Genomic DNA, 57,391 nt, shown 5'->3' with positions numbered 1-57,391 from the left:
ACGCGCCCAGCCGCAGGATGTTGCGGTCCACGACCGGCATACGGTCGAGCGTCCACCCGACCGCGTACTGGGCGATCAGCTCGTCGATCCGCTTCGCGTGCTCCGCGTAGCCCTCGACCAGCTGCATCGTGTACTCGCTGACCGGCGGCTGCCGGGTGTCGGACCGGGAGAGCCGGATCCAGTCCGCGAGGACCGTCAGGACGTCGGCGTCGCGCTGGTCGCCCTCGAAGAGGATCTGGAAGGCGCGCTTGCGGGCCGTGTTGCGGGCAGCCACGGTTAGCTGTTCACCCGGCCGAGGTAGTCGCTGGTGCGGGTGTCGACCTTGATCTTCTCACCGGTGGTGATGAAGAGCGGGACCTGGATCTGGTGGCCGGTCTCCAGGGTGGCGGGCTTGGTGCCACCGGTGGAGCGGTCGCCCTGGACGCCCGGCTCGGTCTCGGCGATGGTCAGCTCGACGGCGGCGGGCAGCTCGACGAAGAGAACCTCGCCCTCGTGCTGCGCGACGGTGGCGGTGAAGCCCTCGACCAGGAAGTTCGCGGCGTCGCCGACGGCCTTCCTGTCGATGTGCAGCTGGTCGTAGGTCTCCATGTCCATGAAGACGAAGTACTCGCCGTCCATGTACGAGAACTGCATGTCGCGCTTGTCGACAGTGGCCGTCTCGACCTTGACACCGGCGTTGAAGGTCTTGTCGACGACCTTGCCGGAGAGCACGTTCTTGAGCTTGGTGCGCACGAAGGCCGGGCCCTTGCCGGGCTTGACGTGCTGGAACTCGACGACGGACCAGAGCTGGCCGCCTTCGAGCTTGAGCACCATGCCGTTCTTGAGGTCGTTCGTGGAAGCCACGGTTGCGGAATCTCCTGGACTGACGTACGACCCCGGGGTCACGCGCTACAGCGCGAGCAGCTCCTTGGTCGTGATGGTGAGTAGCTCGGGTCCGCCGTCCGCCTCGGGGCGCACGACGAGCGTGTCATCGATCCGGACACCGCCCCGGCCCGGGAGGTGGACCCCCGGTTCGACGGTGACCGGCACGCAAGCGTCCAGTTTACCCATGGCCGCGGGGGCCAACTGCGGGTCCTCGTCGATTTCGAGTCCGACACCGTGTCCGGTCAGCGCTGGCAGGGCGTCCGCATAGCCCGCGGAGTCCAGTACCTGGCGTGCGGCGCGGTCCACGTCACGGTAGGCGGCGCCGGGTGCCAGGAACTCCCGTCCGGCCCGCTGGGCGGCGAAGACCAGGTCGTACAGCTCGATCTGCCAGTCGGCGGGCGAGGTGCCGATGACGAAGGTACGGCCGATCTCGCAGCGGTAGCCGCGGTAGGTGGCGCCGAGGCAGACGGAGAGGAAGTCGCCCTCCTCCACACGCCGGTCGGTGGGGCGGTGGCCGCGACGGCCGGCGTGCGGTCCGGTGGCCACGGAGGTGGGGAAGGCCGGGCCGTCGGCGCCGTGGTCGACCAGGCGCCGCTCCAGCTCCAGCGCGAGGTGCCGTTCGGTGCGGCCGACCAGGATCGACTCCAGCAGTTCGCCGAGCGCCTGGTCGGCGATCTCGGCGCCGATGCGGAGGCAGGAGATCTCCTCCTCGTCCTTGACGACCCTGAGCTGTTCCACGGCGCCGCCGAGGTCGGTGAGGCGGAGTTTCGGGGCGACGGACGCGATGGCTCGGTGCCGGGTGACGGTGAGGTGGTGTTCCTCGACCGCCAGCGCGTCGGCGCCCTGGGCGGCGGCGAGGCCGGCTGCCGCGACGGCGGCGTCGCCGTCGTTCGCCGGAAGGACGTGCAGGCGCAGGCTCTCGTCCGGCCGGCCTTCGTGGGGGCGGTCGTCCGGCGGGCCGGCGCACACCAGGACGTCCTCGACTCCGCCGAGCAGCAGCACGGCGCCCTGCGGGGCCGCGGCGGCGAGGTAGCGGACGTTGGCCGGGCGGGTGACGAGCGCTGCCGCGGTGCCGGCCGCGTTGAAGTATTCCCTCAGCCGGGATCGGCGGTTCGCGTACACCTCTGACATGAGATGAGCGTAGGAGGTTTGTCCGGATTATGCCGATTGACAGGGGCCGAGTGGGGTTGCGGGGCAGGTGGGGGATGGCGCGAGTGGGACCAGTGACCCCCGCTCACCAGCTCGGTGGGCTCGCGATCGCCCTGGCCAGGACCTCGTCGAGAACCCTCGCCGTCCCGGGGACGTCCAGCTGGGAGTTGTCGATGATCGGGAGGCCCGAGCCGTACCAGCCGGCCATGCGGCCGTGGATGCGGGCCACCTCCTCGTCCGTGAGGCGGCGGTTGCCGGTCCGTTCGGCGTTGCGCTCCAGGACGATGTCGAGGCCCGGGAGCAGGACCACCGGCAGCAGGCCGGGGCCCACGTGCCGCTTCCAGCCGCCGAGGCCGACGACCGGGCGGTCCGGGAAGACGGCATCGTCCAGGATGCAGGAGATGCCGTTGGCGAGGAAGTTGCGCGCGGCGAAGCCGCAGGTGCGGCGGGCCAGCCGGTACTGGGCCTCCGAGTTGTCGTTCCACCCGGACTGCGGGTCGGCGAAGCCCGAGCGGACCCATTCGCGGACGTCGTCCAGGCTGATGTGGGCCGTGGGGACGCGGCGGTGGTCCGCCCAGTACTTGGCGACGCTGGTCTTGCCCGCGCCGGCCGGGCCGATGAGGAGGACGGCGAGGGTGGTGGCCGTCGGATCCGGTGCCGTGGCCGTGGCGGGCGGGGCCGCGGGGGCGCCGACCGGGCCGCCGGGTGGCAGCGGGACGTGTCCGGTGCTGTCGGGAGCCGGCGGGGCGGCGGTGTGCCGCGGGGGCGGGGGCGGGGGCATCGGTCCGGAGGGGACCGGGGGCTGCTGCGGTGGCACCGGTCCGGAGGGGACCGGGGGCGGGGGCGGCGGCACCGGTCCGGGCGGAACCGGGAAGCCCGGCGGCGGGGGAACGGGGGCGGGCCCCGGGGAGACTCCCGGGTGCGGACCCGGATGGTGTGCGGCCGACGCCCAGCCGGCGTGCGGGCGCTGCCCCGGCTGCTGGGGCGGCGGCAGCGGAGACCCCACTGCGTGCTGCATCCGTTGCCACTCCGTCTCGTACACACATCTGGCGCTGGCAGCAGGGGCGTGCCCCGCTTGCTACCGAACGGTACCGTCCCCGGCCGTCGTTTGGTGAAACGGCCGGGGGCGGTGCGAAGTGCCCGGTCGGCGAAGGAAATCGGACGCGGGGACAGGATCTCGGCGCGGGGAGCGGTCCGGGACCTACTGGCCGACCTCGCCGTAGGCGGCGAGGAGGACGGCCGGGTCCGGGCCTTCCAGGACGGTCGGCTTGGCCAGGCCGTCCAGGACGATGAAGCGCAGCAGGTCGCCGCGGGACTTCTTGTCGACCTTCATCGCCTCCAGCAGCTTGGGCCACTGGTCGTAGCGGTAGTGCAGCGGCAGGCCGACGGATTCGAGGATGCTGCGGTGACGGTCGGCCGTGGCGTCGTCCAGACGGCCCGCGAGACGGCCCAGTTCGGCGGCGAAGTGCATCCCGACCGCGACCGCGGCCCCGTGCCGCCACTTGTACCGCTCGTTCTTCTCGATGGCGTGGCCGAGCGTGTGGCCGTAGTTGAGGATCTCCCGCCGGCCGGATTCCTTCAGGTCCGAGGAGACGACGTCGGCCTTGACGCGGATCGACCGCTCGATCAGCTCGGCCGTGTGCGGACCGGCCGGGGTGCGGGCGGCCTGCGGGTCGGCCTCGATGAGGTCCAGGATCACCGGGTCGGCGATGAACCCCGCCTTGATGATCTCGGCCAGTCCGGAGACGTAGTCGTGCACCGGGAGGGAGTCCAGCGCGGCCAGGTCGCACAGGACACCGGCCGGCGGGTGGAAGGCGCCGACCAGGTTCTTGCCCTCGGCGGTGTTGATGCCCGTCTTGCCGCCGACCGCCGCGTCCACCATGGCCAGCACGGTCGTCGGGATCGCGATCCAGCGCACCCCGCGCAGCCAGGTCGCGGCGACGAACCCGGCCAGGTCGGTGCTGGCGCCGCCGCCGACCCCGACGATGACGTCGGTGCGGGTGAACCCGCACTGACCCAGCGCCTTCCAGCAGTAGGCGGCGACCTCGGCGGTCTTGGCCTCCTCCGCGTTGGGCACCTGGATCGCCACGGCCTCGTAGCCCTGCCCGGCCAGGTCGGCGCGCAGCGCCTCGCCGGTCTCGGCCAGTGCCTCCGGGTGGATCACGGCGATCCGCTTGGCCTTTGCCCCGATCAGCCCGGCCAGCTCGCCCAGGAGCTGCCGGCCCACGAGCACCTCGTAGGGGTCCGTGCCCGCGGTGCCGGCGATCCGGATCCGGGTGACTGCCTCGCTCATACCTGCTTCAACTCCAGTGCGTCCAACGCCGCCTGCGCGACCTCTTCCGGAGTGCGGCCGTCCGTCGCCACGACGGCTGTGGCGACCTCCTCGTACAGGTGACGGCGCGCCTCCATCAGCTCCCGCCACTGCTTGCGCGGGTTCACCGCGAGCAGTGGACGGGCCACGTTCAGACCGGTGCGCTTGACGGCCTCCTCGACCTCCATCGAGAGGTAGAGCACCCGCTGCCCGGCCAGCAGCGCGCGCGTGTCCGCGTCCAGGACCGCCCCGCCGCCCAGCGCGACGACGCCCCGGTGCTCGGCGAGCGCGGCCCGCACGGCGGCCTTCTCCAGGGCGCGGAAGGCCGCCTCGCCCTCGTCCACGAAGATCTCGGCGATGGTGCGGCCCTCGGCCGCCACGATGTCCTCGTCGGTGTCCCGGTAGCCGACGCCGAGGCGCTCGGCGAGCAGCCGGCCGACGGTGGACTTGCCCACGCCCATCGGCCCGACCAGGACGACCGCCGGTACGCCGCTCACCGGATCGCCAGGTTGTCGAGGTACGACCGGACGTTGCGGCGGGTCTCCGGGACGGAGTCACCGCCGAACTTCTCGGCGACCGCGTCCGCCAGGACCAGCGCCACCATGGCCTCGGCGACGATGCCGGCCGCCGGGACGGCGGAGACGTCGGAGCGCTGGTGGTGCGCCTGGGCGGGCTCGCCGGTGGTGACGTCCACCGTCCTGAGCGCGCGCGGCACGGTGGCGATCGGCTTCATGGCGGCGCGCACCCGCAGCAGCTCACCCGTGCTGAGGCCGCCCTCGGTGCCGCCCGAGCGGCCGGAGACGCGCCGGATGCCCTCCGGCGTGCTGACGATCTCGTCGTGGGCCTGGGAGCCGGGCACGCGGGCGAGTTCGAAGCCGTCGCCGATCTCGACGCCCTTGATCGCCTGGATGCCCATGAGCGCGCCGGCGAGGCGGGCGTCCAGCTTGCGGTCCCAGTGCACGTGCGAGCCGAGGCCGACCGGGACGTCGTAGGCCAGCACCTCGACCACGCCGCCCAGGGTGTCGCCGTCCTTGTGGGCCTGGTCGACCTCGGCGACCATCGCCTTGGAGGCGTCCGCGTCGAGGCAGCGCAGCGGGTCGGCGTCGAGCTTCTCGACGTCGGCCGGAGTGGGGTAGACGCCCTGCGGGGCCTTCACGGAGCACAGCTCGACCACGTGGGAGACGATCTCGATACCGGCCGTCTCCTTCAGGTACGACCGGGCGACCGCGCCCAGCGCCACCCGGGCCGCCGTCTCGCGGGCCGAGGCGCGCTCCAGGATCGGGCGGGCCTCGTCGAAGCCGTACTTCTGCATGCCCGCCAGGTCTGCGTGGCCGGGGCGGGGGCGGGTCAGCGGCGCGTTGCGGGCCAGGCCCGCCAGCACCTCGGGGTCGACCGGGTCGGCCGCCATGACCTGCTCCCACTTCGGCCACTCGGTGTTGCCCACCATGATCGCCACCGGGGAGCCCAGGGTCAGCCCGTGCCGGACACCGCCGAGGAACGTGACCTCGTCCCGCTCGAACTTCATCCGCGCACCGCGGCCATAGCCGAGCCGCCGCCGCGCCAGGTGGTCCGCCACCATCTCCGTGGTGATCGGCACGCCGGCGGGAAGACCCTCCAGCGTCGCGACAAGTGCGGGACCGTGGGACTCCCCCGCGGTCAGCCAACGCAGCCTGCTCAACGGTGCTCCTCAGTGCTCGCGCCCGGTACTGCCCGCCGTACGCGCGTCCTCGCGTAGGGCGACGGCGCCGCCGGGTGCGCGACCCCGGTACGCCACCTCCGATCCTCCCACGTCCCAGTGCGCGAACCGGCCGCCGGTCCAGCAGGCGGACGCGTGCGGGGCGTCAGCGGGCCGCGAGGGCCTGCTCGCCGGCGTGCCGCATGGCCTCCAGCGGGCCCGGGGCGTGCCCGGTCATCTGCTCGAACTGGAGCACGGCCTGGTGGACCAGCAGATCGAGACCGCTGACCACGGCCCCGCCGAACATGGACCAGCGGGCCGCCAGCTCGGTGGGCCAGGGGTCGTAGAGCACGTCGAAGAGGGTGGTGGGGCGTTCGGGTACGGCGGCGGCGAGGGCGTCGGTCGTGCCGGCGGGCGTGGTGGCGATGACCAGCGGGGCGCGCAGGGCCTCGGCCGCGTCCGCCCAGTCCGCCGTGCGGACCTCCACGTCGAGCCGTTCGCCCCAGTGCCGCATCTCGGCGGCGCGGGCCTCGCTGCGGACGTAGGCGACGACCTCTCCGGTGCAGATCCGGGCCAGCGCGGCGAGCGCGGAGGAGGCGGTGGCGCCGGCGCCGAGGACGGCGGCGGAGTCGACCTGTTCGATGCCGTGCTCGCCCAGGGCGGCCACCATGCCCGGGATGTCGGTGTTGTCGCCGATGCGGCGGCCGTCCTCGGTGAAGACGAGCGTGTTGACCGCGTCGACCGAGGCGGCGGTGTCGCTGATCTCGTCCACCAGTGGGATGACCGCCCGCTTCAGCGGCATGGTCAGCGACAGCCCCGCCCATTCCGGCCCGAGCTTGTCCAGGAAGCCGGGCAGGGCGGCCTCGTCGACGTCGAAGCTGTCGTACGACCAGTCGGTGAGGCCCGCCGCGTCGTACGCGGCCCGGTGCAGCACCGGGGAGAGGGAGTGGGCGATCGGCGAACCGAGCACGGCGGCACGGCGGCCGTCAGTTGCCCGCGTTGGCATTGAACTTGTCCTTGAGCTCTAGGAATTCTGCGTACGTCTTGGCGAACTCGGTGTTGTTCGTCCCGTCGGTCGCCACGAAGTAGATCCAGCCGTCGTGCGTCGGATTCAGCGTCGCCTTCAGCGCGTCCTCGCCGGGGTTGCCGATCGGGCCGGGCGGAAGTCCCGGGTGGCGGTACGTGTTGTACGGGCTCGAATTGCTGTTGATCTCCCTCTCGGAGATGTGGATGTTGCTCGTACCCTTGAGGTAGTTGTAGGTCGAGTCGAACTGCAACAGCCGGTTGGTCTCGGTGTTGGTGGGCTTGAGGCGGTTGTAGACCACCTCGGCCATCTTGCGGAAGTCGTCGTGGGTCTTGCCCTCGGCCTGCACCAGGCTCGCGACCGTGACGAGTTCGAAGGCGTTTTTCAGGCCGAGCGCCTTGGCCTTTTCGGTCAGGCCGTAGGCGGCGTACTTCAGCTTGGCCTGGGTGACCATCTGCTTCAGGACGGCCTCGGGCTTCATGCCCTTGGCGGCCGGATAGGTGCCCGGGAAGAGGAAGCCCTCCAGCGGGTCCTTGAGGGCGCTGTTGTTCTGCGCCCAGGCCGGCAGGCCGAGGTTCTTGTAACTCTTGTCGGCGACCTTCTTGGTCGTGCCCGCGGACAGTTCGAGTTTCTTGTCGATGGCCGCGTAGACACCGGAATTGCGCTCGCCCGGGGTGACGATCACATTGTTCTGGCTGCGCGGGTCCATCATCAGCCGGACGGCGCTGGCGGCGGACATCTCCTTCTTCAGGAGATAGGCGCCGGCCTGGATTCCGTCGCCGCCCGGTGTCGTGGTCTGGGCGTGGACGAACGCCTCGGCGCTCTTGACGACTCCGGCCTCTTTCAGACGGCGGCCGATCTCCCAGCCGCCCGCGCCTTTCGGGATCTCGACGGTCACCGTCTCGCTGGTGCCGTCGCCCGCGTAGTCCGGGGCCGTGCCGAAACGATTTTGGTAGAACTGGTAGCCGAAATACCCGACTCCGCCGAGGCCGCCGCCGAACACCAGGACGACCACCATGCACGCGCAGCCGGTGCGCCGCTTCTTGCTCTTGACGGGCTTCTTGCCGCGCCGCTCACGACGGCTCTGGAGCTCGTGCTCCTCCTCGTCGTCCTCGCCGCCGCCTCCCGCGAAGAAGGCGTGCTCCTCCTCGCCCGCCGCCTGCGGCTCGGGCTCCGGTTCGGGCTGCCGGCGGCCGGGCGGCTCCGGCGGCGGGTACGCGTCCTCGGTGGGGTAGAAGTCGGGCTGCTCCGCACCGTAGGCCACGGGCTGCTGGCCGTACGGGTCGCCGGGGTCGGCGGCGTACGGCACATGACCGTGAGTGCCGGTCGCGTCCCAGCCGCCCTGGTGGAACTGCTGCTGGGTCTGGTGGGCGAACCGCTGGTCGTACTCGTGCCGGGTCGATCCGTCGTAGTACTGGTGCTGCTGCTCGCCGTACCCGGGCTGCTGTTCCTGGCTCCAGTCGCCGTGCTGCGGCGCCTGCGGATAGTGCTGCGGCTGGCCGCCGTAGGGGGACTGCGGGCCCGCCTGGCCCTGCTGTCCTCCCCATCCGCCGTCCCCGTACAACGGGTCCTCCGGATGCCACGGTTCGGAGCCTTGGCCCCGGCCATACTCAGTCATCGATCCCCTAGAGCCGCGAGGCCGACGGTCACGCGGCCGGGGGCCGGCTTCCGCTCCGCCTCTTGCTGTGCCCCGGCTGTTCGAACACCGGCGCATCGCGCGGAACGTTACCGTATCGCGATCAGATGACCACTTCGACGCCTTCGCCGGGTGGTTCACCTGACACCCGTTCGGATTCCAGGGCCTGCTGCAAAATGATGACGGCGGCGGCCTGGTCGATGACCGCGCGGCCCTTCTTCGACTTCACGCCCGAGGCGCGCAGTCCCTGACTGGCCGTCACCGTCGTCATCCGCTCGTCCACCAGGCGCACCGGCACCGGCTTGACGCCCTTGGCCAGCTCCTGGGCGAAGGCGCGGACCTTGACCGCGGCCGGGCCCTCGCCCCCCTTGAGGGAGCGAGGGAGGCCGACGACGACCTCGATCGGTTCATACTCCTCCACCAGCTGCCGCAACCGGCGGTGGGCGGCGGGGACGTCCCGGCCGGGGACGGTCTCCACCGGGGTGGCGAGGATTCCGTCGGGGTCGCACGAGGCGACCCCGATCCGGGCGTCCCCGACGTCGATCGCGAGCCGACGTCCTCTGCGCATGTCTCGACCGTTTCTTACTTGGCGGTCTCGGCGACCAGGCGCTCGACGGCCTCGACGGCCTCGCCGACGGCGGCCGGGTTCTGGCCGCCGCCCTGGGCGACGTCCGGCTTGCCGCCACCGCCGCCGCCGAGCGTCTTGGCGGCCGTACGGACCAGGTCACCGGCCTTGAGGCCGCGCTCGCGGGCGGCCTCGTTGGTGGCGATGACCGTGAGCGGCTTGCCGTTGTTGACCGTGAACAGGGCCACGACGGCGGCCCGGCCGCCCTGGATCCGGCCGCGCACGTCCAGGACCAGCTTGCGCAGGTCGTCCGGCGTGGTGCCGTCCGGCACCTGGCCGGTGACCAGGGCGACGCCCCGCACGTCCTTGGCGGACTCGGCGAGGCCGGCGGCGGCCTGGAGCACCTTCTCGGCGCGGAACTTCTCGATCTCCTTCTCGGCGTCCTTCAGCTTGCCGAGCATGGCGGAGACCTTCTCCGGCAGCTCCTCCGGGCGGCCCTTGAGCAGCTCGGTCAGCTGGTTGACGACCGTGTGCTCGCGGGCGAGGAAGTTGTAGGCGTCCACGCCGACCAGGGCCTCGATACGGCGCACACCGGAGCCGATGGAGGACTCGCCGAGCAGCTTCACCAGGCCCAGCTGGGCGGTGTTGTGCACATGCGTGCCGCCGCACAGCTCCTTGGAGAAGTCGCCGATGGTCACGACGCGGACCCGCTCGCCGTACTTCTCGCCGAACTCGGCGATGGCGCCCTGCTTCTTGGCCTCGTCGATGCCCATGACGTCGGCGCGGACGTCGAGGTCACGGGCGAGCACCTCGTTGATCTTCTGCTCGACGTCGGTCATCACGGCCGTCGGGACGGCGGAGGGCGAGCCGAAGTCGAAGCGGAAGCGGCCGGGCTGGTTCTCGGAACCGGCCTGGGCGGCGGTCGGGCCGAGCGCGTCGCGCAGCGCCTGGTGGGTGAGGTGGGTGGCCGAGTGGGCGCGGGCGATGGCCGTGCGGCGGCGGGCGTCGATGGCGGCGTGGGCCTTGGCGCCGACGGTCACCTCGCCGACCTGGACGACGCCCTTGTGGACGTACACGCCCGGGACCGGCTTCTGGCAGTCGCGGACCTCGATGACGGCACCGGAGTCGACCCTGATCCGGCCGGTGTCGCCGATCTGGCCGCCGCCCTCGGCGTAGAACGGGGTGCGGTCCAGGACGACCTCGACCTCGTCGCCCTCGGTGGCGGCCGGCGAGGAGACGCCGTTGACGAGGATGCCGACGATCGTGGACTCGCCCTCGGTGTCGGTGTAGCCGATGAAGTCGGTCGCGCCGGCGGCGTCGGCGATCTCCCGGTAGGCGCCGAGGTCGGCGTGGCCGGTCTTCTTGGCCTGGGCGTCGGCCTTGGCGCGCTCCCGCTGCTCCTTCATCAGGCGGCGGAAGCCCTCCTCGTCCACGGACAGGCCCTGCTCGGCGGCCATCTCCAGGGTGAGGTCGATCGGGAAGCCCCAGGTGTCGTGGAGCAGGAAGGCCTTGTCGCCGGGCAGGACGGTGGCGCCCGCGGCCTTGGTCTCGCTCACGGCGGTGTCGAGGATGTTGGTGCCGGCCTTCAGCGTCTTGAGGAAGGCGTTCTCCTCGGCGACGGCGACCTTCTCGATGCGCTCGCGGTCGGTGATCAGCTCCGGGTACTGCTGGCCCATCATGCCGATGACGACGTCGATGAGGTCCTTGACGACCGGGCCGGTGGCGCCGAGCAGGCGCATGTTGCGGATGGCGCGGCGCATGATGCGGCGCAGCACGTAGCCACGGCCCTCGTTGCCGGGGGTGACGCCGTCGCCGATGAGCATGGTGGCGGTGCGCATGTGGTCGGTGACCACGCGGAGGGACACGTCCGAGGCGTGGGCGTCGCCGTAGCGCACGCCGGTCAGCTCGGTGGCCCTCTCGATGACGGCCATGGAGGTGTCGATCTCGTACATGTTCTGCACACCTTGCAGAATCATGGCGAGCCGCTCCAGGCCGAGGCCCGTGTCGATGTTCTTGCTCGGCAGGTCCCCGAGGATCTCGAAGTTGTCCTTGCCGGTGCCCTCGCCGCGCTCGTACTGCATGAAGACGAGGTTCCAGATCTCCACGTACCGCTCGTCGTTGACGGCGGGGCCGCCCTCGACGCCGAACTCGGGGCCGCGGTCGTAGTTGATCTCGGAGCAGGGGCCGCAGGGGCCGGGGACGCCCATGGACCAGAAGTTGTCCTTCATGCCCAGGCGCTGGATGCGCTCCATGGGCACGCCGACGACCTCGTGCCAGATGCGCTCGGCCTCGTCGTCGTCCTTGTAGACGGTGATCCACAGACGCTCGGGGTCGAGGCCGTAACCGCCCTTGTCCTGGGGGCTGGTGAGCAGCTCCCAGGCGAGCTTGACGGCGCCTTCCTTGAAGTAGTCGCCGAAGGAGAAGTTGCCGCACATCTGGAAGAAGGTGCCGTGGCGCGTGGTCTTGCCGACCTCTTCGATGTCGGGCGTGCGCACGCACTTCTGCACGCTGGTGGCGCGCGGGAACGGCGGCTTGACCTCACCCAGGAAGTAGGGCTTGAAAGGAACCATGCCGGCGGGGACGAGCAGCAGAGTCGGGTCGTCCGCGATGAGCGACGCCGAAGGGACGACGGTGTGCCCGCGCTCCTCGAAGAAGCTCAGCCAGCGGCGGCGAATCTCAGCCGACTCCATCAGTGGTCCTCATTCCGGTTGTACGAGTACGTCGTGTTCTCGATGTACTGCGGGTTGCTGCGGTTGTTCTCGATGGCGGTGAGCCGCCGGGGCCCGGGGAGTTCGGGGCTGTCCTCGATGCCCAGCGCCTCCTCCAGCTCGGCCTCCCGCTGGACCATGTTGTCGCGGACGTCGAGCGCGAAGCCGACCGCGCGGTCCTTCAGCCGCTGACCGGTCTCCAGTGCCTTGTTCGCCGCGGTGGCGGCCAGGCTCTCCGGGGTCAGCTGCTTCAGCTTGCGGTTGACCTTGGTGGTGGCCCACACACCGGCGGCGACACCTGTGGTGAACCAGAACGTACGGCGGAACATCGCTCGGTCTCAGTCCTTACTTCCGCTTGCGTCGTGCGGCAGGGACCGTCCGGCCCACGATCACGGTACGCCGGGGCGACTTCCCGGGCACGCCCTCCTCCTTGCGGCCGCCGAGCGCCCGGCGGACGCCGTAGCCGAAGGCCGCGACCTTGACCAGCGGGCCGCCGAAGGTGGAGGCGACGGTGGTGGACAGCGCGGAGGCGTTCGACGTGACCTCCTGGACGTCGGAGGCGATCGCGTCGACCCGGTCGATCTGCGTCTGCGCGGAGCGCACCGCCTGGGAGGCGTCGGCGAGCAGTGGGACCGCCTGGTCGGTCACGTCCGCCACGAGCTTGGTGGTCGCCTTGAGCGTCTGGGCCAGCCTCGCCAGTGCGACCGCGAGGAAGGAGACCAGGATCGCCCAGAAGACGGCCACCAGAATCCCGGCCACCTCTCCACCGGACACTGTGCGCACCCGCTCCCTGAAACGTGCTCTGAACATCGGAACCATGAAAAAAGCAGTGCCCCGAGCCTATCGCGCCGGGGCGGAGGCTCCGTACCGGATTACCGGGCGGAGCGGGCGGACTTGCGGGAAGCGATTGTACGGAGTGAACACGGTTCAGTACGCTCCGTGTCCCATGCGAGGTCCTCACAGCCCCGGCTCCTGGGCGGACGGCGATCCGCCCCTCGAACTCACCGCTTTCGTCGGGCGCTCGGCCGAGCTGGCCGAGCTGACGGCGGCGCTCGGACAGGCACGGCTGGTGACCGTGACGGGGGTGGGCGGGGTCGGCAAGTCCCGGCTGGCCGCGCGGGTGGCGGCGCGCTGGGCGTCCGGCGCCCCGGCGGGCGGCCCGGGCTGGGGGCTCGTGGACCTGGCGCCGGTGCGGGACCCGCAGTTCGTGGAGTACGCGGTCGTGGAGGCGCTGGGGCTGACCGACCACACCACGCGCCTGCCCCGGGAGACGCTGCTGGAGCATCTGGCCGGGCGGCGGGCGCTGTTGGTGCTGGACGGGTTCGAGCACCTGGTGGCGGCCTGCGCCGATCTGACGGCGGAGCTGCTGCGGAAGCTGCCGGAGCTGCGGGTGCTGGCCGTGGGCCGGCGTCCGCTGGGCCTCGCCGGCGAGCGGCTGTTCCCGCTGGCGCCGCTCGGCGAGGACGGGGCGGTGGAGCTGTTCACGGACCGGGCCCGGGCGCAGGGCGTGCCGGTGGCCGACGGCGCCGAGGTGCGCGAGCTGTGCCAGCGGCTGGAGGGCATCCCGCTGGCGCTGGAGCTGGCGGCCGGGCGGCTGCGGGCGCTGTCCCCGGCGCAGTTGCTCCAGCGGCTCGACGACCGGTTCCGGCTGCTGACCGGCGGCGGCCGGGACGTCCTCCCCCGGCACCAGACGCTGCGCACGGCGATCGGCTGGAGCCACGAGCTGTGCTCGCCGGCCGAACGGCTGCTGTGGGCGCGGCTGTCGGTGTTCGCGCAGTCCTTCGACCTGGAGGCGGCCGAGTACGTGTGCAGCGGGGACGGGCTGGCCGCCGAGGACGTCCTGGACGTGCTGTCGGAGCTGCTCGCCCAGTCGGTCGTCTCCCGCGAGGAGACCCCGGCGGGCCCCCGCTACCGGATGCTGGACACCGTCCGGGCCTACGGCGCCGAGTGGCTGGAGGCGACCGGGGACGCGGCCCGGCTGCGCAGACGGCACCGGGACTGGTACCTGGGCCTGGCCACCATGTGCGAGCTGGACTGGTTCTCGCCCCGGCAGCGGGAGGTGGCCGCGCGGGTCGAGGCGGAGCTGCCGAATCTGCGGACGGCCCTGGAGTTCTGCCTGACCGAGCCGGAGGAGGCGCATCTCGGCCAGCATCTGGCGGGTTCGCTGTGGTTCTGCTGGGTGGGGTGCGGCCGGCTCGCGGAAGGGCGGCGGTGGCTGGAGCGCAGCCTGGAGCTGGACTCGGAGTACGAGCGGTCCCGGCTGAAGGCGCTGTGGGTGCTCGGCTATGTGGCGATCCTTCAGGGCGACACCGTACCGGCGCTCCAGGCGCTGCGGATGTGCCGGGAGCAGGCGGAGCGGTCGGCCGACCCGACGGCGGTGGCGTACGCCGAGCACCGCACCGGCTGTCTGGCCCTGGTCACGGATGACATGGCCCGCGCGGAAACGCTGCTGCGGTCGGCGCTGGACCGCTACCAGGAGATCGGCGAGCTGAACAGCAACGTCCTGATGGGCCAGGTGGAGCTGGCGATGGCGCGGGCGTTCCAGGGGGATCTGCCGGACGCGGTGCGGCTGTGCGAGGACGTGCGCCGGGTGTGTGAGGACCACGGGGAGCGGTGGGCGCGGTCGTACGCCCAGTACGTACTGGCGTACGCGGCCTGGCAGGGCGGTGACGCGGCCCACGCGCGGGAGCTGCTGGCGGACTGCCTGGACAACGCGCACGGATTCCACGACCTGCTGGGCACGGTGCTGTCGATCGAGTTGCTCGCCCTGGTCACGGTGACGCAGGGCGATCCGGTCGAGGCGGCGGTGCTTCAGGGCGCCGCCGCGCGGATGTGGCCCTCGGTCGGGCTGCCGCTGTTCGGCTCGGCCTACTACAACGCCCCGCACGAGCAGTGCGAGGCGACGGCCCGGGAGGCGCTGGGCGACGAGCGGTACGAGGAGTGGGTGCGCCGCGGGGCGCGGCTGGACCGGGAGACGGCGGTGGCCCGGGCGCTGCGGAAGGACGGACGGCCGCTGCCGGCGCTGCCCGCGCCCCGGGGACCGGTCCCGCGCACCCGCCCCGGGAAGCGCGAACCCGCCGCCTCGCCCACCCGGAAGGGCGGGGAGACGGCGGGCTGAGGTGCTACGCCGGGGCTGAGGTCAGCGGGCGTAGTACTCGACGACGAGCTGCTCGTCGCAGATGACCGGAACTTCCTTGCGGTTCGGCTCGCGGTCCAGGCGGAACGCCAGGGCCTTGAGGTTCACCTGGAGGTAGCGCGGGGTCTCGCCCTCGGGGGCGAAGCCACCCTCACGGGCGATCTGGAAGAGCGTCTTGTCCTTGGAGCGGTCGCGGACCTGCACGACGTCGTCCGGGCGGACGCGGAAGGACGGCTTGTCGACCTTCTGGCCGTTGACCTGGATGTGGCCGTGGACGACCATCTGGCGGGCCTGGTAGATCGTGCGGGCGATGCCCGAACGCAGGACCAGCGCGTCGAGGCGGCGCTCCAGCTCCACGATCAGGGCCTCGCCGGTCTTGCCCTGGACCTTGGACGCGCGCTCGTAGGCGCGGACCAGCTGGCGCTCGGAGATGTCGTACTGAGCGCGCAGGCGCTGCTTCTCGAGCAGACGGACCTTGTAGTCCGAGTTCTGCTTGCGGCCGCGGCCGTGCTCACCCGGCGGGTAGGGGCGGGCCTCGAAGTACTTGACGGCCTTCGGGGTCAGCGCGATACCGAGGGCACGCGACTTCTTGACCTTGGGGCGGGACTGGTTCGCCACTGTCTTTCGTCTCTTTCGTAGTGTTCGGCTCGTCAGTGTTCAGGGAGGTCGCATCCGCAGCCGGGAAAACCCGCCGGGTCCGCAGGGGACCTGCCGGGCAGCCGCTTCCCTGGTCTGGGCACATACGTGCAGCACGCGAGTGGCCCACCGACCGTTCCCGTGGTTCCGGGTGGTGGTGGGCTGCCCGCGACACCGTTCGACGGTGCGCGACGCTCCTGGAGCCGGTCCGCGCGGGACCGGGTCTCCGGCTGGTTGTCCCGCTCTGACAGCACGGGACTCAGCACTTCGCAGGAGTCTACCGCGTGCTCAGGACCGCTTGCGACCGAGGTGCCTGCGGGTCCACTCCACGGCGTCCGCGTATCTGGCCTCGGCGCCGTGCCGGCTCGGGGTGTAGTACTCGCGGTCCTTCAGGGCGTCCGGGGCGTACTGCTGCGCCGCGATGCCCTCGGGCAGGTCGTGCGGGTACACGTATCCCTGGGCGTGGCCGAGCTTGGCCGCGCCCTTGTAGTGCCCGTCGCGCAGATGCGGCGGCACCGGGCCGGCCAGGCCCTTGCGTACGTCGTCCAGGGCGGCGCCGATCGCGGTGGTCGCGGCGTTGGACTTGGGGGCCAGGGCCAGCGCGATCGTGGCGTGGCTGAGGGTGAGCGCGGCCTCCGGGAAGCCGATCATGGCGACGGCCTGGGCGGCTGCCACGGCGATGGGCAGCGCGTTCGGATCGGCGAGGCCGATGTCCTCGCTTGCGGAGATCATCAGACGGCGGGCGATGAACCGGGGGTCCTCGCCGGCCTCGATCATGCGGGCCAGGTAGTGCAGGGCCGCGTCGACGTCGGAACCCCGGATGGACTTGATGAGGGCGCTGGCGACGTCGTAGTGCTGGTCGCCGTCGCGGTCGTACCGCACCGCGGCCCGGTCGACCGTCTGCTCCAGCGTCCGCAGGCTGATCTCGCCCTCGCCCTGGTCCAGCGCGGCCCCGGCGGCGGCCTCCAGGGCGGTCAGGGCGCGGCGGGCGTCGCCGCCGGCGATGCGGAGCAGATGCTCCTCGGTGTCCTCGGGGAGGGCGACGGCGTCCTTGAGGCCGCGTTCGTCGCTCAGCGCCCGGCGGAGCAGTGAGCGGATGTCGTCGTCGGTGAGCGGTTCGAGGGTGAGCAGGAGGGAGCGGGAGAGCAGCGGGGAGATCACCGAGAAGTAAGGGTTCTCCGTGGTGGCCGCGATCAGGGTCACCCAGCGGTTCTCCACCGCCGGCAGCAGGGAGTCCTGCTGCGCCTTGCTGAAGCGGTGGATCTCGTCCAGGAAGAGGACGGTCTCCTTGCCGAAGGCACCGGTGGCGCGGCGGGCGCCCTCGATGACCGTGCGGACCTCCTTGACGCCCGCGGTGATCGCGGACAGCTCCACGAACCGCTTGTTCGTCGCCTTCGAGACCACATAGGCCAGGGTGGTCTTGCCGGTGCCGGGCGGGCCCCACAGGATCACCGAGGACGGTCCGGCGGGGCCGCCGTTGCCCTCGCCGACCAGCCTGCGCAGCGGGGAGCCGGCCCCGAGCAGATGCTGCTGGCCCACGACCTCGTCGAGCGTGCGCGGGCGCATGCGTACCGCCAGGGGGCTGGCTGCCGGATCCGTCTCCTGGCGTTCTTCTGCTGCTGCGGTGAAGAGGTCGGGTTCCACGCTGAAACCCTAGAACACCGCACTGACAATCCGGTCGGGACCGTCAGCTGGTCCAGAAATCCCACCAGCGGGTGAGGACCAGCATGCCGATGATGCCGATGTGCACGACCGGCAGCACCCAGGTGAACTCGCCGAAGAAGGACTTCAGCCAGCGCGGGGACGGCAGGAAGTCGTTGCGGATGTTGAACGAGGTGACGTACCAGAACATGGTGATCGTGGCGACCCAGGCCAGCGAGCACCACAGGCACAGCGCGTTGATCCGGTACAGGGACTGGAACTGGAGCCAGGTGCAGAAGGCCACGCCGAAGAGCGTGCCGAAGTTGAAGGTCAGCCAGTACCAGCGCGGGAACCGGGCGCGGGCCAGCAGGCTCATGCCGACGCAGATGACGATGCCGTACGCGACCAGGCCGAGCATCGGGTTGGGGAAGCCGAAGGCGGCGGCCTGCTTGCTCTCCATGACGCTGCCGCAGGAGACGACCGGGTTGAGGCTGCACCCGGGGGTGAACGTCTTGCCGGCGACCTTGGCTTCCAGCAGCTTGAACTTGTCGATCGTGATGACCCAGGCGGCCAGCAGTCCGGCCGCGCCGGTGATCACCAGCAGGATGGCGAAGGCGCGGCTGCCGCCCACCGCGCGCGGGGCGTCGGCGGCGCGCTCCGGGCCGGGCTCCGCGGAGACGTCTTTGACTGTCGTCTTGCTCATCACGCCGATTCCGTCACTTGAGACTGGGACCATCTTCGGGCACGGGTCATTGTGCCGCACACGCCTGTGTGCGCACCGTTCGCTCCGCATAAGGATGTACGTACGACGGGTACCGCCTGCTCGGTTCCGGACAGCGTCGGCATGCCTCGGGAGCACGGACGACGAAGGCGCCGGACGCCCCCTCCGGGAGGGCGTCCGGCGCCCACGCGCGCGTGTGTGCCGCTAGCCGAGCCGCGCTTCCAGCTCCGCCACGACCTCGTTCACGCCGATCGCCGTCTGCTCACCGGACTCCATGTCCTTGAGCTGCACGACGCCCTCGGCGAGGTCGCGCTCACCGGCGACGATCGCGTAGCGGGCGCCCGAGCGGTTGGCGTTCTTCATGGCGCCCTTCAGGCCCTTGCCGCCGTACGCGAAGTCCGCCGCGATGCCGACCTTGCGCAACTCGGTGACCTTGGTGAACAGCACCCGGCGGGCCTCCTCGCCGAGCGGGACGGCGTAGACGCTGGTCGACGCCGGAATGTCCAGTTCCACGCCCTCGGCCTCCAGCGCGAGGACCGTGCGGTCGACGCCCAGGGCCCAGCCGACGGACGGCAGCGCGGGGCCGCCGATCATCTCGGACAGGCCGTCGTACCGGCCGCCGCCGCCCACCGCGGACTGCGAGCCGAGGCCGTCGTGCACGAACTCGAAGGTGGTGCGGGTGTAGTAGTCCAGGCCGCGCACCAGCTTCGGGTCGTCCTCGAAGGAGACGCCCGCGGCGGTGATCAGCTCGCGGACCTCCTCGTGGTACGCCTTGCACGCGTCGCACAGGTAGTCGCGCAGCAGCGGGGCGCCGGTCAGCTGCTTCTGGACCGACTCGCGCTTGTCGTCGAGGACCCGCAGCGGGTTGATGTCGACGCGGCGGCGCGTGTCCTCGTCCAGGTCCAGGCCGCGCAGGAACTCCTGGAGCGCCGTCCGGTACACCGGGCGGCACTCCTTGTCGCCCAGGCTGTTCAGCAGGATGCGGAAGTTCCTGAGGCCCAGCGAGCGGTACGCCTGGTCGGCCAGGATGATCAACTCGGCGTCCAGCGCCGGGTCCTCGGCGCCGATCGCCTCGGCGCCGACCTGGGAGAAGTGCCGGTAACGGCCCTTCTGGGGGCGCTCGTAGCGGTAGTAGGAGCCGGAGTACCAGAGCTTGACCGGGAGGTTGCCCGACTTGTGCAGGTTGGCCTCCAGGGCCGCGCGCAGCACGGAGGCGGTGCCCTCGGGGCGCAGGGCGAGCTTGTCGCCGCCCTTGGTCTCGAAGGCGTACATCTCCTTGGTCACGATGTCGGTGGACTCGCCGACACCGCGCGCGAAGAGTTCGACGTTCTCGAAGCCGGGGGTCTCGATGTAGCCGTAGCCGGAGTTGCGCAGCGGAGCGGCGATCGCCTCACGGACCGCCAGATACGTCGCCGAGTCCGGCGGGATCAGGTCGTAGGTGCCCTTGGGGGCCTGGAAGGTGCTCACGAACGTCTCTCGTCACATTCCTCGTCGGGGAGCCTCGGCGGCTCCCTGGCCGGCCGCCACCTGCCGCAGATAGGGGTTGGTGGCGCGCTCCTGGCCGATGGTCGTCTGGGGGCCGTGGCCGGACAGCACCACGGTGGAGTCGTCGAGCGGCAGGCACACACGGGCCAGCGACTGCAACATGTCCGCCATGGATCCGCCCGGCAGATCGGTGCGTCCGATGGAGCCGGCGAACAGCAGATCCCCGGAGAAGAACACCGACGGGACGTCGGCGGTCTCGGGCATCCGGAAGGTCACCGACCCCTTGGTATGGCCCGGCGCGTGCGCGACGGAGAACTCCAGGCCCGCCAGTTCGAGGGTGGTGCCGTTCGTCAGCTCCTTGACGTCGTCCGGCTCCCCCACGGTCAACTCGCCCATCAGCGGCATGCCGATGGAGCGGCCGAGCGCCTTCTCGGGGTCGCTCAGCATGTACCGGTCCTCGGGGTGGATCCAGGCCGGGACGTCGTGCGCCCCGCAGACGGGGACGACCGAGGCGACATGGTCGATGTGGCCGTGGGTGAGGACGACGGCGACGGGCTTGAGCCGATGCTTCTTCAGTGCTTCCTCGACGCCTTCGGCGGCCTGGTGGCCGGGGTCGATGATCACGCACTCCTCACCGGCGGCGGGGGCGACGAGATAACAGTTCGTCGCCCAGGCCCCGGCGGGGAACCCGGCAATGAGCACGATCGTCCTTCGTTGTGTCGATTACAGGCGGCTTCCGATGCGTCAGAGCCTACCGGCGCTGCCGTTTCCTCAGCGAACCCATATACGGTACGGGGCTACACGCAGCGGTCGGATCACGAGGACGCACGCGTACCGCCCGACACACGACACGCATGAGGAGAGAACCCGGTGGTCAGCCAGGAGCAGCGGCGGCGTCAGCTCGCCCGGGAGAAGTTCTTGCGGCAGCAGCAGCGGCGCACCGAAGCGCGGCGCAAGGCCCGCCTGCGCAACTCCGTGATCGCGTCGGTACTGGGCGTGGTCGTGATCGGCAGCGTCGCGCTGTACACGACCGGGGTGCTGAAGGACGACGGCGACAAGAAGGAGAACGCGAGCGCCCAGGTCACCCCGAGCGCCACACCGACCAGCAAGGCCCCGGACCCGTGCGCGAAGCCGGCGGCCGGCTCGGTGAAGAAGCAGAGCTGGAAGAAGGAGCCGGCGATGACGATCGACACGTCGGCGGACTACACGCTCAAGCTCGCGACGACGTGCGGTGACATCGGCATCGCGCTGAAGACGGCGGCGGCCCCGCACACGGTGAACTCGTTCGACTTCCTCGCCGGCAAGGGCTACTTCGACCACACCAAGTGCCACCGCCTGACCACCCAGGGCATCTACGTCCTGCAATGCGGCGACCCGCAGGGCACCGGCATGGGCGGTCCGGGCTACACGCTCCCGGACGAGAACCTCAAGGACAAGAGCCTGAAGAACAACACCTACCCGGCGGGCACGGTGGCGATGGCCAACACCGGTCAGAAGCACACCGGCGGCAGCCAGTTCTTCCTCGTCTACAAGGACAGCCAGCTGCCGCCCAGCTACACCCCCTTCGGCACGATCGACGCGGCCGGCATGAAGGTGCTGAACAAGATCGCCGCGGCGGGCGAGAGCACGGGCGCGGGTGACGGTGCGCCGAACGCGACGGTCGTGATCAACAAGGCGACCGTCAGCAAGTCCTGAGGTCAGCCGTCGCCAAGTCCTGAGGTCAGCGGGGGCCGGGAACGGCCGACTGCCGAATTTCGGTCGCGCTGGATGCGGACAGGCAACCCGCTGGTCGCCTATGTTGGCCGTGACGAAACTGTGGACGATGCCCGGGGGTGCTGAGGCCCCCCGCAGGCATCATGTGGAGGAGGCGCTGTGAGCAGCGACCCGTGGGGCCGCGTCGACGAGACGGGGACCGTGTACGTGCGTACGGCCGACGGCGAGAAGGTCGTCGGTTCCTGGCAGGCCGGCTCCCCCGAGGAGGCGCTGGCCTACTTCGAGCGCAAGTACGAGGGCCTGGTTGTCGAGATCGGCCTCCTCGAAAAGCGAGTACGGACCACCGACCTGTCGGCGAAGGACGCCCAGGCCGCCATCGACCACCTGCGCGAGCAGGTGGACGCACACCACGCGGTCGGCGACCTGGACGCGCTGCGGGGGCGGCTGGACAAGCTGGTCGAGACCGTCGAGGCGCGCCGCGAGGAGCGCAAGCAGCAGCGGGCCAAGCAGTCCGACGAGGCCCGCAAGGCCAAGGAGGACCTGGTCGCCGAGGCCGAGCAGCTGGCGCAGTCCGACCAGTGGCGGGCCGCCGGTGAACGGCTGCGGGCGCTGGTGGACACCTGGAAGGGGCTGCCGCGCCTGGACCGCAAGTCCGACGACGAGCTGTGGCACCGCTTCTCGCACGCCCGGTCGGCGTTCTCCAAGCGCCGCAAGGCCCACTTCGCGCAGCTGGACGCGCAGCGCGAGGAGGCCCGCCGGACCAAGGAGCGGCTGGTCGCCGAGGCCGAGGCGCTGTCCGACTCGACGGACTGGGGTCCGACGGCCGCCCGGTACCGGGAGCTGATGGCCGAGTGGAAGGCCGCGGGCCGCGCCCAGCGCGAGCACGAGGACGACCTGTGGAACCGCTTCCGCGGCGCACAGGACGTGTTCTTCGCCGCCCGCAGCTCGGTCTTCGCCGAGCGTGACGCGGAGCAGTCGGAGAACCTGAAGCTGAAGGAGGAGCTGGCCGAGGAGGCCGAGAAGCTCCTGCCGATCAGCGACCTGAAGGCCGCGCGGGCCGCCTTCCGCTCGATCAACGAGCGCTGGGAGGCCATCGGTCACGTCCCGCGGGACGCGCGGCCGAAGGTCGAGGGCCGGATGCACGCCGTCGAGCGGGCGCTCCAGGAGGCCGAGGAGGCCGAGTGGCGCCGGACGAACCCGGAGGCACGCGCGCGTGCCGAGGGTCTGACCGGCCAGCTCCAGGCCGCCGTGGACAAGCTGAGGGCGCAGATCGACCAGGCGCGCGCCCAGGGCAACAACGCCAGGGCCGACAAGCTGGAGAGGGAGCTGGAGGGGCGTCAGGCGCTCCTGGACCAGGCTCTGAAGGGCCTCCAGGAGTTCGGCGGCTAAGCAGTCCGACACATGCGAGAGGGCCCCGTACGCGCGTACGGGGCCCTTCTGCGTGGTGCGTGTCGTCGTGCGGATCGTTGGGCGGGGCGTTGTGCGTGGTCTACGACCGGCTGCGTCCCGAGGTCACGCGGTACACGTCGTACACGCCCTCCACGCCCCGGACGGCCTTCAGGACGTGGCCGAGGTGCTTCGGGTCGCCCATCTCGAAGGTGAACCGGGAGGTGGCCACGCGGTCGCGGGACGTCTGGACGGCCGCCGACAGGATGTTGACGTGCTGGTCGGACAGGACCCGGGTGACGTCCGAGAGCAGACGGGAGCGGTCCAGCGCCTCGACCTGGATGGCGACCAGGAAGACCGAGGACTGGGTGGGCGCCCACTCGACGTCCAGGATGCGCTCGGGCTCACGGGACAGGGAATCCACGTTGACGCAGTCGCTGCGGTGAACCGATACGCCGCTGCCTCGCGTGACGAAACCGATGATCGGGTCGCCGGGCACGGGTGTACAACAGCGGGCCAGCTTGACCCACACGTCCTCGACGCCCTTGACGACGACGCCCGGGTCGGCGGTGGAGCGGCGCTTGCGGCCCCGGGTACGGGACGGCGGGACCGTCTCGTCGATCTCCTCGGTGGCGGCCTCCTCGCCGCCGAGGGCCTGGACGAGCTTCTGCACGATGTTCTGCGCGGAGACATGGCCCTCGCCGATCGCCGCGTACAGCGCGGAGATGTCCGAGTAGCGCATCTCGTGGGCGAGCGTGACGAGCGAGTCGCCGGTGAGGATGCGCTGGATCGGCAGGTTCTGCTTGCGCATGGCCCGCACGATGGCGTCCTTGCCCTGCTCGATCGCCTCGTCCCGGCGCTCCTTGGAGAACCAGGCGCGGATCTTGTTGCGGGCCCGCGGTGACTTGACGAAGCCGAGCCAGTCCCGGGACGGGCCGGCGCCGGCCGCCTTGGAGGTGAAGACCTCCACCAGGTCGCCGTTGTCCAGCGTGGATTCCAGCGGTACGAGACGGCCGTTGACCCGCGCCCCTATGGTGCGGTGGCCGACCTCGGTGTGGACGGCGTACGCGAAGTCCACCGGGGTGGCACCGGCCGGCAGCGCGATGACGTCGCCCTTGGGGGTGAAGACGAAGACCTCGTTGCGGGACAGGTCGAAGCGCAGGGACTCCAGGAACTCGCTGGGGTCCTCGGTCTCCTTCTGCCAGTCCAGCAGCTGCCGCAGCCACGCCATGTCGTTGATGGCGTCCTTGTCCTTGCCGGACGCCTTCGGCACGTCCGTACGCACCTTGGAGGCGCCGGCGACGGCCTCCTGCTTGTACTTCCAGTGCGCAGCGATGCCGTACTCGGCGCGGCGGTGCATGTCGAACGTGCGGATCTGGAGTTCGACCGGCTTGCCGTTGGGGCCGATGACCGTCGTGTGCAGCGACTGGTACATGTTGAACTTGGGCATCGCGATGTAGTCCTTGAACCGGCCGGGGACCGGGTTCCATCGCGCGTGCACCGTGCCCAGGGCGGCGTAGCAGTCGCGGACCGTGTCGACGAGGACGCGGATGCCCACCAGGTCGTAGATCTCCGCGAAGTCGCGGCCGCGGACGATCATCTTCTGGTAGACGCTGTAGTAGTGCTTCGGGCGGCCCGTGACGGTCGCCTTGATGCGGGCGGCGCGCAGGTCGGCCTGGACCTCGTCGGTCACTATGGCCAGATACTCGTCACGCTTCGGTGCCCGCTCGGCCACCAGCCGTACGATCTCGTCGTACATCTTGGGGTAGAGGATCGCGAAGGCGAGGTCCTCCAGCTCCCACTTGATGGTGTTCATGCCGAGGCGGTGGGCGAGCGGCGCGTAGATCTCCAGCGTCTCGCGCGCCTTCTTCTCCTGCTTCTCGCGCTTGAGATAGCGCATGGTGCGCATGTTGTGCAGGCGGTCGGCTAGCTTGATGACCAGGACGCGCGGGTCCTTGGCCATGGCGACGACCATCTTGCGCACGGTCTCGGCCTGCGCGGCCTCGCCGAACTTGACCTTGTCCAGCTTGGTGACGCCGTCGACGAGCAGGGCCACCACGTCGCCGAAGTCGCGGCGCAGGTCCTCCAGGCCGTACTCGGTGTCCTCGACGGTGTCGTGCAGCAGCCCCGCCATCAGCGTGGCCGGGTCCATGCCCAGCTCGGCGAGGATGGTGGTGACGGCGAGGGGGTGCGTGATGTACGGGTCGCCGCTCTTGCGCTTCTGGCCGCGGTGCCAGCGCTCGGCGACCTGGTAGGCGCGCTCGATCTGGCGCAGCGTGGAGTTCTCGATCTTGGGGTCGTTGCTGCGCACTATGCGCAGCAACGGCTCCAGGACCGGGTTGTACGGGTTCGCGCGCTGGACGCCGAGGCGGGCCAGGCGGGCCCGGACGCGGTTGGAGGAGCCGGTGCGGGTGGGCGGCGTGGCCGGCTGGCGGACCACGGGCGGCTGCGCCGGGCGCTCGGAAGACGGAGACACCCCCGCGCGAGCGGAGTCGAGCGTGGGGGACGGCTTGGGGCGCGAGGACTCGGCGCTCTTCTCGACGGGCGCGGACTGGGCGTGCTCGACCGTCCCGCGGGTGTCGTTCTTCACGTGGGAAGCGTTCGGCGCGGGCTTCGCCGCGGGGGCCGAGGCGGGCTCGGGTTTGGCGGCGGTCAGTGGCTGGGCCTCGTCTGGCAAGAGGGCTCCTCGTGCGCGATCCGGGTCCCCCGGTCAGGCTCCGGAAACCCCATGGTAGCGATCCTGCGGCCGGTCATCGCCTGAAGGCGGTTGTGAGGACCGTCTACCTCTGCAACGTACGGGGCCGCCGGGGGATTCCGGGAGGTGTCCTCGGGGGGTTCTCCGGGTGTGCGGTGCGTGTCCGTACGGCGACGGCCGCCCCGGTGTTCGGGGGCGGCCGTCACGCTGTGCGGATCGGTCGGACCTGTTCGGCCGGACCTGGTCGGTCAGACCTGGAGGAGGGCGGTCAGCGGGGCTCCGTCGAGGGCCGGTTCCAGGCGGGAGCGGGCGTCCAGGAAGCCCAGCTCCATCAGGACCGCGACGCCGCAGACCTCGGCGCCCGCGCGGTGGATGAGCTGGATCGCGGCCTCGGCGGTGCCGCCGGTGGCCAGGACGTCGTCCACGATCAGGACGCGGTCGCCGGTGACCAGATCCTCCGCGTGCACCTCGATCTCCGCCGAGCCGTACTCCAGGTCGTACGCCTGGCGCAGGGTGGCCCCGGGCAGCTTGCCCGCCTTTCGGACGGGGATGAAGCCCAGGCCGGCGCGGACGGCGACCGGGGCGCCGAGGATGAAGCCCCGGGCCTCCAGGCCGACGACCTTGGTGGCGCCGGTGTTCGCGGCGATCTCGGCCAGCTCGTCGGTGAGCGCGGTGAAGGCCGCCGGGTCGGCCAGGAGCGGGGTGATGTCCTTGAACATCACCCCGGGCTCCGGGTAGTCGGCGACGTCACGGATGCGGCTGAGCAGCAGTTCCTTGATGTCGGTCATCGGCGCTTCCCCGAGGTCCGGCCGCGGCCCCGGCCACGGGATGCGGGCTGATTGCGCGGACCCACCACGGCGGGAGCGGCGTCGTCGGCGTCGTCACCGGCGCCGGCCCGGGTCTCCGAGGCGACGTCCTCCTCCGCGCCGGCCTGGGCGCGCTTGGCCAGGACCCGCTTGGTGAGGGCCTTCATCGCGGGCTCGCGCTCCTTGAGGTCGGCGACGAGCGGCGTGGCGATGAAGATCGACGAGTAGGCACCGGCGGCGAGGCCGACGAACAGCGACAGGGAGATGTCGTTCAGCGTGCCCGCGCCGAGGAAGCCGCCGCCGATGAAGAGCAGACCGGCGACCGGCAGCAGGGCGACGACCGTGGTGTTGATGGAGCGGACCAGGGTGCCGTTGATCGACCGGTTGGCGATGTCGCTGTAGGTGAACCGGGTCTGCTTGGTGATGTCCTTCGTCTGCTCCTTGAGGCTGTCGAAGACGACGACCGTGTCGTAGAGCGAGTAACCGAGGATGGTCAGCAGACCGATGACCGTGCCGGGCGTGACCTCGAAGCCGACCAGGGCGTAGATACCGGTCGTGATGGTGATGTCGTGGATCAGCGCGACGAGTGCCGCGACGGCCATGCGCCACTCGAAGGCGATCGCCAGATAGATCACGACGAGGACCATGAAGATCGCCAGGCCCTCCCAGGCCTTGTTGGCGATCTGCTCGCCCCAGCTCGGGCCGACCAGATCGGCGGCGAGCTTCTCGGAGTCGAGGTTCAGGTCCTTGGCCAGCTCCTGCTTGATCCTGTCGGACTGGTCGGTGTCGATGCCGGCGATCTGGATGCGCAGGCTGCCGTTGCCCAGCTTCTGCACGATCGCCTCATGGCCGGAGGCCTCCGTGGCGTACTCCTCCGCCTTCGCCACCGACGTGCTCATCTTCGTGGGCGTCGTGAAGACCGCGCCGCCCTGGAACTCGATGCCCATGTTCAGGCCGCGCACCGCCAGGCCGACGATGGCCGTGATGGTGATCAGGATCGAGACGCCGTACCAGATCTTGCGCTTGCCGACGAAGTCGTAAGAGATCTCGCCGCGGTGCAGTCGAGCGCCGAGGTTGCCGAGTTTCGACATCGCTCACGCCTCCTTCGGGTCGACAGGGCCGGCGACGGGACCGGCGGGACGGCGGGTGCGGCGCAGGGGTGGCTTGGCACCCAGGCCCTTCGGGTCGAGTCCGGACCACTTGTGGCCGTTCGCGAAGAACTTGCGGCGCGCCAGGAGCGTCATCAGCGGCTTGGTGAAGAGGAAGACGACGACCACGTCGAGCAGCGTGGTGAGGCCCAGCGTGAAGGCGAAGCCCTGCACCTTGCCGACCGTGACGATGAACAGCACCGCGGCGGCGAGGAACGACACGAAGTCGGAGACCAGGATGGTGCGCCGGGCACGCGGCCAGGCCCGCTCGACGGCGGGGCGCAGCGAGCGGCCCTCGCGGATCTCGTCCCGGATGCGTTCGAAGTACACGATGAACGAGTCCGCGGTGATGCCGATGGCGACGATGGCGCCGCAGACGGCCGGCAGGTTCAGCGCGAAGCCGATGGCCGGGCCGAGCAGCGACATGATCACGTAGGTGAGGATCGCGGAGACCACCAGGGACGCCATGGCCACCACGGACAGGCCGCGGTAGTAGACCACCAGGTAGATCACGACCAGCGCGAGACCGATCGCGCCGGCGAGCAGACCGGCGTGCAGCTGCTCACCGCCGAGCGCGGCGGTGACGGTGGTGACGGACTGCTCCTGGAAGGACAGCGGCAGGGCGCCGTACGACAGCATGTTGGCGAGGCTCTGCGCCTCGTCCTGCTTGAAGCTGCCGGAGATCTCCGCCTGGCCGCCGGTGATGGCCGAGCTGACGTACGGGCTGGAGACGACCTCGCCGTCCAGGACGATGCCGAACTCGTTCTGCGGGGGCTGGTTCTTGGCCAGCTCGCCGGTGATGTCGGCGAACTTCTTGGCACCGCTGTTGGTGAAGGTCATCTGGACCTGCCAGCCGGCGGCGCCCTGGGTGTCGAAGACGGCCTGGGCCTTCTTCACCTCGGTGCCGTCCACGGCGGCCGGGCCGAGCACGTACTTGTACCAGGCCTTGTCGATCTGGCCGCAGGCCACGGTGGACTCGCCGGGCTTGGCGTTCTTGCCGGCGTTGGCGCGGTCGGTGGCCTTGCTGCAGTCCAGGGCCGCGTACTGGGCCTGGAGCTTGGAGTCCGAGGCGGTGCCGCCGCTGGGGGTGGCCGACGGCTTGCCGCTGCCGGAGGCGGAGGTGCTCGGCGAGGGGGTCGAGTCGGCCTTCAGCGCGTCGGTGACGGCGCGGCCCTGGGAGGTCGCCGTGGCCGTGGGGGACGCGGAGCCGGACGAGGCCTTCTGCGTCGAGGAGGCGCTGGACGACGGGCTCGTGCTCGGCTTCGGCGAGGAGCCGCCGCTGGAGGACGCGCTCGGCGAGGGGCTCTGCGCGGCGGCGCCGCTGGGCTCGCTGGCCAGGACCGGCCGGAAGTACAGCTTGGCGGTGGTGCCGACCTGCTCCTGGGCCTCCTTGGAGTTGGTGCCCTTGGGGATGTTGACGATGATGTTGTCGGTCCCCTGGGTCTGCACCTCCGCCTCGGAGACGCCGAGGCCGTTGACACGGCGGTTCATGATGTCGACCGCGGTGTCCATGTTGGCCTTGTTGATCGCGGACCCCTGGTCGGCCTTCGCCTTGAGCGTGATGCTCGTGCCACCGGCGAGGTCGATACCGAGACGCGGAGTGGTGTGCCCGGAGAGGAACATCCCTCCGGTGAGCGCCACGATGGCGATCAGGATGAGGGCCAGCGAGCGCCCTGGCTTGCTCTGGGCGCTCGCGCTTCGGCCCCTCTTAGGTGCTGCCACCTTCTCGTACTCCCTCTCGGGCCGCCCCGCGCCCGGTCGGCGCGGTCGGCCATGACATGGTGTCGGGCTCCCGTGCGGGAAACAGACGCGCCCGGGATACGCGGGGCGCCATCATGCCGCCGCCGCGCCTCCCGGGGCGTGACTACTTCGCGTCGGAGTCGCCGTCGGTCTTCTTCGGCTCGTCCTCCGCCTTGGCCTCGGCGGCACCGGCCGCGTCGGTGTCCTCGGCGGCGTCCTTCTTACCGAGGTCGATCTTGTCGTCGGAGGCGGCGGCAGCGGCGGCGGATCCGTCGGTCTCGTCGGTCTCGGTGAGGGAGGAGGCGTCGTCCGGGACGAGGCCGGCGTCCGACTTCAGGTCGTGCTCGATGCCGTGGACGATGCGGTTGTACTCGTCGTCGGTGAGGACGGCGCCGATGGCGTTCTTGGCGAAGAGGAGGTCGACGCCCGGTCCGGCGTCGAGGAGGACCGTGTCCTCGTTGACCTCCTTGACCGTCGCGTACATACCCCCGATCGTGCGGACACCGGAGCCGGGCTGCATCTCGTTCCGCATCTGGGCGGCCTGCTGCTGCTTCTTCTTGGCCGAACGCGTCATCAGGAACATCGCCGCGATGAGCACGATGAACGGGAGAAGGGTATAGGCATTCACGGGACGGAATTTCCTTCGCGCGACCGCGCGGGTGAGCGGCCAGTTGGATGGGGGTGTGGTCGGCACCGCCCGCAAGGGCGGCATCGGCGGAGTCTAAGCGAGTCCGCTCGCATGGAACAACGCTCAGCATGGCACCTCGGTTCCTGCCCCGGCCATAGCCCTCGCCGGGCGGTGACCATCACGCCCCGAACAGGTCCTGTTGTCCGTTTCCCGCGCCGGACGAGCGCGGCGGGGTGAGGCCGAGATGCGACCATGCCGCCGGTGTGGCGACCCGGCCGCGCGGGGTGCGGGCGAGCAGGCCCTCCCGGACCAGGAACGGTTCGGCGACCTCCTCCACGGTCTCCCGCTCCTCCCCCACCGCCACGGCGAGGGTCGACAGGCCGACCGGTCCGCCGCCGAACAGCTTCAGCAGGGCCTCCAGGACCGCGCGGTCGAGCCGGTCGAGGCCGCGCGCGTCGACCTCGTACACGGCGAGGGCGGCGGCCGCGATGTCACGGGTGATCAACCCGTCGGCCTTGACCTGCGCGTAGTCCCGGACCCGGCGCAGCAGGCGGTTGGCGATGCGGGGCGTGCCCCGGGAGCGGCCGGCGATCTCGGCGGCGCCGTCCGGCTCGATCTCGACGTCCAGCAGGTGCGCCGAGCGGTGCACGACCCGCTCCAGCTCGTGCGGCTCGTAGAACTCCATGTGCGCGGTGAAGCCGAAGCGGTCGCGCAGCGGCGGCGGCAGCAGGCCCGCGCGCGTGGTCGCGCCGACCAGGGTGAACGGCGGCAGCTCCAGCGGGATCGCGGTGGCGCCGGGGCCCTTGCCGACGATGACGTCGACGCGGAAGTCCTCCATCGCCATGTACAGCATCTCCTCGGCGGGCCGCGACATGCGGTGGATCTCGTCCAGGAAGAGGACTTCGCCCTCCTGGAGGGAGGAGAGGATCGCGGCGAGGTCGCCGGCGTGCTGGATGGCGGGACCGGAGGTGATGCGGATCGGGGCGCCCATCTCGGCCGCGATGATCATCGACAGGGTGGTCTTGCCAAGGCCGGGCGCACCGGAGAGCAGCACGTGGTCGGCGGTGGCTCCCCGCGCGCGTGCGGCGCGCAGGACGAGGTCGAGCTGTTCGCGGACCTTCTCCTGGCCGATGAACTCGCCGAGGTCCTTGGGGCGCAGGGCGGCCTCGACGGCCTGGTCCTCGCGGTCGGCGACAGAGCCCACCAGCCGCTCGGCGGCGGGCCCGACGGGCCGCTCCTCGGCGGCGCTGTCGGACGTGTCGTCCCAGTTCACGAAGTTCTCCTAGCGGTGGCGCAGGTCAGCGGGCGCGGTTCAGAGTCTGTAGGGCGGCCTTGAGCAACTGCCCGACCTGGGGGGTGCCGCCCGCGGCCTCGGCCTGCGGGGCGACGGAGGCGACCGCCTCGTCGGCCTCGCGGGTGGCGTAGCCCAGGCCGATCAGGGCCGCGTGCAGCTGGTCGCGCCAGCCCTGGCTGACGGGCGCGCCGACGGCGGGGGCGCCGACGGGCGCGCCGAGCCGGTCCTTCAGCTCCAGCAGCAGCTTCTGGGCGCCCTTCTTGCCGATGCCGGGGACGGCGGTGAGGGCCTTCTCGTCACCGGTGGCGACCGCGCGGCGCAGCGCGTCCGGGGTGTGCACGGCGAGCATGGCCTGGGCCAGGCGCGGGCCGACGCCGCTCGCGGTCTGGAGCAGTTCGAAGACCTGGCGCTCGTCGTCGTCCGCGAAGCCGTACAGGGTGAGCGAGTCCTCGCGGACGACGAGGGAGGTGTGCAGCTTGGCCGGCTGACCGATCCGCAGCGTCGACAGCGTGTTCGGCGTGCACTGGACGGCCATGCCGACGCCGCCGACCTCGACGACCGCGGCGTCGGGGGCGAGCGCGGCGACCGTGCCGCTGACGAAGGCGATCATGCCGTACGGCCTTTCGTTGCGTGGACTGCGTGCCGGGCGACGGCCTGCTGGAGTCGGTTCTGGGCGGGGGCCCGCCAGATGTGGCAGATGGCGAGCGCCAGGGCGTCGGCGGCATCGGCCGGCTTGGGCGGCGCGGCGAGCCGGAGCAGCCGGGTCACCATGGCTCCGACCTGCGCCTTGTCGGCGCGCCCGGTGCCGGTGACGGCGGCCTTGACCTCGCTCGGGGTGTGCAGGGCGACGGGGATGCCGCGCCGGGCGGCGCACAGCATGGCGACGGCGCTGGCCTGGGCGGTGCCCATGACCGTGCGCACGTTGTGCTGGCTGAAGACGCGCTCCACGGCGACGAACTCGGGCCGGTGCTCGTCCATCCACTGCTCGATGCCCTGCTCGACGGCGAGCAGCCGGTGGCTGAGGTCGGCGTCCACGGGGGTCCGGACGACCCCGACGCCGAGCATGGTGAGCGGGCGGCCCGCGACTCCTTCGACCACACCGACCCCGCACCGTGTCAGCCCCGGGTCCACCCCCAGTACGCGCACCCGCGCCCCTCCGTCCGATCACCCCGTCGCTTGTTCGTGCAGGCTATCGGGTGCCACTGACAACGCCGTACAACGCGACGGGCCGACGGGGGTGTCCCGTCGGCCCGGTCAGCCAGCCCCTGGGCGTTACGCGTCGACCTTCTCCATGATCTCGTCGCTCACGTCGAAGTTGGCGAAGACGTTCTGCACGTCGTCGCTGTCCTCCAGGGCGTCGATCAGCTTGAAGATCTTCTTCGCGCCCTCCTCGTCCAGTTCGACCTGCATGGTCGGGACGAAGTTGGCCTCGGCGGAGTCGTAGTCGATGCCGGCCTCCTGGAGGGCGGTGCGGACCGCGACCAGGTCGGTGGCCTCGCTGATGACCTCGAAGGTCTCGCCGAGGTCGTTGACCTCCTCGGCGCCCGCGTCCAGGACGGCCATGAGGACCTCGTCCTCGGTCAGCTCACCCTTGGGGACGATGACGACACCCTTGCGGTTGAACAGGTACGACACCGAGCCCGGGTCGGCCATGGAGCCGCCGTTGCGGGTCATGGCGACGCGGACCTCGGAGGCGGCGCGGTTGCGGTTGTCGGTGAGGCACTCGATGAGCACCGCGACGCCGTTCGGGCCGTAGCCCTCGTACATGATCGTCTCGTAGTCGGCGCCGCCGGCCTCCAGGCCCGCGCCGCGCTTGACCGCGGAGTCGATGTTCTTGTTGGGGACCGACGACTTCTTCGCCTTCTGGATGGCGTCGTACAGCGTCGGGTTGCCCTCGGGGTCCGCGCCGCCCATCCGCGCAGCGACCTCGATGTTCTTGATGAGCTTCGCGAAGAGCTTGCCGCGCTTGGCGTCGATCACGGCCTTCTTGTGCTTCGTCGTGGCCCATTTAGAGTGGCCGGACATCTGCCTGTCTCCTTCGCGTAACCCATCCAGATACGAACGCCAGAGATCCTACAAGGACTCCCGTCCTACTCCGGTGTCCGGTGCGCGCGCACCATGTCGACGAACAGGGAGTGCACGCGGTGGTCGCCCGTCAGTTCCGGGTGGAACGACGTGGCGAGCGCGTTGCCCTGGCGTACGGCGACGATGTGCCCCTCGTGCTCGGCGAGCACCTCGGCCCCGGCGCCCACGGACTCCACCCAGGGCGCGCGGATGAAGACGCCCTCCACAGGATCGCCCGGAACGCCCTTGACGTCGACCGCGGCCTCGAACGACTCGTTCTGCCGTCCGAAGGCGTTGCGGCGCACGATCATGTCGATGCCGCCGATGGTCTCCTGGCCCGAGCGCGGGTCGAGGATCTTGTCGGCGAGCATGATCATGCCCGCGCAGGTGCCGTAGACCGGCATGCCGGCGCGCACGCGCGCGCGGAGGGGCTCCATCACGCCGAACAGGATGGCCAGCTTGGAGATGGTGGTGGACTCGCCGCCGGGCAGAACGAGGCCGTCGACCTCGGCGAGTTCCTCGGGGCGCCGCACCGGCCTGGCCACGGCGTCGGCCGCGGCCAGGGCGATGAGGTGCTCCCGTACGTCGCCCTGGAGGGCCAGGACGCCTATGACGGGGGTGTTCATGGGTTCCAGTGCCTTACCAGCCGCGGTTCGCGTAGCGCTCGGTCTCGGGAAGGGTGTCGCAGTTGATGCCGACCATGGCCTCGCCGAGGTTGCGGGACGCGTCCGCGATGATCTTCGGGTCGTCGTAGAAGGTGGTGGCCTTGACGATGGCGGCGGCGCGCTTGGCCGGGTCGCCGGACTTGAAGATGCCGGAGCCGACGAACACGCCCTCGGCGCCGAGCTGACGCATCAGGGCGGCGTCGGCCGGGGTGGCCACGCCACCGGCGGAGAACAGCACCACCGGGAGCTTGCCCAGCTCGGCGACCTCCTTGACCAGCTCGTACGGGGCGCGCAGCTCCTTGGCGGCGGCGTACAGCTCGTGGTTGTCGAAGCCGCGCAGCCTGGCGATCTCGTTCTTGATCTGGCGCAGGTGGCGGACGGCCTCGACCACGTTGCCGGTGCCGGCCTCGCCCTTGGAGCGGATCATCGCGGCGCCCTCGGCGATACGGCGCAGGGCCTCGCCCAGGTTGGTGGCGCCGCAGACGAAGGGGGTGGTGAAGGCCCACTTGTCGGAGTGGTTGACCTCGTCGGCCGGGGTGAGCACCTCGGACTCGTCGATGTAGTCGACACCGAGGGACTGGAGCACCTGGGCCTCGACGAAGTGGCCGATGCGGGACTTGGCCATGACCGGGATCGAGACGGCGTCGATGATGCCCTCGATCATGTCCGGGTCGGACATGCGGGCCACGCCGCCGTCCTTGCGGATGTCGGCCGGGACCCGCTCCAGGGCCATGACGGCGACGGCGCCCGCGTCCTCGGCGATCTTCGCCTGCTCCGGCGTGACGACGTCCATGATCACGCCGCCCTTGAGCTGCTCGGCCATACCGCGCTTCACGCGGGCGGTGCCGGTCTCGGGAGCCTGGTTCTCGATGGTGGACACGGGTGACCTCACTGAAGGGAAAGAGGGTTTCTGCACCGATGAGGAAACGTGAGTGGACCAGGCCACAGCAAGGGCCAATGGCAAGCCGGTGGACCCTTTTGGTCCACCCGGCGTTCAGGAGACCCGCTCGACCAGGGCCGCGGGCGGCTCGTCGTCCATCTCGAAGGCCAGCGGGAAGGGGGCGTGGCCGGCCAGCCGGAACCAGCGGACCTTGCGGTGCTCACGGAGCCGGCGGGCGGCCCCCACGGTGTCGTTGTGGAAGCGGCGGGCCATCGGCACCCGGCGAATGGCCTCGGCCAGCTCACGGGCCGCCTCCTCGCCGCCGGGGGCCTCCCGTACGGCCTCCACCTGCGCCGGGTCCTCGAAGACCGCCCGCAGCGCCTGGCTCAGCTCGCTCTCGGCGACCTCCCGCTGCTCCTCCTCGGCCTGCCGGGCCGCGTGCGCGGCCTCGTACAGCACGATCGAGGCGGCCGGGTCCAGCACGCCCGAGGTCGCCAGTTCCTGCGCCACGGAGGCCCGCCGCAGCAGCTGGGCGTCGAGCGCGGCCCGGGCGGCGTCCATCCGTACGTGCAGCCGGTCCAGCCGCCCGGCCGTCCAGCTGAGGTACACGCCGATGGCGAGGAGCGCGACGAGGATCCAGATGAGGGTTGCGGTCACGCCGGAAGGCTATCGGCTGCGCCGACCGCCACCACGAGCCAGTACCACTCCACCGGGCACGGCCTCGCGCGGACCCCGGGCAGTCCCGTACGACCGCGCCGCACTCCCCCCGGCTCCGCACGGTCCCGCACCCGCTCCGGGCAGGCCGGTACGGCCCGGCGCCGTCCCCGCGCCGCGTCCGTCCCCGGCCGACAGGCCCCACTGCACTCGCGCACCAGCCCGCACGGCCCCGCGCGTCCCGGCCCGGCGCAGCCATAACCGCCGTCCGTCAGCCTGAGCCCAGCCCGAACGACGCCCGTGCGTCCCAGCCCGGCCCGAACGCGCCCGCTGCCGTCCAAGGCCGGCCGGAACCGCGTAACCCCCGTCGCGGAACCCCCGTCTCAGTCCCGCGCCAACCCGAACCGTGCCCGCAGCCCCGTCGTCCGTTCGTCCGCGCCCACCGCCGCCGCGCCCGCCGTCACCGTCTCGTAGACGGACAGGATGTCCGCGCCGACCGTGGACCAGTCGAAGCGCCGTACGTGGGCGCTGCCGCGCTCGCGCAGTTCGGACCGGCGCGCGGGGTCCTCCAGCAGCCGTACGGCCGCCTCGGCCAGCGCGTCGGCGTCCTCGTTGGTGAAGACCTCGCCGGCCTCGCCCTGGTCGAGGACCTGCACGAACGCGTCCAGGTCGGAGGCGAGCACGGGGGCGCCCGCGGACATCGCCTCGACCAGGATGATGCCGAAGCTCTCCCCGCCGGTGTTGGGGGCGACGTACAGGTCGACGCTGCGCAGCAGCCGGGCCTTGTCCTCGTCGCTGATCATGCCGAGGAACTCCACGCGCGAGCGCAGCTCCTTCGGCAGGTCCTCGACGGCCGCCTCCTCGTCGCCGCGACCGGCGACCAGCAGCCGGGTCCGGGGGCGGGCGGCCAGGATTCGCGGGAGAGCCCTCATCAGGACCGGCAGGCCCTTGCGGGGCTCGTCGATGCGGCCGATGAAGCCGATCGTGTCGCCCTGCCACTCCGGCTTGGGCTCGGCCGTGGCGAAGAAGTCCACGTCGACGCCGTTGGGGATGACCACCGCGTCCCCGCCGAGATGCTCGACCAGGGTGCGGCGGGCGTACTCGCTGACCGCGATCCGCGCGCTGATCTTCTCCAGCGCGGCCTGGAGGATCGCGTACGCGGCGATCATCGCGCGCGAGCGCGGGTTGGAGGTGTGGAAGGTGGCCACGATCGGGCCGGACGCCGCCCAGCAGGTCAGCAGGCCGAGCGAGGGCGAGGTCGGCTCGTGGATGTGCACCACGTCGAAGGCGCCGTCGTGCAGCCAGCGCCGCACCCGCGCGGCCGACAGGAACCCGAAGTTCAGCCGGGCCACCGAGCCGTTGTACGGCACCGGGACCGCGCGGCCGGCGGAGACGACGTACCGCGGCAGCGGGGTGTCGTCGTCGGCCGGGGCGAGGACGGACACCTCGTGGCCGAGCCGGAGGAAGTACTCGGCGAGGTCGCGGATGTGGAACTGGACGCCACCGGGCACGTCCCAGGAGTACGGGCAGACGATCCCGATTCTCACGCGGGTCCCTTCGCGGGGTCGAGGTCGGCGAGCCACAGCCGCTGGAGCATGTGCCAGTCCTCCGGATGGTCGGCGATCCCGGTGGCGAAGGCGTCGGCCAGCGCCTGTGTCATGACAGACGTCTTCTCGGCCCGGTCACCTGACGCGGGTACCTCGATCGCCGGATGCACACGGCCCTTCATGACGGGCGAGTCGTCGTACCAGAGGGTGACGGGCAGCAGCAGCGCGCCGGTCTGCTGGGCGAGCAGGGCCGGTCCGGCCGGCATGCGGGCCGTCTCGCCGAAGAAGTCGACCCCGATGCCGGAGGCGGACAGGTCTCGGTCGGCGACCAGGCAGACCAGGCCGCCGTCGCGCAGCCTGCGGGCCAGGGTGCCGAAGGCGGAGCCGCCGCTGTGCGGCAGGACCTCCATGCCGAGGCCCTCGCGGTAGGCGACGAACCGGTCGTAGAGCGTCTCGGGCTTCAGACGCTCGGCGACCGTCGTGAACGGCGTCTTCAGCTCGGTGGTGACCCAGGCGCCGGCCAGGTCCCAGTTGGCCAGGTGGGGCAGCGCCAGGATCACGCCGCGGCCGGAGGCGAGCCCGTCGGTCAGGAGGTGTATGTCCTTCGGGTCGAAACCCGTCCGCACCCGCTCGGCGCTCCAGGCCGGCAGCCGGAAGGACTCCATCCAGTAGCGCAGGTACGAGCGCATGCCCGCGCGGGACAGCTCGGCGAGCCGCTCCGCGGTGGCGCCCGGCACCACGCGCGCGTAGTTGGCCTCCAGCCGCTGGACGCCCTTGCCGCGCTGCCTCCAGGCGAGGTCGGCGATGGTCCGGCCGAGGCGTACGGCGACGGGCTCGGGGAGCCTCTTGACGGTGCTCCAGCCGAGGCCGTACAGCGCGTCGGTGAGCCGGTCGGCGGTGCTCACTGCGCCGCCTCGCTCGTGCTCCGCCGGGCCGCCGCCTCCGCCTCGGCGGACTCGCGGCGCACGGTGACGACCCGCTGGATCAGCGTGACCAGGCTGCCGACGGCGACGATCCACAGGGCGATGGGCAGCAGCCACTGGATGCCCGGCACGCCGAACTTGTGCAGGCCCGCGAAACCGGCCGCGACCAGCGAGATCACCAGCCGCTCGGCGCGCTCGACGAGCCCGTTGACGGCGACCGGCAGCCCGATCGACTCGCCGCGCGCCTTGGTGTACGACACCACCTGGCCGCTGGCCAGGCAGAAGATCGACACCGCGCACAGCACGTTGTCGTTCCCCTGGCCCGCGTACCAGAGCGCGAAGCCGCCGAAGATGGCGCCGTCGGCGACCCGGTCCAGGGTGGAGTCCAGGAAGGCGCCCCAGCGGCTGGAGCGGCCCAGCTGGCGGGCCATGTTGCCGTCGACCAGGTCGGAGAAGACGAACAGGGTGATCACGACCGTGCCCCAGAAGAACTCGCCCCTGGGGTAGAAGACCAGCGCGCCCGCGACCACCCCGGCCGTGCCGATGAGCGTGACCGTGTCGGGGCTCACGCCCCGGCGGATGAGAAACGCGGCGAACGGTGTGAGGACACGCGTGAAAAATGCACGCGCGTACTTGTTCAGCATGGCCTTCCCGACGGTCGGTGTCGCCGCGGCCCCTGGTGGCCGCCGGCTGGCCCATCGTAGCCACGCGCGCGTGTGCGTGACGGGCGGGCACCCGCAGCCGCGCCGGGAACCGGCGTGCGCCGTCGCGCGCGGGGCGTGCGTGACGGGATCGGTGCCGCGTACGCACCCTTGGTAGTCCTTCGTATGGACGCGACGTGACGGGAGTGGAAAGCTCGAATAACCGCGGGCGTCGCCGGAGCCGCCGCACACGCGGATCCCGCGTGTCCGCGCCCACAGTGACCTCACCGTGCACGGGAGGCAGGATCATGGGCGACAAGGCACAGACACACCACCCCGGGGCCGCCGGCAGGGCTCTGGCGGCCGACCGACCCGCGTCCGTACGGAATGTGGTGCTGGTCGGCCACTCCGGCTCGGGAAAGACGACCCTCGTGGAGGCCCTCGCGCTGACCGCGGGGGCGGTGAACCGGGCGGGGCGCGTCGAGGACGGCGGCACCGTCTCCGACTACGACGACATCGAGCACCGGCAGCAGCGCTCGGTGCAGCTCTCCCTGGTGCCGGTCGAATGGGACGGCATCAAGATCAACCTCCTGGACACCCCGGGCTACGCCGACTTCGTCGGCGAGCTGAGGGCCGGTCTGCGGGCGGCGGACGCGGCCCTCTTCGTCGTCTCGGCCTCCGACGGCGTGGACGGCTCGACCAGGATGGTGTGGGAGGAGTGCGCGGCGGTCGGCATGCCACGCGCGATCGTGATCACGCACCTGGAGGCCGCGCGCGCGGACTTCGAGGAGATGACCCGGATCTGCGCGGAGGCCTTCGGCGGTGACGACCCCGACGCCGTCCTGCCCCTGTATCTGCCGCTGCGCGGCCCCGAGGGCCCCGACGGGCACGCGCCCGTGACCGGGCTGATCGGACTGCTGTCGCAGAAGCTGTTCGACTACTCGACCGGGGAGCGCAAGGAGTCCGAGCCCGGCGAGGACCAGCTGCCGGACATCGAGGAGGCCCGCAACCGGCTCATCGAGGGGATCATCGCGGAGAGCGAGGACGAGACCCTCATGGACCGCTATCTGGGCGGCGAGCAGGTCGAGGTCAAGACCCTGATCGAGGACCTGGAACGGGCCGTGGCACGCGGTTCGTTCTTCCCCGTGCTGGCCGCCGCCCCCGCCGCCGAGGGCGCCAGGCAGGGTCTCGGCACGGTGGAGCTGCTGGAGCTGGTCACGCGCGGCTTCCCGACCCCGTTCGAGCACCCGCTGCCCGGGGTCGCCACCATCGACGGCAAGCCGCGCGAGCTGAAGCCGTGCGACACGGACGGCCCGCTGGTCGCCGAGGTCGTCAAGACCTCCTCCGACCCGTACGTCGGCCGGCTCTCGCTGGTCCGCGTCTTCTCCGGCACCCTGCGCCCGGACCAGACGGTGCACGTCTCCGGGCACGGCCTCGCCGACCGCGGGCACGAGGACCACGACGTGGACGAGAAGGTCGGCGCCCTGTCCATGCCCTTCGGCAAACAGCAGCGCCCGGTCACCCACGCCGTCGCCGGCGACCTGGTCTGCGTGGCCAAGCTCAGCCGCGCCGAGACGGGCGACACGCTCTCCGCCAAGGACGACCCGCTCCTGATGGAGCCCTGGCAGATGCCCGACCCGCTGCTGCCGCTCGCCATCCACGCGCACAGCAAGGCCGACGAGGACAAGCTCTCCCAGGGCCTGGCCCGGCTGGTCGCCGAGGACCCGACCATGCGCCTGGAACAGAACCAGGACACCCACCAGGTCGTCCTGTGGTGCCTGGGCGAGGCCCACGCCGACGTCGCCCTGGAACGGCTGCGCAGCCGCTACGGCGTCCAGGTCGACGTCGTCCCGCACAAGGTCTCCCTCCGGGAGACGTTCGCGACCAGGGCCACCGGGCGCGGCCGGCACGTCAAACAGTCCGGCGGCCACGGCCAGTACGCCATCTGCGAGATCGAGGTGGAGCCGCTGCCGGGCGGCTCGGGCATCGAGTTCGTGGACAAGGTGGTCGGCGGCGCGGTGCCCCGCCAGTTCATCCCGTCCGTGGAGAAGGGCGTACGGGCCCAGGCCGCCAAGGGCGTCGCCGCCGGCTATCCCCTGATCGACGTGCGGGTCACGCTGGTGGACGGCAAGGCCCACTCGGTGGACTCCTCCGACGCCGCCTTCCAGACGGCGGGCGCGCTCGCGCTGCGCGAGGCCGCGACGGACGCGAAGATCCATCTGCTGGAGCCGGTCGCCGAGGTGACCGTGCTGGTCGGCGACGACTACGTGGGCGCCGTGATGAGCGACCTCTCCAGCCGTCGCGGCCGGCTGCTCGGCACCGAACAGGTGGGCATGGGACGGACGTTGATCCGCGCCGAGGTGCCCGAGTTCGAGATCGGGCGGTACGCCGTCGACCTGCGCTCGCTCTCGCACGGGACGGCCCGCTTCGACCGGAGCTACGCCCGGCACGAGCCGATGCCGCCGCAGATCGCCGAACGCGTCCGCGAACAGGCCGGGGACGAGGCGTAGTACGCCGGCGCACGACCGGGCGCACGGGTGGGCGGCTTCGGCCGTCCGCCCACGCGCTGTCGGTGCCGGCGGATACGCTGATCACCTGATGGCGTCGTGCCGCAACCGACCGGCAGCCGACCGGTATCGGCACGACGACCGGTCCAACAGGTGTGCGGAGCAGGGAAGTCGGGAAGGCCGCAGGAACGGCACCGGCGGCGATGGGGGCGGGAATGTCGTTTGGAACGGAGTGGGACGGGCCCCAGGTACCCGTCTCGGGCGACGAGGGGCAGGCGGCGACCTCCGCGCTGGCCTCCGCGGCGTACCGGGACAGCCCGATCGAGGAGATCAAGAAGGCCGACAACGAGTGGCACCAGTCGACCGTCAAGCCCGGGCGGATCAAGCTGTTCCGGCCCAATCTCGGTGAGGCGTTCTCCCGGGCCCTCGTCGACCGGATGCTCGCCCCCGGCCGCAAGCCGCTCATCCAGTCCTTCGGCTCCGAACCGCAGTTCGTCGTGGAACACGCCCTGGCCGCCAACAACATCCGCCGGGAGCGCGACAACCGCCTGACCGCCATCACCGTCGTCTGTGGCCTGCTCTTCCTGCCCGGGATGATCGGCTGGCTGCTCGTCTTCCAGCTGCGCACCTTCGTCGCCAGGCGCGACGACAAGCGGGCCGGGGCACTGGCCACCGCGCTCCTGCTGGGCGTCGGCGTGCTCGCCGCGCTGTTCCTGATCAAGATGCCGTTCTCCGGCTTCTGGGCGTGGTACGCCCGCGCGTCCGTCGTCGTCCCCGTCCTCGGCTGGTTCTGGGCCAAGCAGATCTGCGAGCGCACCGCCAACGACCTGCGGGCCCGCTGGGACGGCCTGCTGTCCGGCACCAGCGTCGGCGCCAAGGTCCCGGAGGCCGTGCCGCGCGGCCCCGGCCAGACCGCCGCCGAGGAGCTGCGCCAGTCACTGGCCCGGCTGAGCGCCGAGCAGCAGTCCAACTCGGTCTTCTACGCCGGCCCCAAGGGCATACTCGGCATGGGCACCCGCTGGGGCGCCTGGCAGCTCGCCGAGGACCTCGTGTCCGCCGACCCCAGCCGGGAGATCCACCCCTTCCGCAGCTGGGACGTCATACGCGCGATCCACGACCAGCTGGCCCTCCTGGAGCGCGGCCCGCTGAACACCGGCGGCTTCCCCAAGCCGTCGATACGGCACTGGATCGTCACCCCGATCGGCGAGAAGGCCACGGCGGTGTCCCGGCCCGAGGGCACCGACGTCGAGGCCTTCCAGGTCAAGCCGCACGCCATACAGGACATCTGCAACAAGCAGCAGTTCGGCAGCGGCGACCGGCACTACCTGGGCGTGCAGTGGACCCTCTGGGACGGCCAGCTGGTCATCACCATGCTGATCACCGTCACCGTGCTGCACCAGACCCTGCGCATCGAGGTCACCGGGCATGCGCTGGGACCGGTGAACTCGCTGTTCACCAGCAAGCCGGAGGCGCCGACCAAGGAGGTCGCCAAGTCCCTCAAGCCCTGGGAGAACCGCACGATCAAGCTGCCGCTGGTCACCACCGACGAGGTCGTACGGCTCGCCGTGCGCGCCCCACTGACCTGGTACCCGCCGCTGCTGAACTGGCTCGGCGGCTCGCTCGGCCTGCCCGAGCCGTTCGGTCTGCGGCACGCCTGGGCCGACCAGCCGTGGCGCCATCGCTTCATGGCCGACGACGCGCTGCGCGCGGCCACACCGGTGCTGCGCGTGGTCCACTCCGCGGCGATCAGGGTCCTGGAGGAGAACGGCGTGGACACCGAGAAGTTCGGCGCCCGCTCGGCCTTCCTCAGCGGCAACGTCCAGGACCCGACGCCGAAGAAGGCCGACCTCTACGACGCATAGGCCTCCGGCGGTTCGGCCGGTGCGGGTGCGGATGGGCTGCGGCCACTGGGGGCAGCCGCCCCCAGACCCCGCATCGGCCGTGGACGGCCTCGTCCTCAAACGCCGGACGGGCTGTTCATGCCGCCACCGTCGGCCAAGCCTCCGCGAGCATCTTCCGGGTGTCCGCCAGCAGCTGCGGCAGCACCCGCGTGTGGCCCACGACGGGCATGAAGTTCGTGTCGCCGCCCCAGCGCGGGACGATGTGCTGGTGCAGGTGCGCGGCGATACCGGCCCCCGCGACCCCGCCCTGGTTCATGCCGATGTTGAAACCCTGCGCACCGGACGCGGTCCGCAGAGCGGTCATCGCCTGCTTGGTCAGCTCCGCCAGCTCGGCGGTCTCCGGCCCGGTCAGATCCGTGTAGTCGGCCACATGCCGGTACGGCACGGTCATCAGATGGCCGCCGTTGTACGGGTACAGGTTGAGCACGGCGTAGACATGCTCACCGCGCCGGACGATCAGCCCGTCCTCGTCCGACTTGGCCGGGATCGAGCAGAAGGGGCAGCCGTCATCGGCCCCCGGGCCGGTCGGCTTGTTCTCGCCCTGGATGTAGGCCATCCGGTGGGGCGTCCACAGGCGCTGGAACGCGTCCTGCGTCCCCACTCCGATCTGCTGCTCCGGCTCACTCGTCATGCTACGCAGCATATGGCTTCACCCCTCCCGGGCGTGTCGCCGGGGCGCCCGGTCGACACGCTCCGGCCAAGCTTGGCCGGTGGACGACGACAGAAGGCCCCCGGGGCCGTGATCCCGGGGGCCCTTGAGGCTCAGGCGGTTCAGACCTGGGTCCGCTCCTCGACCACCTGCGCGATCTTCGCGATGGCCTCGTCGAACGGGATGCCGTTCTCCTGCGAGCCGTCGCGGTAGCGGAAGGACACCGAGCCGTTGGACATGTCCTCGTCGCCCGCGATGACCATGAAGGGCACCTTCTGCTTCTGGGCGTTGCGGATCTTCTTCTGCATGCGGTCCGAGGAGGAGTCCACCTCGACGCGCAGGCCCTTCCTCCGGGCCGCCGCCGCGAACTTCTCCAGGTACTCCACGTGCGCGTCGCCGATCGGGATGCCGATCGCCTGGACCGGGGCCAGCCACGCCGGGAAGGCGCCCGCGTAGTGCTCCAGGAGGACGGCGAAGAAGCGCTCGATGGAGCCGAACAGCGCGCGGTGGATCATGACCGGGCGCTGCTTGGAGCCGTCCGGACCCGTGTACTCCAGGTTGAACCGCTCGGGCAGGTTGAAGTCGAGCTGGATCGTCGACATCTGCCAGGTCCGGCCGATCGCGTCCTTCGTCTGGACGGAGATCTTCGGCCCGTAGAAGGCCGCGCCGCCCGGGTCGGGGACGAGGGGCAGGCCCTGCTTCTCGGCGACCTGGCGCAGGGTCTCGGTCGCCTCCTCCCAGACCTCGTCGGAGCCGACGAACTTCTCCGGGTCCTTGGTGGACAGCTCCAGATAGAAGTCGGTCAGACCGTAGTCGCGCAGCAGGTTCAGCACGAAGGTGAGCGTCTTGTCCAGCTCGTCGGACATCTGCTCACGGGTGCAGTAGATGTGCGCGTCGTCCTGCGTGAAGCCCCGCGCACGGGTCAGGCCGTGCACGACGCCCGACTTCTCGTACCGGTACACGGTCCCGAACTCGAAGAAGCGCAGCGGCAGTTCGCGGTAGGAACGGCCGCGCGCGTCGAAGATCAGGTTGTGCATCGGGCAGTTCATGGGCTTGAGGTAGTAGTCCACGCCCTCGTCGAGCTGCATGGGCGGGTACATGCCCTCGGCGTACCAGTCCAGGTGCCCGGACGTCTCGAAGAGCTTCCCCTTCGTCGCGTGCGGGGTGTAGACGAACTCGTAGCCCTCTTCCTCGTGGCGGCGGCGCGAGTAGTCCTCCATGACCCGGCGGACGATGCCGCCCTTGGGGTGGAAGACGGCGAGGCCGGAGCCGATCTGCTCGGGGATGGAGAAGAGGTCCAGCTCGGAGCCGAGCTTGCGGTGGTCGCGCTTCTCGGCCTCGGCGAGGAAGTCCAGGTACTGCTTCAGCTCGTCCTTGGACGGCCAGGCGGTGCCGTAGATGCGCTGGAGCATCGGGTTCTTCTCGCTGCCGCGCCAGTAGGCGGCCGCGTTGCGCATCAGCTTGAACGCCGGGATCAGCCGGGTCGAGGGCAGGTGCGGACCGCGGCACAGGTCCTTCCAGCACAGCTCGCCGGTCTTGGCGTCCAGGTTGTCGTAGATCGTCAGCTCGCCGGCGCCGACCTCGACGTCCGCGCCGTCGTCGTGCGAGGCGGAACCCTTGAGGCCGATCAGCTCCAGCTTGTACGGCTCGTTCGCCAGCTCCGCACGCGCCGCCTCCTCGGTGACGACCCGGCGGGAGAAGCGCTGCCCGCGCTTCTGGATCTCCTGCATCTTCTTCTCGATGGCCTTGAGATCCTCGGGCGTGAACGGCTTCTCGACGTCGAAGTCGTAGTAGAAGCCGTCCTTGACGGGCGGGCCGATGCCCAGCTTGGCCTCGGGGAAGAGTTCCTGCACGGCCTGCGCCATGACGTGCGCGGTGGAGTGGCGCAGGATGCCGAGACCGTCCTCGGACGAGATCTCGACGCCCTCGACCTCGTCGCCGTCGGACAGTGCGTAGGTGAGGTCCTTCAGCTCGCCGCCCACGCGCGCGGCGATGATCGAGCGCTCGCCCGCGAAGAGGTCGGCGGCCGTAGTGCCCGTCGTCACCACGCGTTCTTCCCGCTCGGAATCGCGTTGGATGATCACACGGACGTCTGACACCGGTCTCTCCTGACTGAAGGTGGGTGCGGCGCCATACCAGGAGCGCGCGCACAGGCGATCGTACCGACCCGACGGCACCGACCGCGAAACGGTCACCCTCGGTCGCCCTCCCCTCACGCTTCCCCGCACGCCTCCTCGAAGAAGTCGAGGTTCTCCTGGAGGGACTTCAGCAGCCGGTCCCGTTCGGCCTCGTCCACCTGCACCGGGACGACTCCGGAGGCGCCGGTGAGCCTGCGGAAGCCGCCCCGGCGCTCCAGCCGGCCGTGCACGCGGACGGGAAGGCCGACGAGGTGGGCGTGGCCGGCGATGCGGTAGTCCTCCTCGTCCAGGGTGACGCGCACGTGCGGGACGTCGGCGCCGGCGAGGACGCGCAGGCGTACGGTGCCCTCGCCGCCGGGCCCGGAGCGGCGCATGCGGACGACGGCGCCGGTGACGCTGACCGGGACGGAGGGTTCGGCGAGCAGGTAGCGGGCGGCGGCCTCGCGGAGCGCGGGCAGGTCGCCGGGTGAGAACTCGACGGGTTCGGCGGAGGGGGCGCAGCCTTCGGGGACGCCGGCGCCGGGTGCCCAGGCGACGGCGACGCGGGCGCCCTCGGTGCCGCGGACCAGGGTGGCGAGCGCCTCGGTGAGCTCCCGGCTGACACCGGCCTCGACGGCGCCGTCGAAGGCGTCCATGCCGCCGGTGGCCCGCCGGTAGTCGACGGCCTCGCGGGCGGCGTGGAGGGCCTGGTGGAGACGGACGGCGAGGGGGCGGCCGGGCAGGGGCACGAAGGCGGTGAGGGCGCGGCCGTCGGCGGCGGGGCCGACGAGGACGTCGTCGAGGAGGGCGGCGGCGGAGCGGCGGTGGCGGGCGCCGTAGTAGCCGGCACGCGCGCGTGTGGCCAGCGCGGCGGCGAGCAGCAGCTGCCGGGCGGCGCCGCGCAGGTGGTCGTCGGCGGTCCAGGGGGCGGCACCGGCGGGTCCGCTCGGGGTGTCGCGCCACCAGCGGATCTCGTCGCTGGGTACGGCGAGGGAGATCAGCACCTCGCGCGCGGAGGGTGCGTGGCTGCGGGCGAGGGCGTCGAGGGCCTCGCCGAGCAGGTCCTCGCTGTCGGGGAAGGCGCGGCTCTCCGGGACGAGCAGGCTGGTTCCGCGGCCGCCCGGGCCGGGCGGGGTCCAGCGGCCGTACCGGCCGGGCGCTCCGCCGCGCCGCTGCCAGCCGTGCCGGTGCAGCAGGGTGCCGAGCACGGCGGGGTCGACGTCGGCGGGCTGGGGCGGCCGGTTCCAGGGGAGGTCGTCGGGGTGCGGCCGGACCTGCCGTACCGGCTCGTCGTAGGGACGGTTCCTCATGGTCTGCCTCCCGTCCCGACCCGCGTCATGATCTCGCAGAGCGCCCGGTCGTCGAAGATGCGCGAGGTCGGTATCCGCACGGTGGTCCGGTTCCGGCCGGTGATGGGGTGGCCCGCGAGGTTGATCCAGTAGCAGCAGTGCCTGAGGTCGAGCCGGTCGTGGCCGGCGCGCAGCCAGTCGTCCTGGGAGCGCGGCACGAGCATGACGACGAGGATCTTGTGGACCGAGACGGGGGTGCGGGCGAGCTTGCGCAGGTGGTCGTTGTCGAGGGTGAAGGAGAAGGAGCGTCCCCGTGGGTTGGGCGCGATCTGGTAGGTGGCCTTCAGCTGCACCTTGATCGTGACCTCGTCGTCGACGGTGTGTCCGGGCGAGCCGTGGCTGACGTGCCAGTCGATGCCGTTGTCCGGAAAGGGCTGGGACAGCGAGCAGCCGGCCGCGGCGGCGACCGCGTGCAGATAGCCGACCTGCAATGTCTCCATGCAGGCGGTGGTGGCGAGCGAGCCGCGAAGGTGGCCCGGACGTTCGGGCAGCAGCCCGCCCCGCTCGGGCTGCGCGATGGCCATGACCAACAGCCTTCCAAGGCAAGGGTTTCCCCGCTGTGGGTCGCTGAACTGCAAAGACCCGTACTCCTGTTGTCTCCTCCCGGCGTACGGCGCAAACGGCCCGGGTATCACCAAACGGGCAGAAGACGGAACGTCACCTGCCATGGTTGAACGAGGAGTTGGCTTGGGATGACGACCTGGTACGAGGGGCCGCTGGCCGCCTTCGACACGGAGACGACGGGCGTGGACGTCGAGACCGACCGGATCGTGTCGGCCGCCGTCGTCGTCCAGGACGCGCCGGGGACCCGGCCCCGGATCACCCGGTGGCTGGTGAACCCGGGTGTGCCGGTGCCGGAGGCGGCGACGGCGGTGCACGGGCTGACGGAGGAGTACGTGCAGCACAACGGGCGCTGGCCGGCTCCGGTGATGTACGAGATAGCGGAGCAGCTGGCCGACCACGCGGCGCTGGGCCGGCCGCTGGTGGTGATGAACGCGCCGTTCGATCTGACGCTGCTGGACCGGGAGTTGCGCCGGCACCGGGCGTCGTCGCTGGACCGCTGGTTCGAGTCGGTGCCGCTCAGGGTGCTGGACCCGCGGGTGCTGGACAAGCACCTGGACCGGTACCGCAAGGGCCGGCGCACGCTGACGGACCTGTGCGCGCACTACGGCGTGACCCTTCAGGACGCGCATGACGCGGCGGCGGACGCGCTGGCCGCGATGGATGTCGTACGGGCGTTGGGCCGTCGCTTCGCGACCCGGCTGGAGCGGCTCTCCCCCGCCGACCTGCACACGTTGCAGGCGAACTGGCACGCGGCGCAGGCGCGGGGGTTGCAGGCGTGGTTCGCGCGCAGCGGCTCGGAGGAGATCGTCAGCACGGAGTGGCCGCTCAGGCCGGAGCTGCCGGCGGCGGCGTGACGGGCCCGGTGGCATGAAGAAAGCCGGTCCGCCGCGGCGGACCGGCCTTTCCCGGTGGGCGATACTGGGTTCGAACCAGTGACCTCTTCGGTGTGAACGAAGCGCTCTCCCACTGAGCTAATCGCCCGGGAACGCACTGAACAATACAGGCCCCGGCAGGGTTCCTTCAAACCGCTCGCAGGTGCCGCAGCAGTCCGCGCCGGCCGGCCCGCATCATCAGCCGGTGATTGAGGCGGAAGAGCGGCCGTCCCGGTACGGCGAGCCGCCTGAGCAGGGGCTTGCGGACGCGGACCTCCTGGTCGTACCGGGCGAGCGTGCCGGGGCCGCCGGGGGTGACCGTCCAGCGGGCCCAGCCGTCGATGTCGCCGGACAGGGTGACCTCCAGGACGCCGGCGGCCGGGTCCCGGCGGGTCTCCCGCACGGTGGACGTGAGGCCGTACGGCAGCGCGGACCGGATGGTGATCAGGCCGGTGCCGTCGTCCCGCCGGGTCACCGTCCGCACCTGCGGCCACCAGCGGGGATAGTCCTCGGCCCGCTCCAGTGCCGCGTACACGGTGGCCGGCGGGGCGGGCAGGGGCCACACGCTGCGGAAGCGGTAGTGGTTCCAGTCCATGGGTCGAGTGTGGCGCGAACACAGGCGTGAAGAACACGCGCGTCGATCTGAGTACGCGTACTCATGCGCCGTGCCGTGGCCGGCGTCACACTGGGGGCGCGAGCGCCGCCGCCCGTGCAGCGGCGCTCCCCCAGTCCCGGTCAGACCGGCATCGTGTCGCCGAGCAGGGCCAGGTTCTCGATGGCGGCGAGGCCGTAGAGGGCGGTGTCGTTGGTGGACACCCAGGCCGCCTCGCTCCCTTCGACCAGGGTGGCCGGTCCGGTGAGTTTCTCGGTCTTCCAGGGGGAGGACTCGGTGTAGCCGTCGGAGCTGTAGAACTTGGCCCAGGCGCGCTTGGCGAGGGCCGCGTCGCCGGTCTGTACGGCGGCGTAGGCGTCGAGGCGCGAGTGGCCCTGGAAGAGCAGCAGGCTGCCGAAGTCGGAGCCGTAGCGTGCCTTCTGCTCGGCCTTGGTGGCGTTGAAGTAGCGGCAGTAGTCCAGGTACGCCCGCTTGAACCCGGGCATGTCGACGAGGTGGATCAGTTCGGCGCACAGTTCGTTCAGCCCGAAGACGGCCGAGAGGTGGGAGACGGACACCACCGGCTTGTCGGCGACGGCGAACCTCCCGGTGTCGAGGTCGTACAGCCCGCTGCCCTGGACGAAGCCGTTGGGCTGGGCGGCGATGCCCTCCATGGTGGACAGGACGCGCGCCTTCGCCTTCTGCCACTTGGGTCCCTTGCGTTCCCACTCCGTCAGCCAGGCCGACACCAGGCCGCTCCAGTCGGTGCCGAAGCCGATCGACAGGGCGTGCCGGTCGGGGGTGTAGGGGTCGGTGCGGACCTTGCGCTGCGGGTCGAGGACGAGGAAGGTCTCGTCGGAGTCGACGTTGGCGTGCATGAGGTCGCCGACGCGTTCGTCCGCGGTGAGGAAGTGGTAGAAGCGCCGGTACGTCGTGTTGGCGATGCGCTGCTGCTTGGCGCTGTCGGCGAAGTGCTGGACGCCGTGCCGGGTGCCGAGGCCGGCCCATTTCCCGAGGTGGTAGACGTCGACCTCGCCGGTGTGCCGGGTCATCGCCTCGGCGAAGCGGAAGATGTCGGAGCGGCCGCTTCTGAGGTACGCGTACCAGAGCCACAGGTCGGGCGAGAGTTCGGAGTTGTCCCAGGCGTAGCCGCCGATGTCGTACCGCCACACGTGCCGGGCGGAGTCGTAGGTGTGCATGATGTCGCCGTAGTCCCAGAAGCCGTACCAGCGGCGCGTCTCCACCTGGTCCTTGTAGTAGGTGAACAGGAAGTCGAGGTGGTCCTCGATCTTCGCCTTGGCCGGGGTGGAGCGGTCCGGCTCGGCGTACAGGCCGGGGCCGAAGACCTTGGCCTTGATGAGCTGCCTGGGCGGGGCGGCGAGCTGGGGCAGCACCCGTACGGCTTCGGCCTGCCGGGCGAGGGTCTCGGCGGCCGGGGTGGAGTCGTTGGCCCAGAAGAGGAGTTCGGAGGTGCGGGCGATGCCGTAGGGCGTGCCGAACCCGGGCTCGTAGTCCTCGTAGGTGATGTTGAGGCCTTCGAGCTGTTCGGCGTAGGTGTCCTGGCCCATGCCGTCGTGGTAGAAGCGCAGGTCCATGGGCTGGGCCTCGGGCGACCAGAGCCAGAGGGTGACGGTGGCCTCGTCGGTGTGGGCGTCGCGGATGTCGAGCTGGGCGGGGAACTTCTCCCAGAAGTCCCGCAGGCCGAAGGAGAGGCCGCCGCTCGTCCCGCCGACGTAGCCGAAGCCGGAGGCCCGCCTGCCGCCGCCGGCGGCGATCCATCCGTAGCCCTTCTTGGTGCGCTTGCGGACGGTGAAGCCGTCGGCGGAGAGCTGGGAGAGGGTGTAGTCGCCCCAGTGCGGGATGTACTGCAAGCGGGTCGTCACCCGCTGGTCCCAGGTGGCCGGGTCGGGCAGCTTCTTCCCCTCGTACTGCGCGGCCTGCACGGCGGCGCCGGGGTCGCGGCGCAGTCCGGTGATCCCCTGGACGGCCTCGCGGAGCAGACCGGTGCCCTCGCCGCCGAGGCGGATGTGCCGGTCGTAGGCCGCGTCGCGCATCGGGACGGTGAAGCGGACGCCGAGGCCGCGGATGAAGTCGCCGGAGGCCTTGCCGGGCTCCTGGGTGCCGTCGTAGGTGAGGGTGTGCACCATGCGGAAGGAGTCGGAGCCGGCGTAGAAGTAGAGGCGGAGGGAGAACGGCAGCCAGCCTCGGTCGCCCTTGCGGTGCTTGCCGTCGACGCGGACGACGGCCCGGACGGGGCCGTCCTGTTCGACGGTGACCTCGGAGATCGCGCCGTCGAACCGCTCGGTCTTGACCGTGCCCTGGTCCTCGTCCTCGATCTCGGGCTGCCGGATCAGGACGAGCCTGCCGTTCCTGGCGATCTCCGTGGACCCGCGGGTGACGGACCTGATGATCGTGGACCCGTTCTTGCCGATCTTCGCGGTGACGACGCCGGTGGAGACGTCGAGGGTGGCGCCGCTTGTGTCGACGGTCACCTTCCGCGCGGGTTCGGCGGGGGTGCCCGCGGTGAGCGTGAGCTTCCCGGTTCCCGAACTGACCGCGTGGGCCGTCCACTTGAGGGAGCCGTCGGGCCAGTAGGCGAGTGGCCAGGTCTGGACGGGGACGGCCTTGCCGTCGGCGTCCGTGACGGCGAAGGTCCGGTCCTCCTGGTGGGTGCCCATGGGCCAGGGCACGCCGACGGTGGCGCCGGGGGCCGCACCGAGGCCGCCGTCCTCCAGCCAGTCCAGGGTCACCGGGTCGGCGCCGTCGGCGGCTGCGGGCGCGGCCTCGGCGCTCTTGGTTCCCAGGGCCCAGCTGAACTGGGCGGCGGCTCCGGTGACGGCGGCGGCCTTGAGGAGGGACCTGCGGGGGATGGGAGACATGAGAGGTGCGGCCTTCCTTCCGTGCGGTACTAGTCAGGGGCATGACAGAGAGAGGTGCGGCGCTCAGGGCGCCGGCCTTGCGTGACGCGCACCGACGGCTCAGCGGCGCCGGTACCGCTCCTCGACGGCGACGGCCGCCGCGGCGACGGCCCCCAGCACGGGGACCGCCAGCGGGGCGATGAGCAGGGCGGACGTGCAGGTCAGGACGGCTCCGCCGACGAGCAGGAACGATCCGGCCGGGTCCTGGACGGTACGCCGCCCGGCATCGGCGAGCAGCACCCGCCACCGCTCGCCCGGCGCCCAGACCGCCGCCGCCCGCAACCCGGCCACGGCCAGCCCGAGCAGCGCGAACAGTCCCACGGCCCCGACCGGCGGCCCGCCGGGCAGCCCGGCCCGCACGGCCTGGACGTCCACCCGGGCGAGCAGGGCGGCGACCCACCCGGCGACGCCGACCGCCCAGCCCCCGCGCAGCGCGGACCGGAAGTCGGCGAGGAACTCCCGCCATCCGCCGCCCTGCTGGGCCGTACGGCGACGCAGGTGCCGGGCGCCGGCGGCGAACGCGGCCGGGTAAGTGACGACTCCGAGGCAGGCCACCGCGATCCACACCCCGGTCAGCAGGCATTCGGCGAAGACGCCGAAACGCTCCGCGAACACGGACTCCCTGCGCGGCTTCACCCGTGCTGAGGACATGCGCTCAGCCCTTCAGTCCGGAGGTCGCCATGCCGTCGATCAGATAGCGCTGGAAGGCGAGGAAGAACAGCAGCACGGGCAGCAGCGCGACCAGGGACATGGCGATCATGCCGCCGTAGTTGGCGGCCACGCCGTCGGAGTCACGGAACATCATCAGGCCCAGGGAGACGGTGTACTTGCCCGGCTCGTTGAGATAGATCAGCGGGCCCATGAAGTCGTTCCAGGCGTTGATGAAGGTGAAGATCGCGCTGGTGATGAGCGCGGGCCGGCACAGCGGCAGCACGACCGACCAGTAGATGCGCAGGTGCCCGCAGCCGTCGAGGCGGGCGGCCTCGTCCAGTTCACGGGGCAGGTTCCGCATGAACTGCACCATGAGGAAGACGAAGAAGGCCTCGGTGGCGAGGTACTTGCCGATCAGCAGCGGCACATAGGTGTTGACCAGCTCCAGCTTCTGGAACATCACGTACTGCGGGATCAGCAGCACGTGGTACGGCAGCAGGAGCGTGCCGATCATGAGGGAGAACAGCAGGTTGCGCCCGGCGAACCTGATCCGCGCGAAGGCGTACGCGGTCAGCGAGCAGGAGATCAGGACGCCGACGACCGCACCGCCCGCGTAGAACAGGGAGTTCTGGAAGAACGTCCAGACCGAGATGTCCGCGATGCCGTCGGCGAGGCCCTTGAAGTTGGACAGGATCGGCTGGGACGGGAACAGCGTGAGGCTGTTGATGATGTCCTTGCTCGGCTTGAAGGAGGCGCCGATCACCCAGACGACCGGGTAGAGGATGACGGCCAGGACCATCAGGGCGCCGAGGTGCCAGGCGAGGGAGCCGGTGCGCTTGCGGCCGAGGCCGGTGAGGGAACTCGTGGAACTCATCGGGCGCCCTCCTCGTAGTGCACCCACTTCTTCTGGGACCAGAAGAGGACGGCCGTCACCAGGGCCACGGCGAGCAGCAGCATCCAGGCCATGGCGGAGGCGAAGCCCATCTGGGCGTTCTTGAAGCCCTGCTGGTAGAGGTAGCAGGTGTAGACGAGCGTGGCGTCGGCCGGTCCGCAGTAGGTGTTGGAGACGACGTAGGCCGAGCCGAAGATCTGGAACGAGTGGATGGTCTCCAGCAGCACGTTGAAGAAGAGCACCGGGGAGATCATCGGCAGGGTGATGTTCCAGAACTTCCTGAAGGGCCCGGCGCCGTCCATCTCGGCCGCCTCGTACAGCTCCCTGGGCACCTGCTTGAGCCCGGCCAGGAAGATGACCATGGGCGCCCCGAACTGCCACACGGTCAGTGCGACCAGGCAGTACAGCACCCAGTCGGCGTTGCCGACCCAGCCGCCGACGTGGAAGCCGAGGAAGGTCTGCGTACGGTCCACGACGGCGCCGTCGGAGAACAGGGACCGCCAGACGAAGCCCACGGAGACGCTCGCGCCGATGAGCGAGGGGGCGTAGAAGGCGGCCCGGTAGAAGGCCTGGCCGCGGCGGCTCTGCGCGAGGAGCAGGGCGACGCCGAGGGCGAGCAGCAGCTTCAGCGGGGTGCCGACGACGACGTACTTGGCCGTCACCTCCACCGACTTCTGCCATCTCGGGTCGTCGAACATCTTGGTGAAGTTGTCGAACCCGACCCACTTCGGGGTGGTGAAGAGGTTGTAGTCGGTGAACGCGAAGTACAGCGAGGCGATCATCGGGCCCGCGGTCAGCAGCAGGAAGCCGGCGATCCACGGGGACATGAAGAGGTAGCCGGCGAGGTTCTCCCGCCGCCGGCCCGGCCGCCCCGTCCTCGCGGTGGCGGCCGAGCGTGCCGCGCGGGTCGCGGGCACGGAGTCCTTGACGAGCGTCACGGCGGTTCCCCTCAGGCCTGGAAGGCGGCCTCGGCCTCGGTGAAGAACTGCTTCACCGCGTCCGCGACCTTGGCCTTGCCCTGTCCGAGGTCGCCGCCGATGCGCAGGAAGGCGGCCTCGATGGTGTCGGCACCGGAGGGGTGCGGGGTGATCGTGCCGAGGACGCCGGACTTGGCGGTGTCCTCCTCGTACTGCGCGATCTCCTTGTTGATCGCGTCGGTCGGCTTGTAGGCCTCGTACTGCTCGGTGCTCGCGAGGATGCCCCGGTCGTAGCCCATGATCTTGCCGACCCTGGGGTCGTGGACCATGAAGTCGATGAACTGCGCCACCTCCTTGGGATGGGAGGTGCGGGCGGACGCGCTGAGCATCAGGGAGGCGAGGTACTGGCCGGTCTGCTTCCCGTCCGTCGTCGGGATGGGCGCGAGGCCGTACTCGCTGTCGCCCTCCGCGGAGTAGCGGACGGTGAAGTTGTCCCAGGTGAACTCCGAGGCGCCGTGACCGGCGGAGAGGGAGGACTTGGGCTGGTCCTGGGAGACGACCTTCGGGTCGGTGACGAGGCCGGCCTTGACCCGGTTGTAGCCGTCGGTCCACCACTCCGTCAGATCGGCCTTGTCGAAGCCGAGTCCGTCGTCGGTGAAGAACGCCTTGCCGTTCTGGCGGAGGTAGAGGTCGTACAGGTACATGATGGTGAAGTAGCCGGTGTCCCCGGGGATCTTCGTCTTGTCGTGGATGGTCTTCAGGGCCTTGAAGTACTCGTCCCAGGTCCAGCCCGGCCGCGGCTCGACGCCCGCCTCACGGAAGACCTTCTTGTCGATGACGAGCGCCATGGTGTTGGAGCCGACGGGAACGCCGAGCTGCTTGCCGTCGACCTCGCCGACCTTCGTGACGCCCTCGCGGAAGTGATCCAGGCTCAGATTTCCGGCCTGCACCTGTGACCTGAGATCGAGGAGAATTCCTCGCTTGTCGTATTTCCTAAGGAATGTGACGGCGTTTTGGAAAACGTCCGGGGGATTTCCGCCGGCAGCCTGCGTCTGGAACTTCTCCCAGAAGGACTGGTACGTCTGGAAGTCCGTCTTGACCTTGATCTTCGGGTACTTCTCCTCGAAGAGCGCGATGCTCTGGTTGATCCTCTTGGCCCGCTCCTCGGCACCCCACCAGGAGTAACGGATCGTCACCGTTCCGTTCCCGGAGCCGCTGTCCCCTCCGCACCCGGTCGTCGCGGCGAGCCCCAGCGCGGCCGCCGACGCCCCGGCCGCCCTCAGGATCGTACGCCTGTCAAGATTCCTGGTTCCCACAGTCGGGCCCTCCCCGCAGCATCGTCGCCGCGCGCCGCATGAATCGTTTCAAGTAAGCGCTTGCTGGCACAAGTTACGGAGGGGTCCGGGGTGCGTCAATGATTCGGACAGGATTTTCTTGGCGGCGGCGGGGCCGACGAGTCGGCCTGCCGGCCGTTCCCCCTGGTGAGGGGACGGTGGCCGACAGGCCGAACGAGGGATCGAAGAGGCGGGGGCGGATCGGGCCGACAGGTCGGACAGCGGATCGGTCGGGCGGGGACCGATCAGGCCGGCAGGGACGCCAGCCAGTCGAGCAGGATCCGGTTCGTCTCGTCAGGGCGTTCCTGCTGGACGAAGTGCCCGCATCCGTCCAGGATGTGCGAGCCGAGCAGACCCGGCAGGGTCTCGGCGGAGGCCTTGAGGGCGCCGGCCAGCCAGGCGAGGGAGGCGTCCCGCTCACCCCCGATGAACAGCGACGGCCGCGTGATCGGGGCGCCCGCGTGACCGGCCAGGTCCGCCCAGTCCCGGTCCATGTTCCGGTACCGGTTCAGGGCCCCGGTCATCCCCGTCCGCTCGAACTCCCCGGCGTAGACGTCGAGGTCCCGCTCCCCCAGCCAGGACGGCAGAACGCCGACGGGGAAACGGTCACGCAGAGTGCCGCCCGGGCTGACGAAGTACGGGGCGGGGGCGCCCGGCGCCGGCATGGTGTCGGCGGACAGGGCCGCGTAGAAACCGGCGAGCCAGCCGCGCACGTCGGGTTCGATCTCGGCCTCCGCGCGGCCCGGTCGCTGGAAGTACGAGACGTAGAACTCCTCGCGGGTGCCGTCCCCCGTGCCATCCCCGGCCCCGCCTTCGGTCCCGTCTGCGGTCCCCTCTGCGGTCCCGTCTGCGGTCCCGTCCCCGGTCCGGTCCCCGGCCATCGCCGCGAAGACCTCGCTCGGGCGCGGGCCCCCCGGCGGGGTGTACGGCACGCTCAACAGCCCCACGGCCCGGAACACGTCGGTCTGGTCAAGGCCGATACGGCGGCGATCGACGCGCCCCAGTCGTGCCCGACGACCACCGCGGACCGCTCGCCCAGCGCCTCGACCACGGCGACGTTGTCCGCGACCAGGTCGAGCATCCGGTACGCGTCCACGGACGCCGGCTTGGACGAGCGGCCGTAACCACGGACGTCGATCGCCACCGCGCGATAACCGGCGGCGCGGCGAGCACGGGCAACTGATGACGCCAGGCGTACCAGGACTCCGGGAAGCCGTGCAGGAGCAGCACGAGGGGGCCGTGGTCGCCTTGCTGCACGGCGTGGCTGCGGCCGGCGGGTGTGGGGAGGAGGTGGTGGGTGGCGGCGGGGGTGCTGCCGGGAGGCGGGGTCGAGGCGGTGGGGGCATTGGGGGCAGTGTGGGCGGTGGGGGCAGTGCTGGGAGTGGTGGGTGGCATGGGGCCTCCTGGTGGTGTGTCTGCGGTGGAGCCGGGGTGCGGTTCCGAGCGGCAGGTGAGGGCCCGGCAGGCGGTCGGGGACGTGGGGTGAGGCGGCGAAGCCGGGCGGACGGTCCGGGACGGGTGGAGAGGCGGCGGAGCCGGGGAGGCGGTCCGGGACGGGCGGAGAGGGAGCCGAGCTGGAGAGGCGGTCGGGGACGTGCGGTGAGGGGGCGGAGCCGGGGAGGCGGTCCGGGACGGGCGGAGAGGCGGCGGAGCCGGGAAGGCGGTCCGGGACGGGCGGAGAGGCGGCGGAGCCGGGAAGGCGGTCCGGGACGGGCGGAGAGGCGGCGGAGCCGGGAAGGCGGTCCGGGACGGGCGGAGAGGCGGCGGAGCCGGGAAGGCGGTCCGGGACGGGG

General features: G+C 71.0%; 49 protein-coding genes, 1 tRNA gene and 1 pseudogene (1 of these 51 cut by a window edge). 6 read left to right on the top strand and 45 right to left on the bottom strand.

Going from position 1 to position 57,391, the window contains the following annotated elements; all coding sequences use genetic code 11:
• The 13 genes from nusB to ACZ4WH_RS03470 form a co-directional block, all read right to left on the bottom strand.
• Window positions 1–274 carry the 5' portion of a transcription antitermination factor NusB gene (gene nusB, locus ACZ4WH_RS03530; RefSeq protein WP_468176163.1) on the bottom strand. The gene continues 161 nt to the left of window position 1, outside the view, so the window shows 274 of its 435 coding nt (coding positions 1–274); its start codon is at window positions 272–274; its stop codon lies off the left edge, out of view.
• A 2-nt stretch (window positions 275–276) separates the two neighbouring features.
• A complete protein-coding gene (gene efp / locus ACZ4WH_RS03525) occupies window positions 277–843 on the bottom strand; it encodes an elongation factor P (RefSeq protein WP_014671526.1) in 567 nt (188 codons plus the stop codon).
• A 45-nt stretch (window positions 844–888) separates the two neighbouring features.
• Window positions 889–1,995: a M24 family metallopeptidase gene (locus ACZ4WH_RS03520; RefSeq protein ID WP_468176161.1), complete on the bottom strand. Its 1,107-nt coding sequence runs from the start codon at window positions 1,993–1,995 to the stop codon at window positions 889–891.
• 103 nt (window positions 1,996–2,098) lie between these two features.
• On the bottom strand, window positions 2,099–3,031 hold the full coding sequence (locus tag ACZ4WH_RS03515; protein ID WP_468176159.1) for a Pro-rich N-terminal domain-containing protein: 933 nt from the start codon (window positions 3,029–3,031) through the stop codon (window positions 2,099–2,101).
• Window positions 3,032–3,214: 183 nt separating this feature from the next.
• Window positions 3,215–4,306, bottom strand: coding sequence for a 3-dehydroquinate synthase (gene aroB / locus ACZ4WH_RS03510; RefSeq protein WP_468176157.1), 1,092 nt, complete (start codon window positions 4,304–4,306; stop codon window positions 3,215–3,217).
• A complete protein-coding gene (locus ACZ4WH_RS03505; RefSeq protein ID WP_468176320.1) occupies window positions 4,303–4,785 on the bottom strand; it encodes a shikimate kinase in 483 nt (160 codons plus the stop codon). Before ACZ4WH_RS03505 ends, aroB begins: the two co-directional genes overlap by 4 nt.
• A gap of 32 nt (window positions 4,786–4,817) precedes the next feature.
• Complete coding sequence (aroC, locus tag ACZ4WH_RS03500; RefSeq protein ID WP_468176155.1) at window positions 4,818–6,002, bottom strand: chorismate synthase; 1,185 nt, start codon at window positions 6,000–6,002, stop codon at window positions 4,818–4,820.
• Window positions 6,003–6,165: 163 nt separating this feature from the next.
• Complete coding sequence (locus ACZ4WH_RS03495; RefSeq protein WP_468176154.1) at window positions 6,166–7,005, bottom strand: shikimate dehydrogenase; 840 nt, start codon at window positions 7,003–7,005, stop codon at window positions 6,166–6,168.
• The gene (gene mltG, locus ACZ4WH_RS03490) at window positions 6,986–8,641 is read right to left on the bottom strand and encodes an endolytic transglycosylase MltG (RefSeq protein WP_468176152.1); all 1,656 of its coding nucleotides are present in this window, start codon (window positions 8,639–8,641) and stop codon (window positions 6,986–6,988) included. The genes ACZ4WH_RS03495 and mltG overlap by 20 nt, the downstream gene beginning before the upstream one ends.
• 121 nt (window positions 8,642–8,762) lie before the next feature.
• Window positions 8,763–9,227, bottom strand: a complete 465-nt coding sequence (ruvX, locus tag ACZ4WH_RS03485; RefSeq protein WP_468176150.1) for a Holliday junction resolvase RuvX — start codon at window positions 9,225–9,227, stop codon at window positions 8,763–8,765.
• A 14-nt stretch (window positions 9,228–9,241) separates the two neighbouring features.
• Entirely contained in the window at window positions 9,242–11,914 is a 2,673-nt protein-coding gene (alaS, locus tag ACZ4WH_RS03480) for an alanine--tRNA ligase (protein WP_468176148.1), read from the bottom strand.
• Window positions 11,914–12,261, bottom strand: coding sequence for a hypothetical protein (locus ACZ4WH_RS03475; protein ID WP_468176146.1), 348 nt, complete (start codon window positions 12,259–12,261; stop codon window positions 11,914–11,916). The genes alaS and ACZ4WH_RS03475 overlap by 1 nt, the downstream gene beginning before the upstream one ends.
• Before the next feature lie 16 nt (window positions 12,262–12,277).
• On the bottom strand, window positions 12,278–12,715 hold the full coding sequence (locus tag ACZ4WH_RS03470; RefSeq protein WP_468176144.1) for a DUF948 domain-containing protein: 438 nt from the start codon (window positions 12,713–12,715) through the stop codon (window positions 12,278–12,280).
• 163 nt (window positions 12,716–12,878) lie between these two features.
• On the opposite strand from ACZ4WH_RS03470, the gene ACZ4WH_RS03465 reads away from it, so the two are divergent.
• The gene (locus ACZ4WH_RS03465; protein ID WP_468176142.1) at window positions 12,879–15,050 is read left to right on the top strand and encodes an ATP-binding protein; all 2,172 of its coding nucleotides are present in this window, start codon (window positions 12,879–12,881) and stop codon (window positions 15,048–15,050) included.
• Between the two features lie 21 nt (window positions 15,051–15,071).
• Here ACZ4WH_RS03465 and rpsD read toward each other — a convergent pair whose 3' ends face one another.
• The 5 genes from rpsD to ACZ4WH_RS03440 form a co-directional block, all read right to left on the bottom strand.
• A complete protein-coding gene (gene rpsD / locus ACZ4WH_RS03460; RefSeq protein WP_228618885.1) occupies window positions 15,072–15,686 on the bottom strand; it encodes a 30S ribosomal protein S4 in 615 nt (204 codons plus the stop codon).
• Between the two features lie 306 nt (window positions 15,687–15,992).
• The gene (locus ACZ4WH_RS03455; RefSeq protein ID WP_468176139.1) at window positions 15,993–17,348 is read right to left on the bottom strand and encodes a replication-associated recombination protein A; all 1,356 of its coding nucleotides are present in this window, start codon (window positions 17,346–17,348) and stop codon (window positions 15,993–15,995) included.
• A 43-nt stretch (window positions 17,349–17,391) separates the two neighbouring features.
• Entirely contained in the window at window positions 17,392–18,048 is a 657-nt protein-coding gene (locus ACZ4WH_RS03450; protein ID WP_468176137.1) for a vitamin K epoxide reductase family protein, read from the bottom strand.
• A gap of 222 nt (window positions 18,049–18,270) precedes the next feature.
• Window positions 18,271–19,533: a histidine--tRNA ligase gene (gene hisS, locus ACZ4WH_RS03445; protein ID WP_468176136.1), complete on the bottom strand. Its 1,263-nt coding sequence runs from the start codon at window positions 19,531–19,533 to the stop codon at window positions 18,271–18,273.
• A gap of 12 nt (window positions 19,534–19,545) precedes the next feature.
• Entirely contained in the window at window positions 19,546–20,253 is a 708-nt protein-coding gene (locus ACZ4WH_RS03440) for an MBL fold metallo-hydrolase (RefSeq protein ID WP_468176134.1), read from the bottom strand.
• Window positions 20,254–20,421: 168 nt separating this feature from the next.
• Between ACZ4WH_RS03440 and ACZ4WH_RS03435 the strand changes: the two genes are divergently transcribed.
• Window positions 20,422–21,246 (top strand): peptidylprolyl isomerase, encoded by an 825-nt coding sequence (locus ACZ4WH_RS03435; protein ID WP_468176132.1) that lies wholly within the window; start codon window positions 20,422–20,424, stop codon window positions 21,244–21,246.
• Window positions 21,247–21,423: 177 nt separating this feature from the next.
• Window positions 21,424–22,653: a DUF349 domain-containing protein gene (locus ACZ4WH_RS03430; RefSeq protein WP_468176130.1), complete on the top strand. Its 1,230-nt coding sequence runs from the start codon at window positions 21,424–21,426 to the stop codon at window positions 22,651–22,653.
• A gap of 100 nt (window positions 22,654–22,753) precedes the next feature.
• Here ACZ4WH_RS03430 and ACZ4WH_RS03425 read toward each other — a convergent pair whose 3' ends face one another.
• The 15 genes from ACZ4WH_RS03425 to pgsA all read right to left on the bottom strand — a co-directional run bounded on the left by ACZ4WH_RS03425 (window position 22,754) and on the right by pgsA (window position 38,338).
• Window positions 22,754–25,327 (bottom strand): RelA/SpoT family protein, encoded by a 2,574-nt coding sequence (locus ACZ4WH_RS03425; protein WP_468176128.1) that lies wholly within the window; start codon window positions 25,325–25,327, stop codon window positions 22,754–22,756.
• Between the two features lie 266 nt (window positions 25,328–25,593).
• Window positions 25,594–26,133, bottom strand: coding sequence for an adenine phosphoribosyltransferase (locus tag ACZ4WH_RS03420; protein ID WP_468176126.1), 540 nt, complete (start codon window positions 26,131–26,133; stop codon window positions 25,594–25,596).
• A complete protein-coding gene (gene secF / locus ACZ4WH_RS03415; RefSeq protein WP_468176124.1) occupies window positions 26,130–27,242 on the bottom strand; it encodes a protein translocase subunit SecF in 1,113 nt (370 codons plus the stop codon). Before secF ends, ACZ4WH_RS03420 begins: the two co-directional genes overlap by 4 nt.
• Before the next feature lie 3 nt (window positions 27,243–27,245).
• Complete coding sequence (gene secD / locus ACZ4WH_RS03410; protein WP_468176122.1) at window positions 27,246–29,021, bottom strand: protein translocase subunit SecD; 1,776 nt, start codon at window positions 29,019–29,021, stop codon at window positions 27,246–27,248.
• A 142-nt stretch (window positions 29,022–29,163) separates the two neighbouring features.
• Window positions 29,164–29,667, bottom strand: a complete 504-nt coding sequence (gene yajC, locus ACZ4WH_RS03405; RefSeq protein WP_468176120.1) for a preprotein translocase subunit YajC — start codon at window positions 29,665–29,667, stop codon at window positions 29,164–29,166.
• 178 nt (window positions 29,668–29,845) lie between these two features.
• The gene (gene ruvB / locus ACZ4WH_RS03400) at window positions 29,846–30,940 is read right to left on the bottom strand and encodes a Holliday junction branch migration DNA helicase RuvB (RefSeq protein WP_468176118.1); all 1,095 of its coding nucleotides are present in this window, start codon (window positions 30,938–30,940) and stop codon (window positions 29,846–29,848) included.
• A 25-nt stretch (window positions 30,941–30,965) separates the two neighbouring features.
• A complete protein-coding gene (gene ruvA / locus ACZ4WH_RS03395) occupies window positions 30,966–31,571 on the bottom strand; it encodes a Holliday junction branch migration protein RuvA (protein ID WP_468176116.1) in 606 nt (201 codons plus the stop codon).
• Window positions 31,568–32,107 carry a crossover junction endodeoxyribonuclease RuvC gene (gene ruvC / locus ACZ4WH_RS03390; RefSeq protein WP_103816384.1) on the bottom strand — a complete coding sequence of 180 codons (540 nt, stop codon included), beginning with the start codon at window positions 32,105–32,107 and terminating at the stop codon, window positions 31,568–31,570. The genes ruvA and ruvC overlap by 4 nt, the downstream gene beginning before the upstream one ends.
• Before the next feature lie 126 nt (window positions 32,108–32,233).
• Complete coding sequence (locus tag ACZ4WH_RS03385; protein WP_014671555.1) at window positions 32,234–32,986, bottom strand: YebC/PmpR family DNA-binding transcriptional regulator; 753 nt, start codon at window positions 32,984–32,986, stop codon at window positions 32,234–32,236.
• Window positions 32,987–33,051: 65 nt separating this feature from the next.
• Entirely contained in the window at window positions 33,052–33,651 is a 600-nt protein-coding gene (pdxT, locus tag ACZ4WH_RS03380) for a pyridoxal 5'-phosphate synthase glutaminase subunit PdxT (protein ID WP_468176114.1), read from the bottom strand.
• A 13-nt stretch (window positions 33,652–33,664) separates the two neighbouring features.
• Window positions 33,665–34,570 carry a pyridoxal 5'-phosphate synthase lyase subunit PdxS gene (pdxS, locus tag ACZ4WH_RS03375; RefSeq protein ID WP_014671557.1) on the bottom strand — a complete coding sequence of 302 codons (906 nt, stop codon included), beginning with the start codon at window positions 34,568–34,570 and terminating at the stop codon, window positions 33,665–33,667.
• A 114-nt stretch (window positions 34,571–34,684) separates the two neighbouring features.
• Window positions 34,685–35,227, bottom strand: coding sequence for a hypothetical protein (locus ACZ4WH_RS03370; protein ID WP_468176112.1), 543 nt, complete (start codon window positions 35,225–35,227; stop codon window positions 34,685–34,687).
• Between the two features lie 380 nt (window positions 35,228–35,607).
• The gene (locus ACZ4WH_RS03365) at window positions 35,608–36,771 is read right to left on the bottom strand and encodes a glycosyltransferase family 4 protein (RefSeq protein ID WP_468176111.1); all 1,164 of its coding nucleotides are present in this window, start codon (window positions 36,769–36,771) and stop codon (window positions 35,608–35,610) included.
• Window positions 36,768–37,676, bottom strand: coding sequence for a phosphatidylinositol mannoside acyltransferase (locus ACZ4WH_RS03360; protein WP_468176109.1), 909 nt, complete (start codon window positions 37,674–37,676; stop codon window positions 36,768–36,770). Before ACZ4WH_RS03360 ends, ACZ4WH_RS03365 begins: the two co-directional genes overlap by 4 nt.
• Window positions 37,673–38,338 (bottom strand): phosphatidylinositol phosphate synthase, encoded by a 666-nt coding sequence (gene pgsA, locus ACZ4WH_RS03355; RefSeq protein ID WP_468176107.1) that lies wholly within the window; start codon window positions 38,336–38,338, stop codon window positions 37,673–37,675. Before pgsA ends, ACZ4WH_RS03360 begins: the two co-directional genes overlap by 4 nt.
• A 305-nt stretch (window positions 38,339–38,643) precedes the next feature.
• Between pgsA and ACZ4WH_RS03350 the strand changes: the two genes are divergently transcribed.
• Window positions 38,644–40,845 (top strand): elongation factor G-like protein EF-G2, encoded by a 2,202-nt coding sequence (locus tag ACZ4WH_RS03350; protein ID WP_468176105.1) that lies wholly within the window; start codon window positions 38,644–38,646, stop codon window positions 40,843–40,845.
• A 212-nt stretch (window positions 40,846–41,057) separates the two neighbouring features.
• Entirely contained in the window at window positions 41,058–42,704 is a 1,647-nt protein-coding gene (locus tag ACZ4WH_RS03345; protein WP_468176103.1) for a hypothetical protein, read from the top strand.
• A 115-nt stretch (window positions 42,705–42,819) separates the two neighbouring features.
• Here the strand turns inward: ACZ4WH_RS03345 and ACZ4WH_RS03340 are convergent, their stop codons facing one another.
• The 4 genes from ACZ4WH_RS03340 to ACZ4WH_RS03325 all read right to left on the bottom strand — a co-directional run bounded on the left by ACZ4WH_RS03340 (window position 42,820) and on the right by ACZ4WH_RS03325 (window position 47,382).
• A complete protein-coding gene (locus tag ACZ4WH_RS03340) occupies window positions 42,820–43,386 on the bottom strand; it encodes an HIT family protein (protein ID WP_468176101.1) in 567 nt (188 codons plus the stop codon).
• Between the two features lie 128 nt (window positions 43,387–43,514).
• Complete coding sequence (thrS, locus tag ACZ4WH_RS03335; RefSeq protein WP_468176099.1) at window positions 43,515–45,491, bottom strand: threonine--tRNA ligase; 1,977 nt, start codon at window positions 45,489–45,491, stop codon at window positions 43,515–43,517.
• Between the two features lie 113 nt (window positions 45,492–45,604).
• On the bottom strand, window positions 45,605–46,819 hold the full coding sequence (locus ACZ4WH_RS03330; RefSeq protein ID WP_468176097.1) for a hypothetical protein: 1,215 nt from the start codon (window positions 46,817–46,819) through the stop codon (window positions 45,605–45,607).
• Complete coding sequence (locus ACZ4WH_RS03325; protein WP_468176096.1) at window positions 46,816–47,382, bottom strand: DUF4365 domain-containing protein; 567 nt, start codon at window positions 47,380–47,382, stop codon at window positions 46,816–46,818. The genes ACZ4WH_RS03330 and ACZ4WH_RS03325 overlap by 4 nt, the downstream gene beginning before the upstream one ends.
• 168 nt (window positions 47,383–47,550) lie before the next feature.
• Between ACZ4WH_RS03325 and ACZ4WH_RS03320 the strand changes: the two genes are divergently transcribed.
• Complete coding sequence (locus ACZ4WH_RS03320; RefSeq protein WP_468176094.1) at window positions 47,551–48,276, top strand: exonuclease domain-containing protein; 726 nt, start codon at window positions 47,551–47,553, stop codon at window positions 48,274–48,276.
• Window positions 48,277–48,331: 55 nt separating this feature from the next.
• Here the strand turns inward: ACZ4WH_RS03320 and ACZ4WH_RS03315 are convergent.
• From ACZ4WH_RS03315 to ACZ4WH_RS03280, 8 genes and pseudogenes are all read right to left on the bottom strand, one after another.
• A tRNA-Val gene (locus ACZ4WH_RS03315) sits at window positions 48,332–48,403 on the bottom strand.
• Window positions 48,404–48,442: 39 nt separating this feature from the next.
• Window positions 48,443–48,889, bottom strand: a complete 447-nt coding sequence (locus ACZ4WH_RS03310) for an SRPBCC family protein (RefSeq protein ID WP_468176092.1) — start codon at window positions 48,887–48,889, stop codon at window positions 48,443–48,445.
• A 140-nt stretch (window positions 48,890–49,029) separates the two neighbouring features.
• Complete coding sequence (locus tag ACZ4WH_RS03305; protein WP_468176090.1) at window positions 49,030–51,765, bottom strand: exo-rhamnogalacturonan lyase family protein; 2,736 nt, start codon at window positions 51,763–51,765, stop codon at window positions 49,030–49,032.
• A 99-nt stretch (window positions 51,766–51,864) separates the two neighbouring features.
• Window positions 51,865–52,455: a hypothetical protein gene (locus ACZ4WH_RS03300; RefSeq protein ID WP_468176088.1), complete on the bottom strand. Its 591-nt coding sequence runs from the start codon at window positions 52,453–52,455 to the stop codon at window positions 51,865–51,867.
• 4 nt (window positions 52,456–52,459) lie between these two features.
• Window positions 52,460–53,329 carry a carbohydrate ABC transporter permease gene (locus tag ACZ4WH_RS03295; RefSeq protein ID WP_468176086.1) on the bottom strand — a complete coding sequence of 290 codons (870 nt, stop codon included), beginning with the start codon at window positions 53,327–53,329 and terminating at the stop codon, window positions 52,460–52,462.
• Entirely contained in the window at window positions 53,326–54,285 is a 960-nt protein-coding gene (locus ACZ4WH_RS03290; RefSeq protein WP_468176084.1) for a carbohydrate ABC transporter permease, read from the bottom strand. The genes ACZ4WH_RS03295 and ACZ4WH_RS03290 overlap by 4 nt, the downstream gene beginning before the upstream one ends.
• An 11-nt stretch (window positions 54,286–54,296) precedes the next feature.
• Entirely contained in the window at window positions 54,297–55,580 is a 1,284-nt protein-coding gene (locus ACZ4WH_RS03285; RefSeq protein WP_468176082.1) for an ABC transporter substrate-binding protein, read from the bottom strand.
• A gap of 263 nt (window positions 55,581–55,843) precedes the next feature.
• Window positions 55,844–56,993 (bottom strand): annotated as a pseudogene (locus tag ACZ4WH_RS03280) (alpha/beta fold hydrolase).
• Between the last annotated feature and the right edge of the window lie 398 nt (window positions 56,994–57,391).

This window comes from Streptomyces sp. NPDC029138, assembly GCF_055564375.1.
This window is presented reverse-complemented; position numbering and strand designations above follow the sequence as displayed.

Bases quoted from the DNA above. Each gene is read 5' to 3' on its own strand.
- ACZ4WH_RS03520 (WP_468176161.1), bottom strand. From the start codon at position 1,995: ATGTCAGAGGTGTACGCGAACCGCCGATCCCGGCTGAGGGAATACTTC.
- ACZ4WH_RS03515 (WP_468176159.1), bottom strand. From the start codon at position 3,031: ATGCAGCACGCAGTGGGGTCTCCGCTGCCGCCGCCCCAGCAGCCGGGG.
- aroB (WP_468176157.1), bottom strand. From the start codon at position 4,306: ATGAGCGAGGCAGTCACCCGGATCCGGATCGCCGGCACCGCGGGCACG.
- ACZ4WH_RS03505 (WP_468176320.1), bottom strand. From the start codon at position 4,785: ATGGGCGTGGGCAAGTCCACCGTCGGCCGGCTGCTCGCCGAGCGCCTC.
- ACZ4WH_RS03495 (WP_468176154.1), bottom strand. From the start codon at position 7,005: ATGCCAACGCGGGCAACTGACGGCCGCCGTGCCGCCGTGCTCGGTTCG.
- mltG (WP_468176152.1), bottom strand. From the start codon at position 8,641: ATGACTGAGTATGGCCGGGGCCAAGGCTCCGAACCGTGGCATCCGGAG.
- ruvX (WP_468176150.1), bottom strand. From the start codon at position 9,227: ATGCGCAGAGGACGTCGGCTCGCGATCGACGTCGGGGACGCCCGGATC.
- alaS (WP_468176148.1), bottom strand. From the start codon at position 11,914: ATGGAGTCGGCTGAGATTCGCCGCCGCTGGCTGAGCTTCTTCGAGGAG.
- ACZ4WH_RS03475 (WP_468176146.1), bottom strand. From the start codon at position 12,261: ATGTTCCGCCGTACGTTCTGGTTCACCACAGGTGTCGCCGCCGGTGTG.
- ACZ4WH_RS03465 (WP_468176142.1), top strand. From the start codon at position 12,879: ATGCGAGGTCCTCACAGCCCCGGCTCCTGGGCGGACGGCGATCCGCCC.
- ACZ4WH_RS03450 (WP_468176137.1), bottom strand. From the start codon at position 18,048: ATGAGCAAGACGACAGTCAAAGACGTCTCCGCGGAGCCCGGCCCGGAG.
- ACZ4WH_RS03420 (WP_468176126.1), bottom strand. From the start codon at position 26,133: ATGACCGACATCAAGGAACTGCTGCTCAGCCGCATCCGTGACGTCGCC.
- secF (WP_468176124.1), bottom strand. From the start codon at position 27,242: ATGTCGAAACTCGGCAACCTCGGCGCTCGACTGCACCGCGGCGAGATC.
- ruvA (WP_468176116.1), bottom strand. From the start codon at position 31,571: ATGATCGCCTTCGTCAGCGGCACGGTCGCCGCGCTCGCCCCCGACGCC.
- ACZ4WH_RS03385 (WP_014671555.1), bottom strand. From the start codon at position 32,986: ATGTCCGGCCACTCTAAATGGGCCACGACGAAGCACAAGAAGGCCGTG.
- pdxT (WP_468176114.1), bottom strand. From the start codon at position 33,651: ATGAACACCCCCGTCATAGGCGTCCTGGCCCTCCAGGGCGACGTACGG.
- pgsA (WP_468176107.1), bottom strand. From the start codon at position 38,338: ATGCTGAACAAGTACGCGCGTGCATTTTTCACGCGTGTCCTCACACCG.
- ACZ4WH_RS03350 (WP_468176105.1), top strand. From the start codon at position 38,644: ATGGGCGACAAGGCACAGACACACCACCCCGGGGCCGCCGGCAGGGCT.
- ACZ4WH_RS03345 (WP_468176103.1), top strand. From the start codon at position 41,058: ATGTCGTTTGGAACGGAGTGGGACGGGCCCCAGGTACCCGTCTCGGGC.
- ACZ4WH_RS03340 (WP_468176101.1), bottom strand. From the start codon at position 43,386: ATGCTGCGTAGCATGACGAGTGAGCCGGAGCAGCAGATCGGAGTGGGG.
- ACZ4WH_RS03330 (WP_468176097.1), bottom strand. From the start codon at position 46,819: ATGAGGAACCGTCCCTACGACGAGCCGGTACGGCAGGTCCGGCCGCAC.
- ACZ4WH_RS03325 (WP_468176096.1), bottom strand. From the start codon at position 47,382: ATGGCCATCGCGCAGCCCGAGCGGGGCGGGCTGCTGCCCGAACGTCCG.
- ACZ4WH_RS03320 (WP_468176094.1), top strand. From the start codon at position 47,551: ATGACGACCTGGTACGAGGGGCCGCTGGCCGCCTTCGACACGGAGACG.
- ACZ4WH_RS03310 (WP_468176092.1), bottom strand. From the start codon at position 48,889: ATGGACTGGAACCACTACCGCTTCCGCAGCGTGTGGCCCCTGCCCGCC.
- ACZ4WH_RS03305 (WP_468176090.1), bottom strand. From the start codon at position 51,765: ATGTCTCCCATCCCCCGCAGGTCCCTCCTCAAGGCCGCCGCCGTCACC.
- ACZ4WH_RS03300 (WP_468176088.1), bottom strand. From the start codon at position 52,455: ATGTCCTCAGCACGGGTGAAGCCGCGCAGGGAGTCCGTGTTCGCGGAG.
- ACZ4WH_RS03295 (WP_468176086.1), bottom strand. From the start codon at position 53,329: ATGAGTTCCACGAGTTCCCTCACCGGCCTCGGCCGCAAGCGCACCGGC.